Source organism: Myxosarcina sp. GI1(2024) (genome assembly GCF_053543375.1).
Window position 1 is genome coordinate 629948 of record NZ_JBKGTY010000001.1, and the last position, 57671, is coordinate 687618.

Sequence of the window (57671 nt, forward strand, 5' to 3'; positions counted from 1 at the left end):
CTATAATTCCTAAAATGTTTCGACTTTTAGATTACCATTACAATGCATTACTACCCAAAATGCTTGCTTTTGCTGTCTGATTCTTTTTCTTCTTAGTTTCGGGTTTTCTACTCCATATTTGCTGGTCTAAAATCCCCAAAGGCACTCCTCGAGTCGTTGATGCCATGATAGAGTGGACTTTTAACCCTCTAACATATTTTTGAGAACAAGTCCTACCAAATCCGTTCTCCCAGGTTTTTGCCTGATGATGGGTAAAGTTAAAATCGCTGGTGTCTTGTATTGCCAAGATTATTTTTTCCTTTGAGGCTCTTTGTACTGTTTGTTTTTGATGGGGGTCAATAATGTCTTCAAACTTAATCTTGTTTGATTTCCACAAATTATAAGTAGCTTTTGTGCTTGCACAATCCCCACTGGCTTGTGGCACACTAGCATGAGGCTGTTGGGCTAGATTTTCGACAATTTTAATTAATCTTCGATTTAATCGTTTATCTGGTAGAGCAGCATACTTCAGTTCTTCAGTAGCCCAAGATTGCATTGATTTCATTCCTCTGACTCGGCTATGACTACAATACCTGCTCTCGTAACCATTTCAGCACTTATGAGTAAAGCATAGAATTTATAATAAATTAGATGAGCTTACCCTGTTAAGTTCGGTAGAACCTGTACTTTTATCAAAACCATACTCTTCAAAAACAAAATCAAAATCTTTGGCAATTTGTTCTTGGCTTAAAGATAAATCTTCCAATCTGATAAATTGATGTTTGCGTTGATATTTTTTTTGAGATTGGGCTTTTTCTTTAACGACTTGCCTTAATTGAGAACTTGGTTCTAATTCAGCAAAATCAACTATTTCTGTAAAAGTTTTTTCTAAGTTAGATCGCAAGCTATCATAGCGAATAATTTTGACTTTATCTTCAGGAATTTCTCGATTTTTTTGGATATCGTAAAAATATCGATAAAGATCGATGTTGTAACGATATCTTCTGTTTATATATCGTTGGAGTTTATCTGAGGGAATATTTTTTACTCCTAATTGTAAATCCAGTAAAAACCATAAAACTGAAAGATGAGACGGAATGGTTTCATAGGGAGAGCGAATTAAATAAATAAATTTAGCATCGGGAAAAGTTTCAAGAATAGTTTTAATTCGATGTACAGATTGTAAAGTTTGTAAAATGACTTGCTTTTTGCCTGTATAGTATATGTGCCGTTGAAGACAACCTTTAAAAAAATTAATTGAGTTGCGACGACGAGACAATGGCTGAAGATCGTGAAAGCGAAATTCGGGATTTTCTTGGTCGTCAAAACCCAAAGGCGATCGCGCCCAAACAAATTGGGTATCGAGTTTGTGAAAAAACAATAGTTCTTCTTCTTCTGTTTTATCTAAAGCAACCGCATGTCCAACTTGGTCTGGTACGATTGACGATTTATTTTTTTTGATAAGGTAATTAATGAAGGGCTTTACTAAAACACGGGCTGTTAGTGAAGGAAAAAGAATATGCCAGGTTTTAAAAGCAACAAATTCATCAGTTTGTGTCAGTAACTTATGGAGAAAAGTATTACCGCTGCGGGGATGTCCGATAATGAATATGGGTTTTTTGACTTGAATTTTACGATATTGAGGAAAAAATATGCGGTCTAAAAATAGAGTAAAGTGAGTAAAAGCAATAAAAGCTGGCACAAACAACGTCCAACGCCAAAAAATCGCTTTAAATCTAAATGTTTTCCAGGCCGAGATAACAATACGATAGTAAACTTGCAGCATCTTACACAGGGTTTTTGATTAGTAATTAGTGGATAGTTGATAGGTATCAGTAGTCAGTCGAGTATCATTTGCTAGGGGGGGATCTTCGCTTAAGAAAGACCGCAATTGGGCGATGGTAGAGTTAAGATTGTGGCGATCGCAAATCCCAAAAACATGACGGTCTGGACGAATGATGACGATTTCTTGTTGCTTTGCCAACCAAGCGGTAATTTGATTGCTGGTATCTCTAATAATTTCAACCCGATGGGAAGATAAGCGATCGCAAATTTCAGCAGGAACAACCGAAATCAGCTTAATCGATAAACTAGTTAAAAAAGCCTGAGATTCGGGAGTAATGGCATCTAGCCAATCGGTATTAAGTCCTACAATCGCAAAACCAGTTCCTAAAACCCGATCTAATAATACCAGTTCTCCTGTATTTGTAAGCACTTGGGGTTGAATAAACATTTGTCCTGCTACAGACTGTGGTTTTCCCTCAGCACGAGCCAAAATCCCCCGCGTCAGAGGTGGCATATCCGAACCAATATTTTGAAACTTGCTGTTATTGCTAAAACGCCGTAAAATCTGCAACATCGTATCTCGCACCAAAGCTACCAAAAGATTGCGAGTTTTAAAGATTTTAAATGCTCGCGTTGCTACTTTGACAATCTCTTGAACGTGAGGCAAACGTTCGGTTTGATAAGTATCTAGCAGCCGATCTGGTGCTAGACCTTGTAAAACGAGATTCAATTTCCAGCAAAGATTTTGAGCATCTCGGATACCAGAACACATACCTTGACCCAAAATTGGTGGCATTTGGTGCGCTGCATCTCCAACGATAAAAATGCGATCGCTACGCCATTGAAGTGCGATTAGGGAATGGAAATGATAAACTATAGCGCGGATAACCTTAAGCTTATTGGGATCGAGCCAGTAGGTAGCAAGTAATTCTTTTACTTTTTCGGGACGTTCCATGTCTTCTTTGGTTTCATTTTTGTCGAGAACAAACTCCCAACGACGATGGTTGTTAGTTGAGTGAACAAAAACTCCTGGTCTTCTGGTGTCGCAAAGCTGTTGCACGCGACTTGGAAGGGTAACTTTTTCGGTTAATAAGGTATCCACTACCAGTTGTCTTTGATGAAAACCAAAATCATGTAATTTAATTCCTTCTAGTTGACGGGTTATGCTGCGCGCACCATCACAACCTAAAACATATTTTGCCCAGACTTGGTACGAGCGGTCATGAATGGAATCTTTGACAACAACAGTAACTCCATCTCGGTCTTGAACTATCTCTTCAACAGCATGACCCAGATGAACGGTTACACAGTCAAAACGTTTGACTCCTTCCCTCAACTTAGTTTCTAAGTCTGGTTGATAAAAAACATAGTTAGGAGAAAAACCATGAGTTGAGCAAGTTTTGTTTAATTCGATCTCAAACATTACTTCATGGTGTCTATTCAAAAACTCAACTCCATCTACAGGAGTTGTCACAGATTCGATCTGTTTTTCTAACCCAATCTGTTGAAAAATACGCATAATTTCGTGGTTAAAACCAATGGCGCGAGGTAAATGATAAACGTCAGTCTCTTTTTCAAAAACTACAGTTTTGATGCCATACATTCCCAAGAAATTGGCTGCAATTACCCCCACTGGTCCATAACCTACAATAGCCACATCAAAAACTAAATTTTTCATATATTTATTTGATAATTAATTGTTCGCTGTTAACTGTCGGTCAAAGTTATACTTTTCAAAAATAAAGTCAAAGTCTTGAGCTATTTGCTCTCTAGTTAATCCAAATTGTTGTAGATCGATAATTTTATGTTGGCGTTGATAGATTTTTTGCTTTTCAGCCTGCTTTTTCACTGCTTTTCGCAATTGCTTGGTTGGTTTAATTCCTGTAAACTGCTCTATTTGAATAAAACTTTGTTCTAAGTCCGAACAGAGTCGTTCGTAGGGCAACACCATGATATTTTTTTGTCGAATTTCTGTTTCCTGTAATTCGTAAAAATAGCGGTAAAGTTCAAGATCGTAGCGATATCTGCGCTCAAAATATCGTTTTAATTTAGGTTCGGGGATATTTTCTAGTCTATTGTGATTTTTGAAAGTGTTATAATCAAGAGTTAGATGAGATGGGATAGTTTCTTGAGGAGAACGGAGTAAATAAATAAATTTGGCATCGGGAAAAGTTTTTAATAGAGTTTTAACACGACAGGTAGAATAATGAATATGACCAACAACTTGTTGTTTTTGAATGTAAAATATTTGACGTTTTAAACATTCTTGAAAAAACTTAACCGAGCGATAACGGCGCGAACCTGGCTGGCGATCGTATAAGCGCAATTCGGGGTATTCGCGATCGTCTAAACCTAACGGTGATAGCAATAGTAAAAACTGGGTGTCGAGCTGATGAACGAATAAAAATTCATCATGTTCGACTCGATCTAAATAAACTGCATGTCCGCTAGATTCTGGCATGAGTTGGGTTAAATTATGCCGAATCAAATAATTAATAAGAGGTTTTACCAAAACTCTAGCGGTGAGTGCGGGAAAAAAGATTTCCCAAGTTTTAAAAGAAACAAAATCTTCTGTTTGAGTGAGTAAGTTGTGTAAAAAACTCGTACCGCTACGGGGATTTCCAATAATGAATATGGGATTTTTTATGTTAACTTTTTGATATTTTGGAAAAAATATTTTATCTAAAAAAAGAGTTGAATGAGTAAACCCTAAATATAGGGGTAGGAGAAATAACCAACGCCAAAAAATTAGTCCTAATCCAAAATTTTTCCAGGCGGAAATCAGAATGCGATAGTAAATTTGCCACATAATCGTTTTATTTAAATTTAAATTTTTATTTTTTCTTGTTTTGAATCTGGTTTGAGAAACTGTTTGTAAATAAAATATTAAGCAGGCAATGGTAATTTTTGTTTACTCAGTCATTTGAGCATTAAATGAACCATTGCAACATAGATCGGAGATTCGCTGGTTTCAGGCAAATTTTCCATAATCTACAACCAAGTGACGCTTTTTAACTAATTAGAGAATCGACTAAAATCCCAAATTTGATATGTCTCTTATTGATATGTCACTTAAGATCGAAATGACGAGCATAAAAAGTGGGGATAATGGTCGGGAATGGGAAAATCTGAAAAGCCAGTCATGTATTTAGAAGAGCTTAATTCGGTATTACGAAATACGCTAAATCCTTGCTCTTTAAACTTCCAATTTCCACCGATATAATCGGATTTCTCAAAAGCGGTAACTTCCATTCCTTCTTCTAAACAAAACTTAATAGTTACCAATCCTGCAATACCAACACCGATCGCAGCAACTTTTTTTTTGTTCATAATCGAGTATTAAACCAAATCTACAACTTAAACTACTGAGGTATATCCGCTAGTTTGCTGAAGCCAATAACGGAAAAAAAACGTGGTTTTTTGGCAAAAGCAGTCTGATAATTGGTGTTTTCAGCTAAAGCTTGTTCCTCAGTTCTAATTCTTTTACCTATCAACCAAGCATTAGCTAAAGAAAAAGCGATCGCTGTTAAATAAGCACTGTGAATTAAAGGCAAAAAAGCAATTTCCAAAATTACTCCCAACCAGTTAGGATGTCTCAGATAGCGATAAACTCCCGACTCTACTACAGGCATTTCAGGAACGGTCATAATCGGTAGCGTCCACCGCCACTGGAGAGCTTTCATCGAGAAATAGCGTAAAACTTGTCCTGCTATAGTAGCTGTTAGGGCAACAGCAGCTAAAACTGGAATAAGAGGTCGATCTAAGTACCAAACCTCAGCAATCATAGAAATCCACCAGCTTACTTGCAGTAGTTTGACCGCACCCAGTAAATTATCTCCATGTTCTCGTCCCCCTTGTTGGAGAATTTTGACTTTATTGCGATCGCTATAACGAACTTCTATGAGTCTCTGCATGATAACGGCTAAGACAATTCCCGTAAAGATATATTTGGTCAACATGATTTAGATCTTCCTTACCACTGCAATAAGATTGCTTCTTGAGAAAAACCAGGTCCCATCGCTAACAGCAAGCCATAAGACCCCGCAGTGGGTTGTTCTGCTGCTAAGTTGCGGTCGAGGATGTACAGCACCGTTGGCGAGGAAATATTGCCAATTTCGGCTAAAGCATCCCAACTTCCTTGTAAAGCTTCTTCATCAAGTCCAAATTCTTCTTGAATCGCCTGGATAATTTTGGGACCTCCAGGGTGAACCATCCAGCAAGCAATTCGATCTGCGGTGAGATGATGCTCCGCTAAGAGGGGATCGATTGTTTTGTGAAGTGCAACTTTAACATAATCTGCTATCTCTGGTCGGAGAATGTTGCGCGTCCCCGTGTCTGCCAAATCCATTCCCATCAAATGAATTGTATTGGGTAAAATAATCGAGCGAGTATCAACAATTCGAGGCTGACCCGATCGAGCTAAAGGATGATCGTCCCCTACCATTAAAACTGCTGCCGAACCATCCCCAAATAAAGCAGCCGTCACAATTGTCATGATTATGTCGCTGTATATCTCAGGCTGTTCGGGTAATAGCTTAATCATTTGGGTTAAATCTCTTTGTAACGAACCTTGCCACAGTCCCGAAGAAGGTTCCATTGCAAACAAAACAGAGGATTCTGTAGGATGTCCTTTTAAATAATCTGCAATACGAGCTAAACCAAAAGCACCACCCATACAGCCCACACCTGTTAACGCCATTCTTTTAATGTCGGGAGCAAAAGGAATGCGGTTAATCAAGCGAGCATCTAGACCAGGGGTAGCGGCAATTAACGTAGTAGCAGTAAGTTGGGAGACGTCTTGAGGAGCGAAATTAGCCTTTTCTAGCAGGGTACAAACGGTTGTTTCGATAACATTGAGACATTTGGTAATTGCCTCATTAGCAACTTGAGCCACTCCGGGAGGATCGTAGAAAGAATCGAGAGGAAAAGTAAAATAGCGTCCGTTAATTTTGACATTGGTAAAAAAGCGATCGATAGTTTCTAGATCGAACTCTAGATCCATCGCTAGAAAATACTTTTTTAATGCTGTTGCTAGCACTTCTTGGGGGTAATAATATTCGGGAAATCCCGTAGATGTCGCTACAATTGAAGCCATTAAATTTTCTCCAAAAGTTTATTTAATTGAAAATTAGGAATTTTTGCTCTAGCTGGGTAGCTATAGCTCTTAATAATTCCTGGCGGGCAGAGTGTAAAAAGAAATGGTTGCCAGCAAACATTTGTATTGTGAAGTCAGCTGTAGTTTGTTGATTCCAGGCACTTAGTTCTGCTTGGCTCACCTTTCGATCTTCTAAACCGCCAAAAGCAGTAATCGGACAGTCAAAGGGAGACTCATTGGCATAAAAATAGGTTTCTAAAATGGCAAAATCGGCGCGTAAGGCTGGCAAAAATTGCTGCATCAGCTTGGTGACTTGCAAAACTTTGTCTGGAATCCCCTGAAAATGTTCGATTTCCTGGATAAATTGAGGGTCGCTCAAGTGATGAATAGGGGGGTTGAGATCGGGCAACTGGGGGGCTTTACTCCCAGAGACAAAGAATTGAGTGGGAAGAGGACAGTTTTGCCGACGCAATTCTCGGATCAGTTCAAAACTCAGCAATGCTCCCAGGCTATGACCGAATAGGGCAAAAGGAATGTCGAGAGCGGGTTTGAGGGCGGGTAAGAGGTTCTGAATGAGAGGCTTGAGGCGGGTGAGGGGAACTTCTCCTAGTCGGCTTTCTCGTCCAGGTAGCTGTATAGAACAAACTTCGATTTCCGATGGGAGTTCGTTTGCCCAAGTCTGAAAAATTGAAGCTCCTGCACCAGCATAGGGAAAACAAAACAAGCGCAAGCGAGCATGAGGATTGGGCTGAAAACATTTTACCCACAATTGCTCCTCAGACTGGGAGATTTTGCTTTCTTTTGGCAAGTTAACCTCCCCATTTTCCCCTTGTTGAGGTCGATCGATCTCGCGTTCAATTAAGCAGAGTAATTGTGTTAAAAACTGTTCCAGATTGAGTTCGGAAAGAAATTCTACAGGAACGGAAATTTTAAACCGCTTTTCAATCCGTCTTCTCAACTCGGTAGCCATTAAAGAATCGAGACCCAAGTTAGAAAGACGTTGTTGCCAGTTTAGCTCCGAGGGATTGATTTTCGTCACCTTGGCAAATATTTGTGCCAAATAAGACTTCAAGAGCTGCTGTCGTTCTTCTGGTTTTGCCAATAACAGTCGATCGCGTTGCTCTAATTCTTGTCGTGCAACTGTATCGGGAGAATCTAAAGAGCGATCGCTTTCACTGATTTGAGATAATGCTTGTTGTCGGTGTTGACTAACCAACAGTTCTAGCAGCTTCGGGAGGAGTTTAACTTCATCGGGTGAAAGGGTTGCCGTCATTTCTAATTGACTTGTTAGCCGTTTGGTTTCTCCTCGGTTTAATAAAGAAAAAATCGGCGTCCAATTCTTTTCTGAAGATGAAAAATTTACTGATTTTTCTCGATGTCCATAATTTTTAATCCAGTAACGCTGACGCTGGAAGGGATAGGTTGGCAGCACTACGCGACGACGTTGAGGATAGTCTCTCTCAAAGCCATGCCAATCTATCGATACGCCTCGCACATATAATTGCGCCAAACTTGCTAACATTTGCTGCCAGTCGGGTGTTTGAGGACGCAAACTAGGAAGAAAAGCACCATCTTCAGCTTCTGTATTCGACAGACAAAGACGACCCATTCCCAATAAAATTGGCATTGGTCCGATTTCGATAAATATTCCACAATCCTGTTGAGCTAAAGTTTCCATTCCCTGGGAAAATTTTACGGGCTGTCGTATGTGTTGGCACCAATATTCGGGGGTAGCTATCTCAGCCGTAGCCAGTTTGCCAGTCAGATTAGAAACTAAATCGATCTGGGGAGAGGAATAGGTAACTTGTCTGGCAACCTGTTCAAAGTCTGCCAGCATTGGCTCCATTAGGGGTGAATGAAACCCATGAGAAACCTTTAAGGTTTTGAACTTGATTCCTTGAGCTTTAAGCTTAGTAGTAACAATGCGAACGGCTTCTCGCTCCCCAGAAATGACGACGCTTTGAGGACCATTGAAAGCTGCGAGCGCCACTTTTTCAGGATCGGGAATGGCTGGGATAACCTGCTCTGGAGTTGCCAACAAAGAAACCATTTCTCCGTTTTGGGGCAAAGACTGCATCAAACGTCCCCGTTGGGCAATCAGTCTTAATCCATCTTCTAAACTAAAAACCCCAGCTAAACACGCAGCCACATATTCACCGACGCTGTGACCTATAACTAAAGCTGGTTTAATTCCCCAAGAGAGCCAGAGTTGGGCCAGGGCGTATTCTAAGGCAAATAGGGCGGGTTGGGTGTAGGCGGTTTGGTTGAGTAAGGATGAAGGTTTTTCTCTTCTTTCCTGGGTTTCTGGATACAGAAGGGCGAGCAAGGGCAGGTCTAAGTAAGGTTCGAGAATTTGAGCGCAGCGATCGAGGGCAGCGCGGAATGTGGGTTGAGTTTGATAAAGTTGTCGCCCCATCCCCACATACTGCGAGCCTTGCCCAGTAAAAAGAAAAGCGACTTTGGGTGGGGTATCGACACTCAAACAGCCCGCAATGATTTCCGTATCTTTCCCCCTATCAAAAGCTTGGAGAGATGCTTGCAGCTCATGGGTGGAATCGGCGATCGCTACTAAGCGGCGATCGAAGTGAGAGCGTCCCATGTTAGCACTAAAACAGATATCTGCTAGAGAGGTTTCGCGGTTAGCATCGATAAAGTAGCTATAAAGTCGTGCGAGTTCTGCTAATGCCGTCTCGTTTTTGGCTGAGAGTGCGAGCAGATGGAGTGGGCGTTCTACCTTAGCTGCCAGCTCTACTGATGGCGGAGCTTGTTCTAAAATGACGTGGGCATTAGTGCCGCCGAAACCGAAAGAACTAATACCAGCAAGGCGGGTTTTCTGCGCGATCGTCCATTTTTGTCCTTTAGTAGGAATCGATAGGGGAGTTTTTTGAAGGCGAATATAGGGATGTAACTGCTTTAGATTCAAGTTAGGCGGAATCTCTTGATGCTGTAAACAAAGAACGACTTTAATCAGTCCAGCAATTCCAGCAGCAGATTCCAAATGACCGATATTTGTCTTGACCGAACCAATTCGACAGGGTTGGTCTGGCTGGCGTCCCTCCATCAACACAGTTTTTAAGGATTTAACCTCGATGGGGTCTCCTAGGGGAGTACCAGTACCGTGAGCTTCAACATAGCTAATCTCTGCTGGACGAACCCCTGCATTTTTTATGGCTTGACGAATGACTGCCTGTTGGGATGGCCCATTAGGAGCGGTAATACCATTGCTGAGTCCATCTTGGTTAACGGCAGAACCTTTAATGAGAGCCAGAATGTTATCTCGATCCCTCAAAGCATCTTCAAGCCGCTTGAGAACGATCGCACCACAGCCTTCTCCTCGAACGTAACCGTTAGCAGAAGCATCAAATGCCTTACAGCGACCATCGGGAGACATCATGCGTGCCTGAGAAAAAACAATGTTTAGCTCTGGAGCTAAGATTAAATTGACTCCCCCAACGATGCAGAGATTGGTTTCCCTAGTACGCAAGCTTTGGCAAGCGAGGTGAACCGCTACTAAAGAGGAAGAACAGGCAGTCTCCACCGCCAAACTAGGACCTTTTAAATCTAATAGATAGGATAAACGACTAGAAGTCAGACTGAGAGTCGTACCCAGACCGTCATAAGCAGTAATCTGAGACAGATCCGAGACATTTTTGTATAAAAACTGATCGTAGTTAACCACAGCCATAGCCGTAAACACCCCCGTTTGGCTGCCAGCTAATTTGTCTGCTGCCAAACCAGCATTTTCTAGTGCTTCCCAAGCAACCTCTAAAAAGAGTCTCTGCTGGGGATCCATGCGCTCGGCTTCTCGCGGCGAAATATTAAAAAATAAAGGATCGAAACCATCGACCTGTTGTAAAAATCCTCCCCAGCGGCTATTCATTTTGCCAGGAGTAGCTGGGTGAGGGTCGTATAAATCATCTATGTTCCATCGCTCTGCTGGAACTTCGGCGATCGCATCAATGCCATGACTGAGAAGATGCCAAAATGCTTCTGGGGTTTCTGCCTGGGGAAAACGACATCCAAGACCAATAATTGCTATGCTTTCCATGTTCTACCAATGAGTTTTAAGCAGTAACTAGCTTTGAAAATTGCTGAAAAGTTTTTTTGTTTCTTCCGATAGCCGGTTCGATTTTGCCTCCTGCTGCCATCGCCTTCATGTCACGGTTGACCGACCACAGATAATCTATAGACTCAAAGGTGCGACGAAACTCTTGGCAGAGATTCTCATGAAACTTGACATTCTGCTCTAGTCCTCGATGCCTTTGGCACAAAGACTTTTCCATCCAATAAAGTGCCTCTTGAGATGACATCCCAAACAGGGGAGATTGCAACACCTTATAGATAAAACTCATCACCGGGTAATCATCGGGACGATGCCTGTCGGGGACTACAGCCGAAAGTCCCTTCCAAATGCGGTTTTGCAGCCTATAAAAGGCTAGATTGGCGATAAATTTCTCATATGGAGTTGGCTGGGGAAAATCTTTGTAAAGCTCCCGCGCCATCAATCGAGAAGTGGTAGTGTGAAAAGCTTCATCCAAAAAATGGTAATAGGCAATTGCCGTCGGTGCGGGAATGGGTTTTCCTTGCTTTTTTAACTTCTTAAAGTATTTACTGTTACTGTGTTCGGTATGCTTTAGACCCAGATTTGCCATAAAGCGCAGGGTATAGTAATGACTGGCAAGAAAAGGCGATTGCCCCCAGTTAAAGCTAAAAAATTGTAGCAAGGCTCTAGGAGCTAATCCTTCTCCCATAAATCCCGTACTAAAGGCGGGAGGAAAATTATCTTTTTGTTCTAATTCTTTTAAATGTTCGGAATAGTATTGCTCTTTTCCTTTGAGCATCCGATTGGCAAGAAAACGCAAAGCATAGTATTGATATTGGGATGCTTTTTCTGCCCAACTTTGATAACTGGACTGATACAGTTTATCTTTAAGTGGCTCTTTAAAAGCTTCTTTACCCAACAGGGCTTTAAGCATTTGATAGCAAATTTTGCGAAAGACGTGAATGTGAGAAAGTTCTTGTTCGCTTTCTAAGTCCAGTATCCGAGCTATGGTTTCATAACCACGAATTTTGGCAAAAACCCCACCCGTAATCTTGTTGTAGACAATTGTTTGAGTTTCACTGGTGGCAGTGAAGTTATACATTACAAACCAATACAGGTGATTGAGGGCGATCTTTTGCGCTTCAGAAGCCTGTTCGTATAGTGGAGTACCGTATAGAAGTGACAGTTCGGGAGCGTTCCAATAATAGTTGCTGGCATCACTATATTTAAAACTACGGTCTAACTCTTGAATTTTTTCGGTATAGTCGGAGTCGCTATTGCTGCGATAAGTTCTTTCAATTAGTTGTAAAGCAGAACTTTTCGATCTCTTTAGTTGAGAAGAAGTTCGAGCAATATCGAGTAGTGGGAGATTCTGTACCATTTTGATTCCAAACTGAAATTTACGGATAAGTAATTACTGGAATTTAATTCTTAATTTGCCGAGAAAATCGCTGCCAAGATTGGCGATTATTGGCGATCGCGCGCTCGATTGAGCCTCCTGAAGCCATGAGACGCATTTCGCGGTTGACAGACCAAAGATAGTCGAGCGGCTCGAAAAAGCGACGAAATTCTGCGAGTAGTCTTTGGTGATACTTGAGATTGATATGAAATCCTTCGTGTTCTCTACATAAGCATTTTTCCATCCACTGGCGTGCTTCTGTGGATGACATCTCAAATAGGGGAGACTGGAGCAATCTGTAGAATGAGATGAAAAAAGAAGCATCGTCGCGAAAAACCGCTGGTAAACCGGCAGAAAGACCTCCTAAAACTCCCTTTTGGGCTAAATAAATAGTTAAATTGGCTACAAATTTTTCGTATGCTGTTGGCTGAGCAAAGTCTTGGTATAACTCTTGAGCGATTACCTGAGACATAGTTGTGTGAAAGGATTCATCCAACAAATGATAGTAAGAAACAGCAGTGGGAGCAGGAATAAACTCCTTGGCTTTATCTAGCTGTTTGAAGTGTTTGAAATACTGATGTTCGTATGTCTTAAGCGACATATTGGCAATCATACGAACTGCATAGTATTGTGATGCTAAAAAAGGCGAACTACCCCAGTTAAGAGTAAAAAATTTAAAGGCAGTGGGAGAACCTGTTAACTCGGCTAAACCGCCAGTAGTGGTTGGAATTGAGCTACTGTCTTGTTCTTGTAGATAATGGGAATAGGAATGAGTTTTGCTACCAAGCATCAAACGGGTAACAAAACGAAAGGTAGCTTCCCTGGCAGCTTCTAAAGAAAAATTGAGCTTAAGCCAAACTGAGTCTTTCAATTGACCTAATTTGCTTGATTGTTTGGAGAGGGGATTGCCCAGACTCGATTTTCCCAGCAGAGCTATTTTAGTTTTGTAACCAATTTTTTGAAAAGTTTTGATGTGATGAAGTTCCTGAGAAGTCTCAAACTCTAGCTCCTGGCACAAAGTTTGATAATCGCTAAAGTGAGCAAAAACTCCTTCAGTGATTTGATTGTAGAGCATAGTATTGGCTTCGGAGTTTGCCGTATGGTTGTATTGCCCTACCCAATAGAGATGATTGAGTGCTAATTTTTGGGAATCAGAGGCTTGCTCGTATAATGGCGTGCCATAAAAGGTTGATAGCTCTGGATCTCCCCAATAACGATCGCGGTTACTACTATAGTCAAAGTTTTTGCCTAAATTGGCGATTTTCTCAGTATAGTTGGAGTGAATATTGCTTTGATAAGTTTTTTCAATTAGTTGAAAATGTTTGGTTTTCTTCCTTTGAGATGAAGAGGAAGAGGAAGCGGACTGAGGTAATACTGGCGTATTGTTTTTCATAATGCTTCTCTAAAAAAAATTTTTAATCCGATAAAGACTCAACTAAATGCTGAGTTAATGCCTTGATAGTGGGATAGTCGTAAAGTAAAGTTGGCTCTAGCTCTCGGTCTAGCCAGGTTCCTAAATCGCCAGCTAGTCCCACAGCTGCAGAAGAATCTAATCGATACCGGTCAAAGGGAATCTTGACATTAATTTTGTCTGGTTTTACCTCTAAAAGTTCGGCAACATAGTTAACTATCCAGGTTTGAATTTCTATCTGGGTGGGCACTTTTTTGACACTGGCGTAATCCGATTCCGTACTCGGAATTGGGGCTGAGTCTAATTGCTTTTCGTCCATTGAGATATTCTTAATTTCCATTTTTTTCTTGATTTTTTTTTAGTTGCAATCTTGTTTGTTCTTGGTAGGCTCGACAAGCTAGTTAGCATTTGAGTCCCGCTAGCTTGTCTGTTTGCCACTTGTTAATTTTAATTTCTGTAATGCCGATTCAATTTCGGCTTGCAGACGGAGAAATTCCGCTTTAAAGTGAGGATTTTCGCTCCAGTCTTCGACGACATTTAAATTACCACTCAAAAATTTATCTCGGCAAGCATGACGCTGAATTTTTCCACTAGAAGTTTTGGGAATACTTCCTGGTTTAACTAATACAGTGGCATAAACTTGCAATCCGTGTTCTGCTATAATTGCTTCACAAAAACTATCTACTATTTCATTCATATTGAGCTTTCGTAAATAGCTGCGTTCTACTTCTTGCACTATTACTAATCGCTCCGAGCCTTCAATTTCTAATGAGAATGCCGCACTACAACTAGGACGCAATGCTGGATGGCATTTTTCTACGGTCTGTTCGATATCTTGAGGATAATAGTTTCGTCCTCGAATAATCATTACATCCTTGAGACGACCAGTGACAAACAACTCGTTATCTTTAATAAATCCCAAGTCGCCAGTCCGCAGAAATGGTCCTTCGTTGATATCTGCCAAATAAGCATGGAAAGTCTGTTGGGTCTCTAGAGGTCGATTCCAATAGCCACCAGCCACACTCGAACCCGATACCCAAATCTCACCGACGTGAGTGTCTTCACACCGAGTCAAAGTTTCAGGATCGGCAATTACAACCTTCATATCTAACCAAGTTTGACCGCAGCTAACAATTTGTCGAATATTGCTGTCTCGATCTGTAGTAGCTACTATTCGATTTTGCTCTAAAGCTGTTGCTGAAACTCGATCTATGACTGGAGAAGTAGTTTTAAATCCTCCAGTAACAAATAGTGTGGTCTCAGCCATTCCATAGCAGGGATAAAAGGCTTCTGGACGGAAACCGCAGGGTTTAAATGTCTCGGTAAATTGCTTTAAAGTTTCGGCTCGAACTGGTTCTGCTCCTGTAAAAGCTACTTCCCAGCTACTTAGATCGAGACAAGCTCTCTGTTCGTCAGTAATTTTGCGAAGACACAGGTCATAAGCAAAATTAGGACCACCACTGGTAGTTGCTCGATGACGAGAAATCGCCTGTAGCCAACGAAACGGCTTGTATAAAAAATCTACAGGGGACATTAGAAAACAAGGTCTTCCCAAATACAGAGGCTGGAGGACATTGCCAATTAGTCCCATGTCGTGAAATAAGGGCAACCAACCGACAACAATAGTATCTTTCGTATGAGCAAATGCTTTTTCTATCATTTGTTCGTTGTGCAGCAGATTACCATGAGCGATCGCCACTCCTTTTGGCATCCCCGTAGAACCAGAAGTGTACTGGAGAAAAGCTAGAGTATCACTCATTACTTCTGGTTTTAACCACGATTCTCCCAGTTCGCTAGCAATGCTATCGGTAGCTAGCCAGCGCAATGACTTAAATTCTGGAGTCTGGACAAAGCGGTTCTCTATCTTAGTCAAAAGAGATGTAGTAGTTAGAGCTACCTTTGCCTGGGAATCTACCACGAGTGCTTTCAATCGCAACATATTTTGATTGCGTCGAGGTGGATAGGCGGGAACAGCCACTACTCCCGCATACAAACACCCAAAGAAGGCAGTAATAAATTCTAGACCTGGCGGATACAATAGTAAAGCCCGTTCGCCTTTGGCTACTGAGGATTGGAGAGAAGTTGCGATCGCTTTTGCTTGTTGGTCTAATTCTTTGTACGTTAGCCTATCTTTTTCTATTTCCCCATGCTGGAGAAAAGTATAAGCGGTTTGGTCAGACTGATTTTTGACTCTGTAGCTTAGCAGTTTTACTAAGTCAGATCGTTCAAAAAATTCTCGCTGTGTCATAATAGAGACAATCTCCCTATAGATAGATTGAATTGAATTAAACTAAGGTCTACTTGCGGAGAGAGTGGTCTAAGTCAATGTTCCCAGCATTAGGCTTAGACCCATTTTTTTATATATATCTAGAGTCGAATCAGGTTAAACACATTCGCACAGTTGATTTGATATAGAATCCATTTTAGAGCTTTTTCTTGAAAAAACAACCTTTTTAGAACCTAATTTTTCTCCAAAATCATCTGGAATTACTAAAGTTATAGTACTGTAGTTTTTCATTTTATTTTATGGATAACTGTAGAAAAAATCAACAATCTAGGAGTAGGCTAACATGTTTGGTTTTAAAAATACAGTGATAAAGATTACATTTTTTTAAATTAAGTACTGTTGCAAAAATCGGAGTAAATTTGTAGCATACAATAACTGCAAATAATTACTTAAATTAGATCAACTTAAAGCAACTCTTTAAATGGCGACACTTTCAAGGAGAAATTATTTTACTCTGCGTTCGTTGGTATCTTCGCTATGATTTAAGTTACAGGAATTTATCAGAAATTATGATAGAAAAAAAACTATTTGTAGCTCACACTACAATTTACAGATGAGTGATAATTTATGTACCTGAAATAAAAAAAAGCAGAAATCATCTCAGGTCAACTAACGATTATTGGAGAGTAGATTAAATGTATGTCAAAATTAATGGAGAATGGAAATATCTGTATCGTGCCGTAGATAGTAATGACAATATTTTAGACTTTATGCCGAATGCAAAAAGAGAGCATAAAGCAGCAAAAAAATTTATAAAAAAAGTTCTTAAAGCCAGACAAGATAGACAACTCAGAGTAATTAATGTAGATAAAAATGCAACTTATCTTATAGCAATTGAAGAGTTAGAACAAGAAGTATTATTATTTTATGAGTGTGAATTGAGATAAAAAAACATCTCAATAATATAATCGAGTAAGACCATATATTTCCAAAGAAGCTTGTTAAATACAAATTATATTTTCAATATTTTTATACATAATGATAGACTTTAAAAGCTTATAAAATTTAACTATGATTCGCAAAAATCAAGTAATAAATATGAATAAATTTGATTCTTTAGATAAAAAAATTAATAAAATTTCTCTTTAAAATTGTCGTCTAAAAAATAGTTATTCACTGAATTTTTCTGTCTAAAATTAGGCAAGTAAACTAGGATGACGCCAGAGGTTTACTAAGACTTTTTTTTAGTTATTACTAAGACTTTTTTTAGTTATTACTAAGACTTTTTTTAGTTATTACTAAGACTTTTTTTAGTTATTACTAAGACTTTTTTTAGGGGAGCATCCCACTTATGCAGTAAATAAAAATACTTAGAGTAAGATTGAGATGATAAGCTCTTTTTACTTTAAGCATGACACCAGAAGAACAAACGATTGTAGATCGAAAGCTGAAAGAGGTAGCAGAAATCTAAGTACAGATACCGTCTTAAAGGTCAAGCAATCTGACAGTAATTAGGATCGAAAGGCTTGCCAGTTTTAATGACTCCATAAGCAATATGAAGTAATTTACGCATGAGTGCGCCTAAAATAGCCATTGGATGTTTTCCTTTTTGACGTAGACGATCGCGAAACTGCTGAATAATAGGATTATGCCGTTGAGCGACAACTGCTGGCATATAAATAGCTTTACCTACTCGGGAATTACCATTTGAGGGTATGTAAAATAAATTGTGTCAAAGGTCAAAACACACTCTAATAAATAGAATTAATGTGAGGAATGAGACTATGACCTTTCGACCAGAGTTAATTGATGAACTGCTCAAAGACTATGAAAAACCAGAAGACCTTATTGGAGAAGGAGGAATCCTCAAACAACTGACCAAAAAACTCGTAGAGCGTTGTTTAGAAGCTGAAATAGACGTACATCTAGAGACTCAGAAGGCAGAGCGGGGCAAAAAAGAGCGACAAAATCGACGCAACGGACACAGCCGTAAAACCATTAAGGGGGAGTTTGGCGAAGCGGAACTTGCCGTGCCTCGCGATCGCGATCGCCAATTCGAGCCTCAGATGGTCAAAAAAGGACAAACTCGTTTTACAGGCTTCGATGACAAGATTCTCGCCCTGTATGCGAGAGGAATGACCACTCGTGATATCCAAGCCCAACTACAAGACCTTTATGGAGTAGAAGTATCGCCAGCCCTGGTATCTCAAGTAACCAATGCGGTTCATGAAGAGCGACTCCAGTGGCAAAATCGCAGCCTAGAGGCAGTGTATCCAATTATCTTTTTTGATGCTTTGGTCGTCAAAGTCAGACAGGAGGGAAGAGTCATCAACAAAGCCGTCCATCTAGCTCTGGGAATCAACATCGAAGGCGATAAGGAGTTATTGGGGCTGTGGATGACCCAGACAGAAACGGCAAAATTCTGGCTGTCGGTGTTAACTGAGTTAAAGAATCGTGGAGTCAAGGATATCTTTATTGCTTGTATCGATGGTCTGACGGGCTTCGCCGAAGCGATTGAAACGGTATTTACGCAAACCCGCGTACAGTTATGTATGGTACACATGGTCAGGAACTCCCTACGCTATGTCTCCTACAAACACCGTAAAGCTGTTGCCGCTGACCTCAAACGAGTGTACACTGCCGCTACTGAAGCTGAAGCCGAACAGGCACTAATAACTTTTGCTGACAAGTGGGACTCCACTTATGCCCCAATTAGTAGGTCTTGGCTGGCTCACTGGCAGCACGTGATTCCGTTTTTCCAGTTTCCTCCAGAAATCCGTCGCATTATTTACACCACTAATGCGATCGAGTCGATGAATATGACTCTTAGAAAAGTGTTGAAGAATCATCGGATTTTTCCAACAGATGAAGCTGCGCTCAAAGTTATTTATCTTGCGATTAATAACTTATCTCAGAGATGGACTAGACCTTTACGGGATTGGAAAGCTGCTTTAAATCGATTTGCCATCGAGTTTGAAGGACGGCTTCCACTTTAACTTTCTTTGACACAAACTTATTGACAGATCCACCCCTCTGGAAGAGTTGCACAGTCACTATTTTCACTTTTAGTTGAGATTGGTACATCTACTACTTTGACCAAACTCCGTGGAAAGTCCCCTGGTTGGAAACAAGGCAAAAAAAGAAGGGAAAGAAAGACCTATCCCATAGCGAAGAAGAGCTATTCTGGCAGTAAAAAATCTCAAAAGAAAGCAGTTTAATCTTAGTTTTTGAGTATTTGTTTCCGATTTCAGCTATTTTCAACTGGCTGAATTATTTTTTGATGTTTTTTTTTAGTCTAAACTACAGTTTAAAACTTCCTCAACAATCGTAAGATAGAGCGATCGCACGATCGCATTGCTGTAGAATTAATTTGTTCCCCTCCAGGATTCGAGATTAAAAAGGTTGATAGCGTACGGCAAAATGAAAGCCATTTTCTTGTATGGAATCTCCCTCTTCATTGACAGCAATCAAAGGTATGCCATAATCCAAACTAAAATTGAAGCGATCGCCAACAGTCCAGTTTAAGCCGATACCCAAACTAGCAAGGGTGGTAGGATCGGGATCTGGTTCTTCATTATTCCAGCCCGTGCCAAAATCGAAAAAGGGAGTTAGCTGCAAGGTGCTAGGATTTTCAGTCAAGGGAATGCGTAACTCCAGAGAACCCAAAACACCATTATCGGTTATCAGTTGGTTTTCTTGATAGCCGCGAACCGTACTGATTCCACCGAGACTAAACTGTTCTAATGAGAGTAAAGCATCGGAACTGAGTTGGGTACCAATCCGAGCCACCAACAAGTTTCTCGATGTTAGTTGTTGCACCCACTGGAATTGTCCTTGCCAAGCAAAAAACTCCCCGTCTGGAGCGTTATCGTTAATAGTTGCATCAAAAGCATCAATGCCAAAATTAAGCTGCGATCGCACCGCAAACACACTGGTAGCGTTACGATTTACCCAATTCTGAGCAAAGCGCAGTACGGTAAGATTAGATTCGCCATCTTCAACTCCAGGGGAAAAAGAAAAGGGTTCGCCGAGTAAAAAAGTACGACGACGACGCAGATCCATGCCAAAACTCAGGCTAAATTCTCGGTTGGGCGAGCGCAGCAAGGGTTGACTTAAATTTACCCCAAAAGTCTCGGTTTCGCTTTCAATATCCAAGTCGCGAAACTCCTCTTCAATAATATCGCTATCGCTATTGTCATAACTAACTCTCAAAGTGCCATCGGAGCTATTGAGAGGGAAAGTATAGCCGAGGTTGTAAATATTTAAGCCTTCAGTTAAACTATACTGTCCCTCGAAGCGATCGCCAAAACCCAGTAGATTATTATGTGTGAGATTAACGCTTCCCTGAATTTCACCAATACTAGGTGCGCGATAGTTATCTACAGCCAAACCAGCATTAAAAGCATCAGCCTCTTCGATATCAAGCCGCAAAACATTACTTCCTACTTGTTTGCCTGCCGTGAGTTCAGCACTAACCGTATCGATTAAAGGATTTAAAATTAATAGTTGCAATGCTCTTTCTAAGCTATCTCGATCCAGTGGCGTAGCTGTAGCTGCGTCTAACCGCAATGTGACATAGCTTTCCGAGAGTCGCTCTAAACCACTAACTCGTATAGTTTCTAATTCCCCCTCAACTACCTGAATTTCAACCGTACCATCACTTAAATCTTGGTTGTTGACTAAAAAGGCACCAGAAGTAACGTAACCCCGTTCGATATAAAGATCGGTAATTCGCGATCGCAAGCACACTAAATCGTCAAAAGTAGCCGTACGGTATTTAATTTTTGACTCTTTAATTAACCGTTCGATTTCAGGTTGCAGAACCGTATTACCCAACACCTCAATTTCTCTAATAAAAAAGCGATCGCGATAGCTGTCATAGGGTTCATCCAGTTCTGTTGATAACTGACAGCCAGTGGCATCGGAGTCTTCAGGAAGCTGTAGTTCTGGTTCTTCGGGTGGTGAGGGAGGCTCTTGGGGTAAAGGCTCTGACTCTCTAGGAATGGTGCGATCGAGATTGGGGGAATCGATTTCTGAAGGAGAAGTCTGTGCCAAACTAGGAAAAGACAAAACAACTAAAGAAGCCAATCCAAGACTAGATATGGTGACTAAATACTGCTGAGAAAATCTTTGCTCCATATTTACCAGTTATTCATAACGGGCGTTAAAGTACTAATAGTCGCGGCAGCAAAAACATTATTGTATAAATTGACAATACACACAAGTCTTTAATAGCTTTAGGCAGCTAAAAACAAAAACTTTTTATTATTTCTTTATTTTTAGTCAAATATCATTCAAAATTGTTTAAGTTGCGTTAGTAAATTTAAACAGAAAATCAATTTATTGCCGAACCAAGAGAAGTACAGCTCTAGATTCGTTTTGCTAGAAGCTTTGTTTTCGTTTTTGTCTCTTATGGTAGAAGATTTAATAGATTACCGGATTTGCTTTGTTTTTCTAGTGTTTTTTTCTAAAACCATTGCCATAGACAATTATCTCTGCACCTCCGTTTACAACCACTGGATTGGCAATCTTTACGCCAATCACCCCATCATAGTTATTATCTTTTGCTTTTTGTTTTAACTCTCTTAATGCCTCCTCTACAGCATCCTGAATCAGGCTTTCATAATGTTTCATACGCCCACCCGTCAAATTGCGAATATTTTCTCTGATATCATTAGTAACATTGGCAGCCTTGACTACAACAACCGTATACAACTCACCAATTTCAAATTGCGATTCTTTTTGTAAATAATCGAGACTTATTAGCATATTGTTTACTTAAGATTCTTGATTTTAAATTGTTTCTGAAAAATCTTTTTTCTGACTTATTTCTGACCATTGGCGGGAGAACCATATAGCTGCTCCTAATAGCAAAAAGATGGGAAAACTAATAAAGATGACCATTGTTGGTATACTGAGACCAAACTTATCTATAAACAAACGCCAGAAAATAGCTCCTGTGTACAAATTCCATGTACCTTTGACTAGCGAAAATAGATTTGCTGGTGCTTCCCAAAATTCAGTTGCAGCGCTAATGTTGCGGCTCTGAATAATATGAGCTATTAAGTCATTATTCTTAATTACTGAAGGATCGTCATTGAGTAAAAGCCTCATGAGTTGATTGACTTGAGATTGTTTTAACTCTCCTAAGTAACCTGCTAGTCGTCTCAAGTCTTCTGCGGATAAACGGTCAGCAAGATTCAGTAAGTTTTGTTGGGATATCATCAACAACTTGCGAATAGAGTCGATGTCTAATAGTGAAAGCTTAGATATTATCGAAGAATCTTTGAGAGATAATATCTAATATCTCTTTTAATAGTTGTCGATCTAGCTCTTGTGGAGACAGATGCTTGTAAAGTTCCAAACTTACTATATCTTCAATCTGACTTCCAGCCAAATCTGTCCATTCCACTAGAATGGGGAAACTACTCGTAGTTTCAAGCATTTTATAAGTAGTTTCTGGCAAAGAAAGCGACCGCTCAAATGACCTATCCTCAATAGCTGCCACTAGTTGGCTTCGACCCATATTATTTAGAGAGAACCCTATTAAAGAATATATCTTAGTTTTATCGCTCGTTCTGTCGAAAATATTCTTGAATTCAGGCACTTCTCCTAGCAGACTTAATGTTTCGCGATAATCTTTTTGAAAATCAAGCCATTCCGCATAAACGTTAGTAGCAACTTCCCGCGCAATCTGAGAAGATTCATTGCGAAGTTCTTCTTCAACTCTACTGGCAATTTTTTGCCGAAATGTTTGTTGTACCTCATCTGCCTTAAGAGATTTTTGAATTTGTGGCAGTGCGCCATCGAAACTTTTAATCACATCACCTGCTAGTAACACGCCACCGACAATCTCGCCAACAAATGGAATGACATTCGTTCCCAAACGTCCAGCAATTCTTCCAATGACTTGTTGCGTAACCCGCTCAATAATGCTTTTGGTAATTATTCGTTTAGTAGCTGCTGTTGCAAGTAAAACCCCAGCACTTCCGAAGGCAAATTTGTGTGTTTTGATGAAAGTGGCGGTATCGGGAGTAAAAGAAGCTACTGATTGACTCGGGTCGGGGACTGAATTTTCGATTTTCTTACCAAACTCTTCAACAAAGGTATGAGAGTATTGATTGCCAATAAAGCTTTGCAGACAATCCATCGCATAGGCTGAAGACTGAGCGGAAACAAGCTCTAACTGATTAGCCAGATCGTCAGCCATATTCTGAGACAATCGTTCGAGTTTGCGATTTAGTGCTTTTGAACTAAAGGCAATTTCAGTAACTTTGTTGGTTAATTCTTCTGCCTCGGAGGGAAGCCAGCTACTTTTGAATCTGTTCCCCCACCCTGCATCACTGTTCACTAAATCTACTGCCCTATCAATTTCAGAATCTATCGTTGAATCAATATTTAATGTACGCCATTGTCGATCTACGGCTGCCTGAAAATCAAAATTTGCTTTGTCGGCAAAGAATTCCTGCATAATAAGGTTTAGATCTAGATCGGCACGCAACACAGTGTCATTAATTTCTTTGCATTGAGGAAGTAGGTAATCTGCTTCTTGAGAAATTGGTGCTGCATAAATGGGGCTTGTGCTACTCAGCATTAAGCAAAGCGTCAGAAGAAATATTACTACTCTCTTCACAAGAGCTGAGATAGTTGTGCAAAGCATGATTGACTATTTATTTAAAATTAGAGAACGTTTTGACTAAGGGGCTTCTTACTAAAGACACTATTTATCTAATAAAGACCAAGGCATTTTGAGTTTATTCAAGTAATTTCACATAATTTGGCAATATTTTGTCATTTTTATTCCAAAAAGACTCAATATTCTCGATAGATTGCATTAGTCTTTCTCTGATAATAGAGTGAGTTACTAGGGCTAGTCTTTACCGATTTAAGCCATGTTGATTGCCCGAATCAGCCAAAAACCTGGCCGTGATGATTGCCCCCTGTTAATCTCTAAAGGGACTATGTTTGGCTCATGAAGTGCGTAACCTGTTCATAAACTTTTCAAACTCCACCTTCACAGCTTCTGTGCCTGAAGTAAACAAGTCATTGTGCCCGGCTACGTATATAGGAACGAGCTGGGCGTCCAAGCCCATTTTATTTCGTATCTGACAAAGCTCCCAGCCCATGTGGAAGGGAACGATATCGTCTTCGTTGGCGTGTAGAATAAGAACTGGTTGAGGTACCTTGGTTATGAGCTTAATGTTATCAAACACATCATTACCTAGCATGGCTTTCACAACGAATCCAGGTGCAACTTTTTGAGCCATAGCTGAGACACTGGTAAAAGGACTCATAAGGACGACGCCTGCCACTTCTTTTAGGGAGGCAAGCCTAAGAGCTACTGCAGCTCTCAATGACCACCCAACCACTAGCAAGCGCTCTGGAGGGAAGTTTCGAGTTTGAGCCACAAAGTCATACAGCGCCTCAGCTGCAGCAACGCAACCTTCTTCACTTGGAGGGCCTTCTACCATACCGTACCCAGGGTATTCGACCATTCCTAGCCCACACCTTAAAGAGCGAAAGAAATGATAGGGATTAAGGCATCGAGAAAGCGTCATTCCGTTTCCATAGAAGTACAAAACTGTAAACTCATCAGATTCTTGTGAAGGCACGGAAAGCGCAACAGTAATTTTTTCTTCGGACAGTCGGATGTGGGCAACATGCTCCTTCCAATCCCTGGAAATTGGTTCACTGGGGAGAGAGCTGCCGGGGAATAAAAGCCGACTCTTAAGCGATTGCAGCATAATATTAAAAAAGCGGCGCTACAGCCGCACTCCGTTAGACACTTATCCCACCTTGCGCCACTCCTGCAATCCACTTGAACTTGCTATGACTAGTAGCCCCTGGTCTGGGACGAATTGCTGGAGAGCAAACACTTTGTTCGTTCCTATCTCCTTCAGTGTTTGGAGCCAATCGGCGATATGAGCGAATCGTCCCAATGAATTGATGTTCAACTTAGATTCGGGTAAGCTTGTTAAGGTGATAAGAAGAAATGGACCATTAACTTCTATCTTCTTATTTCCTCTGTAGAATCCAGGCTGCCGCACCACCAATTCTATGCTGCTCGTACTCGAACTCGATATTCGTTTAATCCACGAGTCCTTTGGTGCCACTTGGCGAATTTGCCAACTCCCAGTGTACACGTCACCATAAAAGAGTCCGGCCAACTTGGCGGTGGTTGATAGGTAGGCACAATTTACTCGTACTGTCCCATTGGCCATAAAAGTAATAGAATCTCGCGAATCATCATACTGAGGCAGACGCCAGGTGCCACTCAATTTTTCTTCAATTAGATGAAGATCCTTATCGCAAATATCTGTCATGTTAACTCCTTACCAGTGTAAATCATAATGGTGACCGCATCCAGAACGCGCTCGCAGGTATATCCAGACCCGTAAAAGCTGGGACAGCTACAGGGGCTTGCGCTACAAGCTCCTGGACCAGACAATGGCGATGAGTTGCGTTTCCAAGGAAGTGTGGTGCTTTTCACTTGGGAAAGGTTGAATATGGATTACTATTTGGTGTACCACCCATTATCACTTGTGTTGGAAACGTCAATGTATGACCATAATTGTTTGATGTAATTCCATTTCTCACTGTAGAAGTACCCAGTTTTAGCAATTGCCACATTGATAGGCGTTGACATATTCCATATTCCATAAGCGAATTTACAGCTGAGCAACAGTTAAATTTCATCTGATCGAATGGCTTGTCACGGTATTGGTCATACCATAGCGCCATAATTCTCTTCTCGTACTTTTCTGTATTATGGATAGTAATTGTTGAGTGCGGCTGTCGGTCGCATTTATCAACATCCTCCTCAAACCGGGTAATATATCCACTCCGTATTTGATGTTTCGGATATTTGCTGACATAAAGTTTACTAGGAATCTCCATAGAAACATGCCCAAACTTAATTATTTCGTTGATATTACCTGGTCGAGGGAACCAAATGTGAACTTTAATCATCTTTGCCTCCATAGTTGAAGATACAAGTTACTAGAACACATCTCACAAATAACGAAGAAGGCTCATAATGCAGACGATATAACCGCTTCCTGTATGCGTATTTGAGAAGTTGGCGAGTGCGGCTAGACTGTCGGCATTAGAATCATAGGTAAATGATGAATCGATGCCACTGACTAGCTGTTCTAAACCTAGGTTTTTTGGCGGATTAAATTCCATGTTTGCCTCCTCTACAGAGAACTTATAATTTTCTCTTGCTTGTTCTCTTGTATTATGGAATTCCCCTATCTGAAAATCATTTACTCTTTGTGCCAATCCGTCAGTCAAATTATGTCTATTGAATTGCACAAAAGTGCATAGTTTATCGCCAACATTATCGTCTCAATAAAAATTTGTCGCTAGTTAGAGAATATATTCCTAGAGGTTCGATAAGGCGATCACCTGAATTTATAGCTTCAACAGAATTTTCCATCCGCTACATCACTTATTTTTCTGGGGTAGTCCTGTAGAAGTAACGATCTAAAATAAACGTCGAGCTTAAATAACTTGAGAGCAAAGCCTACTTGTCCAAGCTGCCATTCTGAGAAAATTGTCAAAAATGGTCGGATTCACAACGGAAAACAAAGGTTTAGATGTAATCAATGTCATCGTCAATTTGTAGAGAAACCGCAAAAAATCGTCGTTAATCAAGAGAAACGGGAGTTGATTGACAGGCTCTGATTAGAAAGAATTTCTTTGGCAGGTATTGCACGAGCAGTTGAAGTGTCAGAAAAGTGGCTTCAAACCTATGTTAACCATAAATAAATATGCTCTAGTTCCCAGAGAAATAAAAGTCACACCCAAAAAAAGGGGAAATTGACGAAGCAGTGTGATGCAATGTGGAGGGGCTGTGTGCGGACACAGGTTCCGCACCTTGAAAGCCCCGTGTCATTTGTAGACCATCAAGGAAATAAACAATGGGTCTGGTTAGCTTTGGATTCCAAAACTCGTGAAATCGTTGGGGTAACAATTGGCGATTGGCTTTGCCACTGCGCGGAGCGCAATCGCAGCGAACAAGCAGCGCCAGAACTGTGGAATTCGCTACCTCCTGTCTATGGTCAATGTGCGGTTGCCTACACTGATTTTTGGGCAGCTTATGAGACGGTATTTCCTCAACAACCCCATCAAGCAGTGGGAAAAGAAACAGGAAGAACAAGTTATATTGAACGGTTTAACAATACTCTTAGACAAAGAGTATCTCGATTAGTGGGAAAAACCCTATCATTTTCCAAATCATTAGAGAATCATCTAGGTGCTATCTGGCACTTCGTATATTACTATAATGCTTCATTACATCTTTAGCACTACCAGTTTCCAACTTTTTTATTACTTCGCAACACAATTATTTAGTATTTTTGTACTTATTCAACCGTGACTGATTTGGCTAAATTCCTTGGCTGATCTACATCTAACCCTTTAATCGCGGCGATGTGATAAGCCAATATCTGCAAGGGTACGACTGCTAAAATTGGCGAGATTAATTCTTCTACACCTGGAACGGTTAAGACATCATCAAAAGTATGTGCCGCTTCTTGGGCATTCATTGCTGAAGTTACGCCGATGAGTCTAGCATCTCTGGCTTTGGCTTCTTGAGCGTTGGAAATTACTTTGTCGTAAACGCTTCCAGGCATAGCGATCGCAACAACGGGGACTTTATGATCGAGTAGGGCGATCGGTCCGTGTTTCATTTCTCCTGCGGGATAGGCTTCTGCATGGATGTAAGAAATTTCTTTGAGTTTTAATGCACCTTCAAGGGCGATGGGGAAGTTGATACCGCGTCCGATGAAGATAAAGTCTTCGGTTTCCTGGGTGAAGTCGTGGGCTAGTTCTTCAATGTAGTCGGCTTGAGTTTCGATAATTTTTTCTATTTGGGTAGGTATCTGACGCAAGCCTTTGATAATTTCTTCAATCCTGTGATTGGACAAAGTTTGGCGACGGTAGGCTAAGTCTATTGCTAAGAAATAAAAGCCCATTACCTGAGCGACAAAGGTTTTGGTTGCTGCTACGCCAATTTCAATTCCTGCATGAGTATCGATGATGCGATCGACTACTTGAGCGATGGTGCTTTCGGCGCGATTGGTAATACCTAGTAGTTTTGCCTGTAATTCGGGTTCTAAGTTCTCTCGTCTAGCTCTTTCTGCTTCTAAAGCAGCAATGGTGTCGGCAGTTTCGCCAGACTGAGTTACACCAATGGTAAGAGTATTGGCAATTATTGGTTTGGGAGAGTAACGAAATTCTGAGGCGTAATCTACTGTAGTGGGAATATTTGCCAGTTGCTCTAATAGATATTTGCCGACTAAACTAGCGTGCCAACTCGTACCACAAGCCAGAATTTGGATGTGCTCTAAATTGTCGCAGAGATGGGGAGTTAATCCGAGATTGACAGGACTAAAATCTGGTTGTTCGTCAGCGTGCCAGTTGGGATTGAGATAGGTTTCCAAACCAGTCCGTACTACTGCAGGTTGTTCGTAAATTTCTTTAAGCATGTAGTGACGAAATCCCTGTTTTTCTACCTGCAAGGGATTCCAGTCTAGAGTACGGGGAAACTTACTGAGACGATCGCCGGCAAAGCTATAAATTTCTACTCCCAATGGTGTCAACCTTGCCATTTCGCCATTTTCCAAGCTCAAGACGGCATGAGTATGGGGTAAGATGGCGGTAATGTCAGAAGCGCAGAAAAATTCACCCTGTCCGAAACCTAAAATTATTGGGGCTTGCTGTCGGGCAACGATTAACTCATAAGGACGTTCGGCATTAATAACGGCGATCGCAAAGGCTCCTTGTAGTCGGGGAATAGTTTGTTGTACGGCTTCTAGTAAAGACAGATTAGAATTATTCAAGCATTGAGCGATGAGATGAGGGATCACTTCCGTGTCGGTTTCTGAGGCGAATTTCGTACCTCGTTCGATTAGTTCTTCTCTTAACTCCCGATAGTTTTCAATAATGCCATTTTGAACTACGGCAATGCTGCTGCAAGCATCTAGATGAGGATGGGCATTATGTTCTTCTGGCTTGCCGTGAGTCGCCCAGCGTGTATGTCCGATCCCAATTTGAGCGCGATCGACTTGTCTCTCTAATTTTTCTCTGAGATTGTACAGTTTACCTTTCGCTTTGATACACTGAATTTTACCTTCAGTAACTGTAGCCACTCCAGCAGAATCGTAGCCTCGATACTCTAACCTTTCTAAACCAGAGATTAAAATTTCTGTAGCTGCCTGAGTGCCTATATATCCAACTATTCCGCACATAGTAAGTTATCAGTCTTGAGCGATCGGTTAACAATCATATGTTCTAACTCATTTATTTAAATTCTGCGACTTTGTTTATATTTATTATCAAGCTAGTTTCGGGTTAATTTATACTGCATTAACTACTGCGAAGCGATCGCTGCTGGCAACATTTTTTTCGCTCGTGTACATATCATAAAATGGGATCGAAATGTTATTTCGATCGCAAAATTTTTCAAACTTAGTGGTTAAAATTAGAGCGAGGGAAGTTTATTAAATACTAAAGCAAAAACATGGGACTAATTAAAGGGGTGACAATTCGACCATTAGAATCAGTGAAAGGAGGAATGGCTGAGTTTTATACGCCTTTATCGAGCGATGAAACGATGATTGTCAAAGTACCGGCTAATACCGTTGACGATTTATTCGTTCACAAACATCAAACCGATCGCCTGTTGGTAGTCAAAGGTAGTTTTATTCTGGTAGTACTATACAATCGACATTATCAATATATTCCCTTAAGCGAACATCATCCCCAAGCAGTTACTATTCCCCCTAACGTGTTACACGGTGCGATTAATCCCAATGCTGAAGATTGTTTGCTGGTCAATGCACTGCAACGACACGGTGAAGCGAGCGATCGCGACTATCAGCCAGTTAAAAGACCATTTCCTTACGATCTAGAACGAGCCAAAGCTAGTTTTAAACAGTTGAATTTATCTCGGGATCCTTTGGTAATTGCTTAAAAATTACTGAGAATTAGCGAATTTAAGTTTAAGTTTTGTAAAATAATGTGTGTTTTGCAATACACAGCAGCAAGTTTAATTAAATATTGTTAAACTTTCTTAAAGTTTTTTAAAGTTCGAGTAAATATCGACTGCTTCTATATATTTATTTATAGGATGTTCAAAGGTGATAAGTAAATAAGTTTTACATCAATTAATGCCATTATTGATTTTAATTGCTGAAGACGATCCTGGAATTCGTTTGTCCGTTAACGATTATCTAGAATCGCAAGGATATTCAACGCTCGCCACTGAAGATGGGAATAGTGCGTTATTGATGTTGGAAAAATTTCACCCTCATTTATTAATTTCTGATATTAAAATGCCTGGTATCGATGGTTATGAGTTAGTCAAAAACATCCGTCAACTTCCCAGGTTTCGCCTATTGCCGGTAATTTTTTTGACCGAACGCAGCAGTACTAACGAGCGTATTCGTGGATATCAAGCAGGATGTGATATTTATCTACCCAAACCCTTCGAACTAGTAGAACTAGGTGCAGTAATTCGCAATCTTTTAGAGCGATCGCAAATGATTCATTCAGAATTGAGATTTTCTCAAGAAAGTCACCAAAAAGCAGAACCATACTTAGCTAGCGAGCGCCAAAACCCTAGCGCAGATTTGCAGGAACTTTCCGAAAAGTTGGAACTAACCAAACGAGAACGGGAAGTTTTAAATTTGCTGATGGACGGTCATTCCAATCAGGAAATTGGCAACAAACTGCATCTTTCTCATCGTACGATCGAAAAATATGTTAGTAGTTTGTTACGCAAAACGGGAAGAAACAACCGCGTGGAATTAATTCGTTTTGCTTTAGAAAGCCATTTGGTTTAATTTGTCAAAGAAGGAGACAGAATTCAGACTCCTGATTCAATTTAGACGATCGCCTCTAGTGCGACTGCGATCGCTCTTGCTACTGCTAAATTTTTATCTTCCGTAATAATATCTTCCTTTTGGGTACGTTGCGCTACTACTCCACAGACACAAGCCGCCGCAAAACCATAAACTCCAGCCATTTTAAATAGCGTACCTGCTTCCATTTCGTAGTTGAGAATATTTAATCTTCGATACTCTGCGGTGATACCACTCAGCCAAGATTGAAGATTGACATTGGCTGATGATTCTAGGCGTTCTTGCCCTTCATAAAAGGTATCTACCGAAGCAGTAATACCGAGATGATAGGGAATGTCCAGCTTATTAGCTGCCGAGACTAAAGCTACAGTCAAAAACGGATCGGCAACCGCCGGATATTCTGGAGGTGCGATATCATTAGCCGCACCCTGACGACACAAAGCACCTTGAGAAATAACGATACTACCTAACCTTACCTGGGGTTGAATCGAGCCACAAGTACCAATTCGGATGATTTTTTTTATCCCTACCTGCACCAGTTCGTTGACTACGATGCTTAATGATGGCGCGCCCATGCCGCTAGTGGCGATTAAAATTGGTTTGCCACTGGCAAGATGAGCCAGATAACTATTTAAGCCACGGTATTCTGAGAGTAGTCGCGCATTTTGGCAGTAATTGCTAGCAATGTGGCGCGATCGCTCTGGTTCTCCCGATAACATGGCAATTTGAGGTGGATCGGTACCGAGGTCTTCTTTACCAAAACCAATATGATAGAGTTTCATGTAAATTGGCGCGAGATTGTCAAACGAGGGAAATTTGCGGATTTTCTTTATTATCGATTTTTATTGCAGACTATAAACTTTAAAGTAATTGGGAAAGCTAACTATTTAGCCGTAACAGAAACATCGCTCTTAAACTAATGCCTAAAGTAGTAGAAGAATTCGATAATGTGATCGCCAGAGAAAAATTTACCGAGATTATTACTAGTTGTAAGAATAATGCGATCGGCAAGCTGTTACCCAATGCTCTTTACGTCCATTTTCAAGCTCTTAAAGCTCTCGAGCCGCTGTTGCAAGCTTACGAACGAGCAGCCAGAAAACTAATAGAGAATCTGGACAACGCAACTATAGTTAAATTTAGTCTCGAACGCCCCAAGATATCTTACCTATTCTATCCCGATTTCGATCGCGACCCTCATCCCAGACTACACAAAAGTATTGTCGTCGATTTAAGCCTCAACCAAATCTCTCACAGGCAATATCAAAATTCTTCCAACCCGCCAATTCTACATCGTAAAGAGACTTTTGTTACGCCAGATTATCCTTGCTATTCAGAATTTACCCAACTAACTCAAGCCGAGGTTGACTTGGGATTGTTAGATAATCCCCGTCTAATTGGCACGCAGCAAGAATGGCACAAGTTACTCTCACAACAGGGAATCGATTTTGTAGGACATCGCCTGATTTGTCCCCTTAACTCTCAAGTTGGCACCAGACAAACCGTTGCCATCGACAGGCACAAAGCCGCTTTGCAGCGTAACGAACTATCCCGTCCAGTTAGAATTGCTCTAGAAGCGGAGTTATTTGCTGAAGGAACGACTTTTTTTGATTATGGTTGCGGTTTTGGCGGAGACGTGCAGAGAATTGGCGATCGCGGCTACGTTAGTTCTGGTTGGGATCCCTATTATCGTCCCGATACACCCAAAACTCCAGCGGATATTGTCAATTTGGGTTACATTATCAACGTTATTGAAGACATAGCCGAAAGACGAGAAGCGTTGCTTAAAGCCTGGGAGTTAACCAACCAAGTTTTAATTGTCGCCGCACAAATTTTGGTCGACGATCGCCGTCGGGGTTTAGTAGCCTATGGCGACGGCATCATTACCAACCGCAATACGTTCCAGAAATATTACCAACAAGAAGAACTCAAACAATACATCGATGGAGTTCTGGGAGTAGATTCCATTCCCGTTAGCTTGGGTATTTATTTAGTCTTTCGCGATCGCTCCCGAGCTGAATCGTTCCGCGCCTCCCGTTTTTATTCTCGCGTCAGCACTCCCAGAGTTCGACTAGACGTTAGAAAATTTGAAGATTATCGCGAATTACTCACTCCCCTGATGGAATTTTATACCCGCAGGGGTAGATTACCCGTCAAAGGAGAATTAACTAGCGAAGCAGCGATTAAAGCTGAATTTGCCAATTACCGTCGCGCTTTCAAATTGGTGCTGCAAGCAACCAATGAGGATGAATGGGAAGCAATTGCCGAAAAACGCCGTCAGGATTTATTGGTTTACTTTGCTCTCTCCAAGTTTGGCGATCGTCCTAGCGTCAGAAAGCTATCTCCCGAAATCAAAGCCGATGTTAGAGCTTTATTCGGTAGCTACAGTCAACTTTGTACCATTGCCGACTTATTACTGCTACACGTAGGGGATCTGCGCAAAATCGCTCATCTCTGTAAAACTAGTTCCATCGGCAAACAGCTAAAAAATGCTCTGGTAATTCACGTTAGTGCCTTAGAAAAATTACCCCCCTTACTCAGACTTTACGAAGGCTGCGCTAGCCGTAATTTTTATCGTCTGGAGACTGCCAATTTAATCAAATTCTATTACCACAAGCCGAAAATAACTTATCTTGCCTATCCCGACTTCGATCGCGTCGCTCATCCTAGGCTACAGGCAACTTTAGAAGTAGATTTGTACGATTTGTCCGTAGTCTATCACGATGTTGCCGACGAACCCAATCCCCTAATTCTGCATCGCAAAGAAGCTTTAGTCGCACCAGACTATCCTGAATATGAAAAGTTTGCCCAACTGAGCGATCGCGAACGGCAACTCGGTTTATTAGACGATCCTGCTGCGGTTCGTCGTCTTGACGGTTGGTTGCGTTGGTTGCGCGCTCGCAACCTCAAGCTAGAGCAACATAAGATATCTAAATATTAGCTTCTACCAGTATTGGCAATAAGACAAACGTTTGAATAAGTAAATAAATAGCCGTCATGCAGACTTTGAAAGCTGGCATACTTTATTTTGCCCTCGTTTTTACCGCAGGCTTCATGCTCGGATTTATTCGCATACTTTGGGTAGTTCCACTCTTTGGCACGAGAATAGCAGAACTAATGGAAATGCCGATTATGCTCGTGGTCGCGATCGCCTCAGCATCGTGGCTCGTTCAGCAACTTGCTGTGTCGTCAAGTCTATCTAGCCGACTGAGTATGGGTTTGATTGCACTTGTCCTGTTGCTGTTGGCAGAACTTACGCTAGTGTTGCGATTGCGGGGGTTAACGCTCGATGAATATTTTTCTACTCGAGACCCTGTATCGGGAACGGTTTATTATGTGATGCTGATAGTATTTTCGGTCGTGCCGTTGTTGGTGGTCAGAGAATGAGGCTACCAAAAAGATTTTTTTCTGGCGAATCGCTTTCTTAAAACTTATAACTAGAGAAAGTCGTTCGCTGAAAATTAAAGGGGTTTGCGCTGAGGGAGCTGGGTTCTTATAACCGATCGCTTAGTTGGGGGGTAATTTTTTCAATTTACTATTTTCTAACTTAATGCCATCGATGACACTCTTTCGTTAGTAATAATTGCTCTGGCTATCTGGAAGACGCGATAAGATCCCAATAGAAGAAGGCGTAAACAAATGAGAGCAGGCGGCTGATGGTAGAACGAGTTTTGGCGGCGATTAAACTATTAACCCTAAATCGAGAACACACTCACCAACAAAACCCTCAAGAATTAATTCAAGATTACTGGCAACAAAAACAACAGGGTTCTCTATCTCCATTAGCACAGACAGTCGAGCGCATCTTAAATCATTACTACGAAGAAATCAAAACTACCGATCTAGAGGAGATTTTGGCTACTTTAGAACGACAGCCAGACTATCAATGTCGAGATTGCCACCGACTGGAATACTTACCAGGCTACCTAGAGATACTCAAATACGGTTCCGAAGAGCTACGAATTCAAGCTCTAGAACAGATCGCAATGATTCTGGTGCGGATTCACGATCCTTGGGCCATCGCCTGGGACTTTGGCGGCGTTCTCATGGATGGACACAACAAGTTTTTTATCGAGCTTTACGCTCACTCTCAAGGAGTCGATTTACCCCAAAAACAGTTAACCGAACTTTGGCAGACAATTTTTAAGAGTAAGCCAATACCAGGCAGGAATTATGATGCGCTAAAAATCGGACGGGCGACTCCCGAAGAGTTTGCCGCTGATGCGATTAATAATTTTAATACCGCCTTCGCAGCAATTGGTAGAGAACCGATTGAGATTAGTGAAAGTGAGATTCGTAATTTTTTAACTCTTTACTATAGCCATTACGATCCAAAGTTGGAAAACCGCGAGGTACTGCACCGCATCAGTAAATTGGGCATTCGTCAGTACGGGTTGACTAATAACTTTATGGCGAAAATCGAGTATTTTTTAGAACGGCAAGAGTTCGATTATTTACAAGGTTTAATTGCGATCGTCTCCGAAAAATTCGGTGCTAGTAAACCCGCGCCTCAAATTTATCTCTCATTCAAACAGCACGTTTTTCTCGATCGCTTTGCTAGAGATGTATTAGAGCTCGAGCTACCAGATTGGGCACTAGAGCAACTGTGGCAAGAAATATTTGCCCGAACCTCAATTAATAATACTGTCGCCTACGAACGGCAACACATTAGCTGCGAACCAATTAGCGAAGAAGCGATCGCCCACTACAATCGAATTTTAGAACGACTCGGCTATACTCCCGTTGATGTTCCAGTATATGCCAACAAATGGCTAGAGTATTGGGCAGATTACTACGAAGCGATCGCCGGACAAACTATTTTTGTCGATGACAAAGTTAAAAATCTCGACCGCGCCTTTGAGTACGAAGGAATACTGGGGGTTCATTTCGATGCCAATCAGGGACAAAAGATCGCCGCACAACCGGTGATTAGGGAATTGCTAACCCAGGAGCAATTAAAACAAGTAGTTCGAACCCTACGAGAATTGACCGCTACACCAAATTCTCTCGGACAAAAAGCCCAGCAAGCACTAGAACGATTGATGCCGTTGCGAATTCGTCACGAAAAATTAATCTGGCAGCAACAGATCGATGCCCATCGGGCGATCGCTGAGGCTTTGTCAGAGCAGCAAATTTACGCCTTGCTGCAACAACATTACGAACAGCTATATACGACACACTTCAAGTTAGGACAATTGGTCGGTCAGCAGTATACTCTAATTCATCGACTGGCAATTATACCTGAATATACCTATGATGAAGCTCGTCAGATCGTACTAGAACTATTTGAAACCTCAGAACTGTTTCTCGACCAGAACCGAGATCTCTATCCCTGGCAAGAAACCGAAGTCCCCCTGGAACTAGGGGAAGATTTAGGCAATTTGCAAGCCAGCGAGTCTTTACTCAAGAAAAAATTACTGCCAGAGATTAAGCGGGAAATAGTTGCCTTTGTCAGAATCTTAAATATTACCAGTCAGCCCAAGATTGAAGAATTGCTCGAATTTTTGCCGAGAGCCGAAAATTTAGCAACACTCAAACAACTTACAGCACAATTATTAGAACAAATTGCTGCTACCAACTCCAACCAAATCGAACAAAAGTTTAAAAGCTTGCAGCATTGGCAACGGAATTTTGACTTCAAATCTTCATCCCATCCACCTGCCGAATGGTATCGGCAATTCAAACGAGATGCACGACAACTACTAATGGACTTTTTGCCTCTAAAGCGGTTAATTGAGAACTGGGAGCGAGATATTCATCAATTAGAAAGTAATTATTTCCAGCAGTATCATCTCTGGAAAACCCTTAAAGCTCGACAGCGAGACGCTCTCTACCGAGATCCCATTCTCAATGGAGTACGAGAGCAATTTACCACCGAGTCTCTCTATCAGTTCGTACGTGGTTTACTGTTGCGGGTGTACGATCTACCTCGCTGGAAGGATTTAACTAAGCCAACGATGATTTTGGTTAGTGGGGCATCGGGTTCTGGTAAATCAACTCTTTCTACTCATCTAGCTCGCATCTTTGGCATTCAAAAATTATTTTCTACTGATGAAGCGGGACGGGCTAACGCGAAAGCAATTCTCGATTTTCTTTTCGGTAAAGAGGCGGAAACGGCTTTTTCTGGCTTATACCAATCTTCATTTGAAGGCAGCTTAGAGTCTTATTACTATCAGGCAGTCTTAACCACTATTGGGGTTGAAGGGCTAGCTAAAAGGCTACACAAACAAAATACCTCAGCATTAATTGAAGGTGTGGGGCTAATGCCAGGATTATTATCGGAGCAAACCTTCGAACTGCTAAATATTGATTGGCTGATAATGCAGGTAGAAAGCCAACAGCACTGGAAGCATTTCGAGCGTCGGGCACGAGGAGCAGTCCAACGTAGTGCCAAACGCTATCAGGACAACTTTGAGATGATTCGTTGTCTTCACGATCGCATACTTGCAATGGGATTACAACAAGGACTAACTATCATAGAGAACCAAGGTCCAATCCAGCAGGCGATTAGTTTGGCTATAGAACGAATTAAAGGTCCTTTAACCGACCAGTTTGTCGAAATTCAAGATCCAATTCGCGAACGGATTGACGAGTTTTTAGCTCTGCAAATAAAGCATCTGCCTGTCAAAATTCGCTTTGATGTCAAACGCGCTGCTTTAGGTTTGGGTATAGAAGAAAATACAATTATTAAGCTGTTATACCGCTTTGGCTTTGAAGAAGTAGCGCACAGTCCCCATCAGTGGATTCGTCAACCTCTACCAAATAATGAGGTTTCATTGTCTCAATTGAATTAGGGGTGTTGCTGAATGGGTAAGGATCGAGATGGATAATTTTTAGTAGTTAGTCGTCATATTATTTATATATCGTTTAGAAGACGGCGAAATTAAAATTTTGTCGCACATTACCTATAGGAGGAATCGGTAACGATCTCGTTCTCAACCGCGATCGCTTTAGGAATCCGAGTGGCAAAAATTCTGGTCTGCAAGAGACTAGATCGCAAATAAACTGCTTGAAAAAAATGAACCTATTTGAGCAAATTAAATTAAATTTACGAATTATCAAACTAAAGCGTTTTCTCGGTTCTTTATCCTATTCCTTCGAGCGAGATTGGTGGGAAAGACAGTTTACTTCAGCTCAAAATAAGCCAACTTCGGTAAAACCAGGAAAACTACAGACAAGCGAAACCACACCCAGAGGAATTAAATTAAGCTTCGAGCGAGCAGAACTAGAAATAACCTTTCTAACTAGCGATTTAGTCCGCATCGACTGGCAACCAGGCAACTTACCTATTGCTTACGGAATTGCTCGCCAAAATTGGTCGGAAGTAGCAACCAGTATAGAGCGAGATGACTCTACAGTTAGTATTGCTAGTTCCCAACTCAAACTAGTTATCAGTCTGGATGGTTCTCTAGAATTACAGAATGCCGAGGGACGAACCCTAAGACGGGAATTACCGCCAAGTAGGATAGGGGAAGCATGGCAACATCAAGGTCAATTAGCCGCAGCAGAACGCATCTATGGTTTGGGAGAACGAGCTGCTCCTTTTAATTTGCGGGCAAACCGAGGGAAAAAATATCAGATGTGGCATTTTGACGCTGGCGGACGTTATAGTTCGGGAACCGACCCCCTCTATCTTTCGATTCCCGTCTATATTGGTTTGCATTCCCAAGGAAGCTATCTAATTTTTTATGAAAATACCTACTCTGGTAATATCGCCTTTGACGAATTTGCTACTGCCTACTTTGAAGGTGGTGCATTGCGTTATTATGTTATCGTCGGCGAACCAGCAAACTTACTAGAACGGTATACAGAATTAACTGGACGACCTCCTTTGCCGCCTTGCTGGGCATTTGGCTATCATCAATCCCGTTGGGGATATGAAACCGAAGCCAATGTCAGAGCGGTAGTCAAAGGATTTTTAGAGCGCGATTTACCCCTAAGTGCGATTCATTTAGATATCAATTGCCAAGATAACTTTCGTTCCTTTTCCATCGCACCCGACCGCTTTCCCAAAATTAGAGAGTTTACCCGAGAACTACGAGAACGAGGAGTGCGACTGATTGGGATTACCAATCCCGGGATTAGCTGTGATCGCCATAATAAACTGTATCAAGAAGGTATCGCTCAAGAAATATTTTGTCGTCTGCCTAACGGTAAACCAGTGCGTGCTGCTGTTTGGGGAGGGATGAGTGTTTTTCCCGATTTTACCAATCCTCTCGCTCGTCGTTGGTGGAGTCGTCAGTATGAATATCTTCTCGATCTGGGTTTTACTGGTTTCTGGCATGATATGAACGAACCAGGAGTGTTTACCCTCTGGGGTAATGCTTCTCTTCCACTAAGAGCGACTCTACACGATCTCGAGGGAAAAGGTGGCAATCATTTAGAGGCTCACAATGTCTATGGATTGGCACAAGTAAGAGCGGGTTACGAAGCCTTACAAGAATATCGACCTCAACAACGTCCTTTTATCGTTTCTCGTTCTGGTTGGGCGGGAATTGCTCGTTATGCCTGGATTTGGACGGGAGATATTCAAACCAGTTGGCAGGGTTTGCGGCAAACCATCGCCACAGTCTTAGGTATGAGTTTGTCGGGAATTCCTTACACGGGTTGCGATATTGGTGGTTTTAAGGGCAATCCTTCTCCAGAACTCTATCTACGTTGGTTTCAGTTGGCAGCTTTTTTGCCGTTTTTTCGGACTCATTGTGCTAATAATGCCAAACCTCGTACTCCTTGGGGTTATGGGGAGCAAATTCTGAAAATTGCCCGTGAATTTCTGCAGTTGCGCTATCAGTTAATTCCCTATTTTTATACTTTGGCTTGGGAAGCTACCCAGAAAGGTTATCCATTAGTTCGCCCTTTATTTTGGGGCAATCCTGACGACATTAGATTGTGGGATATACAAGATGCTTTCTTACTAGGGGATGTTTTGTTGCTGGCACCGATTATCGATAAGCAAGCCAGACAACGAAAGGTCATTTTACCGTCGGGAAATTGGTATTTTTTTTGGGATGATACCCTACTTGAGGGAGGCAAAACAGTAACTCTCAACGCACCTTTAGAACAAATTCCCCTGCTGGTCAAAGCGGGTAGTATTTTACCTTTACAAGTAGAACGAAAACTAATTCTCCATCTCTATCCCTCTAGAGACGGAAACAAATATCTTCACTATCTTTACAGCGATGCTGGAGATGGTTACGAAAACGGACGTATTGATAAATTTTGCTTACAAACTTGCGAAAAAAATCTCGAATTAACCTGGGAACGAGAAGGAGATTATCCTTTTCCCTATCAGCAAGTGGAAGTTCATCTTCATGGGATGGAATTGAAACGCGCTTGGGTAGATGAGCGAGAAATTACTATAGAAGGACAAAAGTTAGTCTCTGAGCCTTTTCAACAGATACGCTTATTGGCACAGTAACAGGGAAGAAAGCGATTTATTAGCGATCGCCTTTAAAGAATTAAGCTCGCTGCAATTTAAGCTCGATTGTTAGGATTTAGGTAGTTCTTCTAAATCATGACCGAACCTCATCCTCAATGTTTCCTAGCTTTATTTCTACCAAAGCCCAAGAATTAACCGAAGCCACCTCAATTGCCCTAGCCAAACAAATTAAGTTAGCAGCAATTGCTACCCCGTTAAGTTCTGAGTCTATTCCTACTACCTACGTCAACCAGGGCGATGGGGTTAGTGAAGCAGCACCCATATTATTACTTCACGGTTTTGACAGTTCTCTATTAGAATTCCGTCGCCTGATCCCCTTACTAGCCAAAACCAGATCGACTTGGGGAGTAGATTTATTGGGATTTGGCTTTAGCGATCGCAACCCCGTCATACCTCTCAACTCAGAAACGATAAAAATTCATCTTTACTATTTTTGGAAATCTCTAATCAAACAGCCTGTAGTGTTAATCGGTGCTTCAATGGGAGGTGCAGCGGCAATCGACTTTGCTCTCACCTATCCCAAAGCAGTAGAAAAACTAGTATTAATCGATAGTGCGGGGTTAGCCAAACAGCCGGCGATCGCCAAATTGATGTTTCCTCCTCTAGATTATTTGGCAACTGAGTTTCTCCGCAATCCAAAGATCCGGCAAAATATCAGTCGGGCGGCTTATTACGATAAGAGTTTGGCTAACGTTGACGCCCAGATCTGTGCGGCATTACATCTTCAGTGTCCCAACTGGAATAAGGCTTTGATTGCTTTTTCTAAAAGTGGCGGTTATGGTTCTTTTACCGAGGCGCTTGCCAAAATCCAGCAACCAACTTTAATTTTGTGGGGAAAACAGGACAAAATTTTAGGAACTAAAGATGCTTCAAAGTTCGCTGGCGCCATTCCCAACAGTAAGCTAGTTTGGATAGATGACTGCGGACACGTTCCTCATTTAGAAAAGCCCCAGCAAGTCGCTACAGAAATTCTGCAATTTTGTTAGTATTCAATAAATCTCTTAGTAGTTTCATCGCTGTTAATTAGGTAAATTAAGCACTAGGTTGGTAAAAAGTTCGTTTTGCGATCGCCATGAATTTAAGTTCACTTTCTCTCTCTTCTAAAACTGCTACTAATCCTAAAGATAATTTTGCCATTACCCTCGCGCCTCTATCGATGAACGAAATATATGCTTTGGCAGACGATCCCGCTAATGGTGCGATCGTCATTATGAGCGGTACCGTACGCGATCGCACTGACGGTCAACCGGTAGTGGCTTTGGAATATCAGGCTTATCAACCAATGGCACTCGCTGTATTTAACTCGATTGCCAGCCAAATACGTGGTACCTGGCAAGATGTCAATCGAGTCGTCATTCACCATCGCATTGGACGATTAAAAATTGGCGAAATTAGCGTTTTAGTAGCAGTAGGTTGTCCCCATCGTGGTGAAGCTTTTGAAGCCTGTCGTTATGCGATCGATACTTTAAAACACAATGCACCTATTTGGAAGAAAGAATACAACCTGATGTTAGACGAAAAGACAGGGGAGAAAATAGTTTCGGGGTCTTGGGTTTCAATTGGGGCTTGTGAAGCCAACGCTCGATGATACTTCAGCCGTGAAATCCGCTCTACCAAGAGTCTTAGTCTACCTTAGAGAACTTAAATACATTTAGACAGTGGTAAATTGACGATAGAGTATTTGTCGATTTAGCAGTTATCTATCTATGCCACTGGTCAACGGTTTACATTTTAAAAACATACGGGGCGATCTGTTCGGAGGGATAACTGCAGCAGTGGTTGCTTTGCCTTTAGCTCTGGCATTTGGCGTATCTTCGGGAGCTGGCGCGATCGCCGGTCTCTACGGTGCGATTATCGTAGGCTTTTTTGCTGCCCTCTTTGGTGGAACTCCTTCGCAAATTTCTGGTCCTACAGGACCGATGACCGTAGTTATGGCGACGGTTTTTTCCAGTTTAGTTGCCAATAACTCCGAAAGCGGTGTGGCGATCGCTTTTACCACAGTGATGTTGGGGGGAATCTTTCAGATTCTCTTTGGGGTCATGAAGTTGGGTAAGTATATTACACTAATGCCTTACACCGTGATTTCGGGTTTTATGTCTGGCATCGGTCTGATTATTATTTTCTTGCAAATCGGACCTTTTCTAGGTCATCCCGCTTCTGCCAACGTAGTAGAGTCCGTCGGTCAATATCCCTATTTTTTTTCTCACGTCAATGCTGCGGCTGCGGGTTTGGGTGTTTTGACCTTGGCAATCGTTTTTGGTTCTCCTGCCAAAATAACTCGCTTAATTCCTTCCCCTTTACTAGCCTTAATTATCGGAACTTTAGTTGCAATTTATTTACTGCCCAACAGCGAGCTGCGCTTAATTGGAGATATACCTGACGGGTTTCCCAGATTAAACTTACCGACATTCGATGCTGCGCGACTGAGAGATATAGTTGGTTATGGCTTGATGTTGGCAGTTTTAGGTTCGATCGACTCTTTGCTTACTTCTCTAGTCGCCGATAACATTACTCACACTCAACACAATTCGGATCGCGAACTTATCGGTCAGGGAATTGGCAATTTAATCTCTGGTTTGTGTGGCGGTTTACCTGGGGCGGGAGCTACGATGCGGACGGTGATTAACGTCAAAACTGGCGGTAAAACTCCTATTTCTGGGACGATTCATGCCTTGGTTTTGCTGATTATCGTACTGCGAGCAGGAACACTAACAGAAAATATTCCCCATGCAGTTTTGGCAGGAATTTTAATTAAGGTCGGCATCGATATTATCGATTGGAGTTTTCTCAAACGAGCCCATCAAATCTCTCTTAAGGCAACGGGCTTGATGTATATCGTGCTGTTTTTAACTGTATTTGTCGATCTCATCACTGCAGTAGCTGTAGGGGTATTTTTTGCTAACTTACTCACGATTAAAAGTTTAAGCGATCTCCAAAGCGATCGCGTTAGAACCATTATCGATCCCGATGATGATACCGACCTCACTAGCGAAGAAAAACACCTCCTCAAAAGAGTTAGGGGAAGAGTGTTGTTATTCAATCTCAGTGGACCTATGAGTTTTGGTGCTGCCAAAACTATTTCTCAGCGCATGGGTATCGTCAGTAAATATGATGTCTTAATTTTAGACCTAAGCGAAGTACCCTTATTGGGGGTAACTGCTTCTCTGGCGATCGAAAACATAGTCAAAGATGCCTATGAGAAAAAACGACAGGTATTTTTAGTAGGTGCTACGGGCAAAGTCAAAGAAAGACTGGAAAAACTCAAGTTATTAAAACTTCTATCACCCGAGCGCCACTTTAGCGAGCGGCTCGTTGCCCTTGAAGCAGCGCTCGCCTATATTGAGACATCTAAACTACCAGTTAAAGAAAATAAAACCCTCTAATTTGCTACATCCCAATTAAAACCATCATCGATCGAAGTACGGTCAATCAAAGCTTTCAGAGCATCCGCCATCGCTTTTTGTTCGCTGTAGCGAGGATGACCTGGAGTAACTTGCTCGGCAATTAAGGAGTAAACTTTATTATCATTAGTTTCTTGTTTGTATTCAGCGATCGCTTCGCTTAGATAACTATCCCATTGAGAATCGTGATACATATTGGGAAACATTCCAATAAAATAGGCGTTGGGATCTTCGAGTCGAAGATCCCTAATAAGTTTTGTTTATAGCGATTTTTCCATTACTAGTAATCTATAGTGGGCAATTTTTATACTATATTTATGTAACAATCATAAACTAATCAGTACTTTTACGGCAGAGTAATCACTGGGGATAAAAAAAACGCCTAGTTTGACTAGACGTTTTTTTGGTTGCATTCAAAACAAAATCAAGCGAGCTTAATCTTATAACTACAAAGCATTAGCTCCTGAAACTACCTCCAAAATTTCTTGGGTAATGGCTGCTTGTCTTGCTTTGTTATAGGAGAGGGTGAGAGTTTTCATTAACTCAGTGGCGTTATCGCTGGCATTATTCATTGCAGTCATTCTGGCGGCGAGTTCGCTAGCGGCTGCTTCTTGTAAGGAACGTAAAATTTGGTTATTGAGGTAGAGAGGTAGTAAAGAATCGAGAATTTGTACGGGATCTTGTTCGAAAATAGTGTCTCGAGGATAAGTTTCTATTTCCGATGTAACTTTTTCCCGTTCGACTTCAAATTCACCACCTCTGGTAGTCAAGCGGAAAATTTCGTCATCTCTTACTTCCAATCCTTGAGGAGTCAGAGGCAATAAGGTTTGAATGACGGGACGAGAACTAATTAACGAGACAAATTTGGTGTAAATTAATTCGACGCGGTCTACTGTCTCTGATAAAAATAGCGATAGTAACTCGTCGGCAATTTCGGAGGCTTCGGCGGCGGTGGGAATTTGTTCTAAATTAACGAAAGTTTTATCGATGGGGGCTTCCCGTCTTCTAAAATACTGATTCGCTTTGCGTCCGATTAAGACGTAGGTATATTGAACACCCTGTGCCTGTAAATCTTTCGCTCTTTGTTCGGCGCGGCGAATTACGTTGGCATTGTAACCACCACAAAGACCGCGATCGCCGCTGACTACGAGCAGTCCGACTTTTTTGACTTCCCGCTGTTCGAAGAGGGGTAAATCGACATCTTCAAATCTCAGTCTTTGTTGCAAATTGTACAGTACTTCTGCCAAACTGTCAGCAAAAGGACGGGTAGAATTGACTTGTTCTTGAGCGCGACGTACCTTAGCTGCTGCTACTAAGCGCATGGCTTCAGTAATTTTTCTGGTATTTTTTACCGAAGCGATGCGATCGCGAATCGCTTTTAAATTAGGCATTTTACTACTTGGGGGACGGAATTAAATTTCGATAGTCTGGAACGAAGTAAGTAACCAGCCATCAAATATGATCGAGCGATCGCTGATTACTTATTTACTTATTAGTAGAGTGCTTACCTATGCTGTTGCCATAAAGGTTTGCTTGTACTCGTTAATACCTTCTTTGAGGAGGTTTTCTACTTCATCGGTGAGTTTTTTCTCTGAAGCAATTAACTCCATGTATTTACCTTTGCTGGTTTTTAAATAGTCCCGCAGTCCTTGAGTAAATTGAGGTACTTTCTCAACGGCAATGTCATCTAGATAGCCGTTGAGACCAGCGTAAACTATTGCTACCTGCTCGGCAACTGAAAGGGGAGAGTTTTGGGGTTGTTTCAATACCTGACGCAGACGCTCACCCCGTGCCAGTTGATTTTGAGTCGCCGCATCTAAGTCGGAGGCAAATTGGGCGAAGGCTTCTAGTTCGGCAAACTGCGCTAGTTCTAGCTTGAGTTTACCTGCAACTTTTTTCATCGCTTTGGTTTGTGCTGCCGAACCCACGCGGGATACGGAGATACCAGCATTGATCGCCGGACGAAAACCAGCGTTAAACAGGTCGGTAGAAAGGAAAATCTGACCGTCGGTAATGGAAATTACGTTAGTAGGAATATATGCCGATACGTCACCTGCTTGGGTTTCGATAATTGGTAGAGCGGTCATACTACCGCCACCGAGTTCGTCGTTGAGTTTGGCAGCACGTTCTAGAAGCCGGGAGTGAAGATAGAATACATCTCCGGGATAAGCTTCACGACCGGGGGGACGACGGAGTAGTAAGGACATTTGACGATAAGCTTGAGCCTGTTTGGACAAGTCATCGTAAATTACCAAAGTAGCCTTGCCTTTATACATAAAGTATTCGGCGATCGCCGCACCTGTATAAGGGGCGAGGTATTGTAGGGTGGCGGGATCGTTAGCGTTAGCAGCTACCACGATGGTATAGTCCATCGCGCCTTTCTCTTCTAAAGTGCCTACTACCTGAGCGACGGTGGAAGCTTTTTGACCCACAGCGACATACACGCAAACTACGTCTTCATCCTGCTGGTTGATAATCGTATCTACTGCTACTGCAGTTTTCCCAGTTTGGCGATCGCCGATAATCAATTCCCGCTGACCTCGACCGATGGGAATCATGGCATCGATAGCAGTAATACCGGTTTGTAGGGGTTCGCATACGGATTTGCGCTCGATAATTCCCGGTGCTGGTGATTCGATCAGTCGACTTTCGTTGGTATTAATCTCTCCTTTACCATCGATGGGACGTGCTAGAGAATCTACCACTCGACCAATTAAAGCTTCTCCTACCGGAATCGAGGCAATTTTCCCCGTGGCATTAACGGTACTACCTTCTTGAATGCCAAATCCGTCTCCCATCAATACCGCACCTACGTTATCTTCTTCTAGGTTGAGGGCGATACCTACGGTACCATCTTCAAATTCGAGCAGTTCTCCTGCCATTGCCTGTTCTAATCCGTAAATCCGCGCGATACCATCTCCTACCTGAAGCACCGTACCGACATTGGATATCTTAACGTCTCGTTCGTAAGATTCAATCTGCTGGCGAATGATACTGCTAATTTCGTCTGGTCTAATGCTAACCATGTTATTTCTCTACTTGTTGTTGGTTTACTGTTTACTGAAACTTGCTTGCAAAAAAGGATAACCTGCAGTAGCAGCACGCAAGTCTGCCAAGTGTCCAATACTGGTTTTAACTGAGGTTAGAGCGATGAGATTATTTTTTCAGGCTGACACCGATCCGACGCAGTTGACCGCGCAAACTAGCATCGATTACTTTCGATCCTACTTTAATAATGACTCCACCAATTAAATTGGGATCGACGCTGGTTTTAAGCTCGACATCTCGGGCATCGGCGAGCGTTTTGACTTTCTCGATGATGCGTCCTTTTTGTTCCTCATCTAGCTCTTTAGCCGAAGTAACCTCGGCGAGAACTATTTCATTGAGCTTACGGAGTAGATCGAGATATTGTTGCACGATTGGCTCTAAAAAGATAATGCGTCGTTTATCTACGAGGAGCATCATAAAGTTAACTAAATAGGGGTTAGCTTCTTCCCCCATCACTCTTTTCAAAACCGATTTTTTGGCTGCTGCGTCGATTATGGGATTGGCGATAAAATCTCTAAATTCTTCCGATTCTGCAAATAATTCTTCTAAAGCCCGAAATGTGTCCCCAAACTGGTCGGTCAGGTCATTTTGCCGCGCCAAGGACATTAGTGCCTGAGCGTAGGGTTCGGCAATTTCACTACTGATTAAACTTCCACTCATTTCTTACTCTCCTATTTGGGCGATACTGCTCTCGATTAGTTGGCGTTGAGCATCATCATCTAACATATCTCCCAGACGAGATTCTACTTTCTCTAGAGCCATCGCTACTACCCGCTGGCGCAGTTCGGCGATCGCTTTTTGGCGATCGGAATCGAGGTCGGCGGCGGCGGTTGCCTTGAGTCGTTCTACTTCTTGTTGACCCTTAGCTAAAATTTCGTCAGCCGCTCTTTGTGAGGTTGCTTCAGCTTCGGAGCGGATCTTTTCGGCAGTAGCCTGTGCTTCTCGTAAGTTTTTTTGCGCTTCGCTAAGGGCTGCCTGTGCTTCGTCCTTCCTAGCTTCTGCCTCTTTAATGTCCTGTTCGATTTTGTCGCGTCTTTCGCTGAGAATATTGCCTAGTACTCTGCCTCCGTAGACAATGAGCAATATGAATACAATACCTAAATTAATCAGATTGGTTTCTAGTATGTCGAAATTAAAACCGAAACCACTTTCTGACGAGGCTGCTGTTTCAGCATTAAGAAGGAAAAAAATCCCCATCATTTTCTTATTCACCCGTACTTAAGATTCGATCGATTCTCCCTCGGCAAGCATGGTTTATTTAACCAGTTCTGCTCCGAGTAATTTTTCTAAAATTTGGTCGCTTAGAGTGTCTACCTGCTGTTCTAGAGCCTGCATCACTTCAGCTTTTTGGGCTTCAATCTCATCAGCCGCCTGCTGTTTTTGAGCCTGTACTTCTTGCTGTGCTGACTGAATTTTTCCTGCTACTGTAGCTTCGGCTTCAGATTTAGCGGCAGCAATGGTTTCTTGAGCTTTACGGCGAACGTCTCTCAATTCGCGCTCGTAATCCGCAGCTAGAGATTCTGACTTTTCTTTGAGTTCCCGTGATTGCTTAAAGTTGTTGCGAATATAGTCGGCGCGTTCGTCGATCGCTTTACCCAACGGTTTGTAAAACAGCGCGTTTAGAATTATCACCAGTAAGACAAACTGTACTGCCATTACCGGTAAGGTGGCATCAATATCGAATAAACCACCGCCTACTTCAACTTCTTCTGTAACTTCTTCTGCTATTTCTGCTGCTGCTATAAAAAATGTCCAGTATATCATTTTCTTCTCTGCCCCGTCCCTTTAGGCTAGTTTAGTAACTCAATCGGTTGCTGAAGGCTTTCTCCAGACGAGAGCGAACTCCCCACCCCTAAAAGGGGTATGCCCTTCTTTGAAGGGCTGTTGCGATTGAGCATTGCTCAATTACTAATTTATTTATTGTAATTACTAAGGTTTGGCTTATATAGCTATATTAAATAGCCTGGGCTGACGAGCTCAAATAAGTTTTGCTCGACCCAGGCTATGGTTATCTCTTAAGAGAAGGGGTTAGCAAATAATAATACGAGAGATACTACCAAGCCGTAAATGGTTAGTGCTTCCATAAACGCTAAACTCAGTAGTAGGGTACCGCGAATTTTGCCTTCAGCTTCAGGTTGACGTGCAATACCTTCTACTGCTTGACCTGCGGCATTACCTTGACCGATACCGGGTCCAATTGCTCCCAATCCTACAGCAAGAGCAGCAGCGACAACAGAAGCAGCAGCGATAAGTGAATCCATGATTTTTCTTTCCTCGTATACTAATTTGATTTAAACAATGGCAACGATTATAGGTGTTGCAGTTGAAATAGCCTACCGCCATCGTTAGCGGCTATCGGCTGGTTATCGATGTCGCGATTGACCCGCGATCGACTGAGACTAAACTAAGATACTATAAAATTGGGATCTTTAATTTAGTTACTCATGCTCTTCTCCATGTTCCTCTAACGCTTCACCAATGTAGGCGGCAGCAAGAGTTGCAAAAATTAGTGCCTGAATCGCACTTAAAAATAACCCTAGCACCATTAGTGGCAGCGGTACGAATAAAGGAACTAGTAGTACCAAAACCGCTACTACTAGTTCATCTGCCAAAATATTTCCGAACAGACGAAAGCTTAGTGAGAGAGGTTTGGTAAAATCTTCTAAAACTTTAAACGGCGCGAGAATTGGCGTTGGTTCGAGATATCCCGCAAAGTAACCCAAGCCTTTTTTGCTAATTCCTGCATAAAAGTAGGCGATGGAAGTTAGTAAAGCTAAAGCTACCGTGGTATTGATATCGTTAGTCGGTGCGGCTAGTTCACTATTGGGAATTTCAATTAATCGCCAAGGAACTAATGCCCCAGACCAATTCGATACGAAGATAAACAGAAATAAAGTACCGACAAAGGGTACCCATGGTCGGTATTCTTTTTCTCCGATCTGGTCTTTCGCCAAACTCCTGACAAATTCCAGGGCATACTCCATAAAATTTTGCATCCCTTGGGGAATCCTACGAACATTTCTCGATGCGATCGCCGAAGCAATAATTAGGATCGCAATTACTACCCATGAGGTGAGAAATACTTGTCCGTGGAGTTTTAAACCGCCAATTTCCCAATAAAAGTGTCTGCCTACTTCTAATGAAGCCAGGGGGAAGGTATAAAGAGCATTCAAATTCGATATTTCCATATTGGCAATATTTTCCCCTTTCTATCTAGCTTGATACCTATTCTTTCTCGTATTATGACAATGTCTTGGATGGTGCGGACTCAGTGGCAATCCTTGTATGGGTTTGCTACCTACGTATGGGTTTGCTACCTACCGTCTATTTTTTGGCTGGCATCAGGGTAGTTTGCACCACATAGACCACGATCGCGGCTTTGTAGGTCATAAATCCGAGAAAAATCGGCAAAATTTGCAGTTGTTGTAATTTTGCAGCAATTATAATTACGCCAGCAAGTAAAGCCAGTCGAGTCGAACCAACACTCTTTTTATGAGTGCCCAACCTTTCTATTTCTCTTGCCAACATCCCCAAATATACGACACCAATACAAGCTCCCAATAAATAGTTAAGAGCAATATCAAACGTATAGAATATCCAAACGCAGCAGAAAATCACACCCGTGAACGATAAAGTTACCAACAGCAGTAGCTGCTTGAGTTGATAATACTCTTGCATCGATTCCTCTGATGATACCGTAGTTTCCTCAGTTTCCTCGACAACTCGATCGACTTCTGCCGATAAAGGTTCTTCTACAATCGGATCTCCTTCTGTCGTTAGTATTGGTTCGAATCGGCTTCTAGATAGGTTCACCATTACTCAACTATGACTCTTGCTGAAATTTATCTCTGGAGCTACTTTTGTCTTGCTGGATACAAGTCTCGCCCAAAAAATCTCTTAGCTTTCGACTAATTAGTCGAGCCTACCTGCTTGCTAATGAGCACTAGTTGCTTCACCCAGCGTGGGCAGATCGAGCGAGAGATTATCTTGCAATTACCCAAGTCCAGACCAAGTGCAATCATATCACGGTGCAGTAACAATTAATAAAAACTTATGGATTGAATTTCAACGACAAACTGTAGTGTCAAAATAGATTCGAGTCCACTGAGACTAAAACGAAGAAAGTATTATTATCTTCTCTGTTGCCTCAAAAATTAAGTTCTCATGTCAGGGATTGCCAGCTAATATTATTAATTGCCTTGTCTGTAGCGATCGCACTCCCGCCAAATCTAATTTGCTCTCGGCGATTAGTTCTCCGACGCTTCGCTGTAGTTGGGAATTTTTAGCACAAGTCAGCATAAATTCATATTCAGCCTCGTTGACTTCAACTAATTGATAGTCGTAGTCGAGAAAATTGCGACTGGGGAAGCCTTGGATACAGGAGTGCAGTTCGGGAATAGCTAGAATCAGTTGCTCGTCATTTGACCAATCTACTTGAGGTATGGGCGATCGCCCTAGAAAAAATTCATAGTGAGTTAGGCTGGGGTCGAGTAATTCGATTAAACGATATCTCTGGCGATCGCTTAAATCTTTGGCTCTAGCGTGCAATTCCTCAGACTGACCGATTAGCCTTTCTAGCTGCCAGTATTGGGGATTGGAAAAACCGAGGAACTCTAAACCCGAAGCATCGATTAGTTGGAACAGCGTTTCGATATTGTAGTCTACCTCTTGAGGATGCACGTACATATCGGCAAAGGATTCATCGCGATGATTTTCTAACGACCAGCGTTCCTTTTCCTGTTTTAACAGACGATTATTCTCTGGCAGGTTGGCAAAAATTTCTCTACCAACTTTTACCCCATCGCTATAATCGCCGCGTCTGTCTCCTTGTAGTAGCGCGATGGCTTTTTGCATTAGGCTAATTTCCCAACGTCCTAATTCGGCATAGACAAAAATATGGAAGATACCACCGGGTTTTAACTTGCTCGCTAAAGCCTGAATACCTCTAACCGGATCGGGTAAATGATGCAGTACCCCTACAGAATTAATCAGATCGAACTCTCCTGCTAGCTGCTCGGGTACTTCTTCAACTCGAAGCTGACGAAACTCAATTGGCTTCTGGTGCTTGGCAATTACACCCGAACGCCGACATCTTTCTTTAGCCACTTCCAAAGCTTTCTGGCTGATATCCATCGCCACGACTTCGGCTTCGGGGTTGAGGTGAATCAAATAGTCCGTACTCGAACCCGTACCGCAACCTGCATCTAAAATCCGAATCTCTTGGGTAGGTGGCTTGATTCCCGTACAGAAATTATACGCAGCCGTCCAACTCCACCGCCAGTTATATCCAGGGGGTTCGTCATCAGAAAGGGGATCGGGAGGAAAGGGATAGGCATTATAAAGATTGGCAACGGCTTGATTGATGGCTTGTGGATCGGACATTGTTTTTTCTCAGTTATTGAGTCCACTTCATGGTTAAGCTCGAAGTAAATACTTTGTAATTACTTAGTAAGGAATTGTAATGAAGATAGACATTATCAAAATTGGTAACTCTCAAGGAATTAGAATTCCTAAAACAATTATGGAGCAATGTGGATTCACTGATGCGGTCGAGATGGAAATTCACGATAGAAGTCTAATTCTCAGTCCGTATAAAGTTAGGGAAGGATGGTCGGAATCTTTTCAAAAAATGGTTGCTAATGGCGATGATGAATTGTTAATCGACGATACTATTCCCACGGAATACGACGAGGAATGGGAATGGTAAGTAGAGGAGAAGTTTATTTAGTTAACTTAGATCCTACTGTTGGTTCGGAGGTTCAAAAAACTCTTTCTTGCGTTGTCATTTCTCCCAATGAGATGAATCAATACATCCGCACGATAGTTATCGCTCCCCTGACTAACTACTAAAATAAGGAACTATAAAAGCAAACTTTATCAGCATCAGCTACATCAACAGCTAGATAAATTAGTGATGCGGGCTTATAATTTTAAAGAACAAGACGATATTTTAGCCAAACTTTTAGAACTAAATTTAGAACTTGCAGAGAAAGACCAAACTGTGCTCATAGAGATTATACAAAATCGCTTAAGACAACAAAAACGCGATCGTTTAGAAAAAGAAATTGAAGAAGTTCGACAAGAATACCGAGAAGGACAGATTACATTTGGTTCTGTTGGAGATTTTTTAGCTGAATTAGATCGAGAATGAACATAGCTTGGAATTCTAAGATCTTCGTTCTTTTATTTGAGAAAAATGTTCGAGGGGCAAATAATATTTACCCCTAACAAATTATTCCAAGCTAACAGCTAATAGCTCGATTTTAAGCAATAGTCACATCATCGGAAAGATAAACATCCTGAATGGCATGAAATAACTTCACCCCTTCATCCATCGAACGTTGAAAAGTTTTTCTACCAGAAATTAAACCACAACCGCCAGCCCGTTTATTAATTACTGCAGTACGCACCGCAGTGGCAAAATCATTCTCGCCAGAAGCACCACCAGAATTAATTAAGCCGCTACGCCCTGCATAGCAATTGAGAACCTGATAGCGAGTCAGATCGATGGGATGATCGCTAGTCAATTCGCTATAGACTTTATCGTGAGTTCTGCCGTATTTGTTACCAGTGGCTTGAGGGACTGCGGCATAACCGCCGTTGCATTCGGGTAGCTTTTGCTTAATGATGTCCACTTCGATGGTTACGCCCAAATGATTGGCTTGTCCCGTAAGATCGGCAGATAAGTGATAGTCTTTATCTTGTTTGAAAACGTTGTTACGCAAATAGCACCAGAGAATAGTTGCCATACCCAGTTCGTGGGCACGGGCAAAAGCAGCACTAACTTCTTGAATTTGACGAGAAGCTCCTTCCGAACCAAAATAAATCGTCGCACCGACGGCAACCGCCCCTAAATTCCAAGCCTGTTCGACGTTACCGAACATAATCTGATCCGAAGCGTTGGGATAGGTTAGCAGTTCGTTGTGATTGAGTTTGACGATAAAGGGAATATGGTGGGCGTACTTGCGAGATACCATACCCAAGACACCCAAGGTAGTGGCGACGGCGTTACAACCTCCTTCTAATGCCAGCTTGATAATGTTTTCTGGATCGAAATAGATGGGGTTGGGGGCAAAAGAAGCCGCCCCAGAGTGCTCAATACCCTGATCGACGGGCAAAATCGAAAGATAACCCGTATTAGCCAATCTGCCTGTAGAGTATATCTGTTGCAAACTGCGTAATACTTGTGGGTTACGATCGCTCTTACTAAAAATGCGATCGACAAAATCGCTTCCCGGTAAATGCAGCATCTCTTTAGAGACTTTGGCTTTGTAAGTCAGCAAGTTCTCAGCTTCATCTCCCAGCCAAGAGGCGATGGACTTGGGTGCGGAAAAAGTAGCAGTCATAATAAATCTTTTTTTACCTTATTGATGCCTTACCCCTTCCATTTTGGCTATCAATTGAAGTATTTTGTTCTTTCATAAGATAGTTTTTACAATATTTACGATATTTTTCGCCAATTCAGCCAAGAGCGAGTAATTGTTATTAGCGCGATCGCACCAGACTTGGTTGTCAAAGGAGAGGATAATTAATTTATTTATGGCTCTAATTGATTCTCTCTTTTGAATAATAAATAACAAAGAGAATACTTTTTCTTTTAAGTTTTTCCCTATTACTCAAGTGTTCATTTAACGATCTGTACAGAAGTCTGTTGACAAATAAACCAAGATATTCAGTTAGGTTTAAACGATTATCTTAGTACATAATTCTTAATATATCTCCTCAGAAAGCTCGAAAAGTTTTAATCTAAAAGCTGAACTATAAGTAAAAACAATAATTAAAATCACATGAGTGTAACGGCAAGTGGTGGCAGTTCATTAGCCCGTCCTCAACTTTATCAAACAGTTACGGTCTCAACAATCCTGCAAGCAGAACAGCAAGACCGTTTCTTAGAAAGAGGCGAACTTAGAGAATTAACAGAATATTATAAATCTGGGGCAAAACGCATAGAAATTGCCCAAACCTTGACAAACAACGCCGACTTAATCGTTTCTCGGGCGGCAAATCGCATTTTTACTGGCGGTTCTCCCATGTCTTATTTGGAGAAACCTGCAGAAGTAGAAGAAATGGCGATGGCTACTCCTAGCGGCAATACCAACGTTCAAGGAGCAGTAATTTCTTACGTCGAGAAAAAAGAAGATAAAGGCGATAGCGAAGGTGTTTTTGGTGCATTGCGCTCCCTATTTAGCGGTGGCTCGGGTCCCGTTCCCCCAGGGTTCAGACCCATCAGCGTCAACCAATACGGTCCTGGCAATATGCAAAAATCCCTGCGGGATATGGCATGGTTCTTGCGTTATATTAGCTATGCGATCGTTGCTGGGGATCCCAATATCTTGACCGTCAACGTCAGGGGACTGCGGGAGGTAATTGAAAATGCTTGTTCTACCGATGCAACAATAGTTGCCCTCCAAGAAATGCGAGCGGCAGCTCAAAAATACTTTCAAAGAGATGAAGAAAGCAAAGAAATCATTTTGCGCTACTTTGATGTAGTCATCAAAGAATTTAAAGCTCCAACTCCCTCGAACAAGTTACGTCAGCGTCCTTCCGACGACCTTCAAGGATTAGAGCTACCCCAAAGCTATTTCAATGCTTCTGAAAGACGGCAAAAGTTCGTGATGAAGCCTGGTCTATCGACCAATGAAAAATTGGCGGTAATCAAAGCGGCATATCGGCAAATTTTCGAACGGGATGTTACTCGCGCCTACGGTCAGTCCATTTCTTATTTAGAATCCCAGGTTAAAAACGGCGATATCTCGATGAAAGAGTTCGTGCGCCGTCTATGCAAATCCCCTCTATATCGAAAACAGTTTTTCGAGCCTTTTATTAACAGTCGCGCTCTAGAATTAGCTTTCCGGCATATATTAGGTCGCGGACCTTCCTCTCGCGAAGAACTACAAGAATATTTCTCCATTGTCTCTGAAGGCGGATTATCAGCATTAGTCGATGCTCTAGTGGATTCTCAAGAATACGCCGACTACTTTGGCGAAGAAACAGTACCTTACCTGCGCGGCTTGGGACAAGAAGCCCAAGAGTGTCGTAACTGGGGAATGCAGCAAGATCTGTTTAATTACAGCGCACCCTATCGCAAGGTTCCTCAATTTATTACTACCTTTGCCCAGTACAATCGTCCCCTACCAGACCAGCACGTCTATGGTTCTGGTAACGATCCGCTAGAAATTCAGTTTGGGGCAATTTTTCCTACAGAAACTCGCAATCCTAGCACCAGTCCCGCGCCATTTAATAAAGACACCAAGCGTCTGTTGATTCATCGCGGTGCGGGGATTAAAAACCAAAACAGCAATCCCAGTGCGAGGGGCGAGTTTCCTGGTTCTTTAGGAGCCAAAGTATTCCGTCTCAACAATGAACTTCCCGGTGCGAGCAACGGTTCGAGCGTTAAATATGCTGAAAGTACTACTCAAGCGGTAATTCGCGCTTGCTATCGCCAGGTATTCGGACGGGATGTCTACGAAGGACAGCGTTTGAAAGTAGCAGAAATCAAACTAGAAAATGGTGATATTAGTGTCCGCGAGTTTATCAAAGCTCTAGCTAAATCTGATGTTTTCCGCAATCTTTACTGGTCGTCTCTGTACGTAACTAAAGCCATTGAATACATCCATCGTCGTCTTTTAGGTCGTCCTACCTATGGTCGTCAAGAGATGAATGCTTACTTCGATCTCGCCTCGAAAAAAGGTTTTTATGCTCTAGTCGATGCGATGATCGATAGCACCGAGTACGTAGAGGCTTTTGGTGAAGACACCGTGCCCTACGAGCGTTATCTGACTCCTGCCGGAGTCCAATTGCGTAAAACTCGTCCTGGCGCGATCGAACCGGGAATTGGAATTAAAGTAGAAAAACAAGAGACACCACGTTTTGTGGAGTTAGGACAAGCCTCTAACAATCGTACCTCTCCGGATGTCGAACAACGAATTCGGCAAGGGGTTAGAGCTAAAAGAGAACAACAAAAAATCTTTAAGCTAACTTCTACCCTAGACAAGGTAGCAGTTAAAAACACCATCGAAGCGGCTTATCGTCAAATATTCGAGCGCAATATCAATCCTTATGTAGTTCAAACTCAATTTGCCGTTTTAGAGAGTCGTTTGGGTAATGGAGAAATTAATGTCAAAGAATTTATTGAAGGCTTGGGTTGTTCCGAACTTTACATTAGAGAATTTTACACTCCCTATCCCAACACTAAAGCGATTGAGCTTGGTACCAAGCATTTCTTAGGTCGCGCTCCTCTCACTCAAAAAGAAATTCAAAAATACAACAAGATTTTGGCCACTGAAGGAATTCGCGCATTTATTAGTGCAATGGTCAACAGTATGGAATATATACAGGTGTTTGGTGAGGATACCGTTCCCTATCGTCGCTATCCAACCTTACCTGCAGCTAACTTCCCCAACACGGAGAAGCTATATGAAAGATTGACTAAGCAAAACGATGACATTGTCATTCCTAGCTTTGGACCTACTAAATTCAAAATTTAGCTGAATCTATAGTCGATCGCTTTGAAGTAGCGGGGGTAACTAGAGACTAAAAGGCTAGTTGTCCCCTGCCGCTTTCACTTGCTTGGCAATTAGGTATTAATGAAGCTGATTGTTACTTTTTACTAAGAAAAAATAGCTTTTTAAAACCAAATACCGCAAAATAATTAAGTCAGGCTGCTAAGCCGAATCGGCGGAAATTTAGCTATTGTCGCATTGTTGGCTCAATAATATCTTTGAATAACTAAGCTAACAGGAAATAATTTTTATTAATAAACTTGACTATTTGTTAAAGTTTATTAACGAAGCGGCTACCTTTGATATATTCGGTTTGAGTAACTGCAATACTAATTTGTAGCTAAAAATTAATTAGCAAAATAGACTAATCTAAAATTTGAGAGGTTCGCTCGGTTAAGGCTAGGTAAATTTTATTTATTTGGCTAATTTGCTCTAAAATAACGAATCAGTTGATTGAGTAACGCTCAATCGCAGCGCTG

48 protein-coding genes and 1 pseudogene are annotated in these 57671 nt (G+C 41.8%); 16 read left to right on the forward strand and 33 right to left on the reverse strand.

From position 1 onward, the window contains the following. Positions 1-37: 37 nt before the first annotated feature. The 12 genes from ACLFKQ_RS03145 to ACLFKQ_RS03200 all read right to left on the reverse strand — a co-directional run bounded on the left by ACLFKQ_RS03145 (position 38) and on the right by ACLFKQ_RS03200 (position 15959). Positions 38-544, reverse strand: coding sequence for an IS4/Tn5 family transposase DNA-binding protein (locus tag ACLFKQ_RS03145; protein ID WP_448998437.1), 507 nt, complete (start codon positions 542-544; stop codon positions 38-40). 72 nt (positions 545-616) lie between these two features. Continuing rightward, positions 617-1765, reverse strand: a complete 1149-nt coding sequence (locus ACLFKQ_RS03150; RefSeq protein WP_448998438.1) for a sulfotransferase — start codon at positions 1763-1765, stop codon at positions 617-619. An 18-nt stretch (positions 1766-1783) separates the two neighbouring features. Beyond that, the gene (gene mhpA / locus ACLFKQ_RS03155; RefSeq protein WP_448998439.1) at positions 1784-3442 is read right to left on the reverse strand and encodes a bifunctional 3-(3-hydroxy-phenyl)propionate/3-hydroxycinnamic acid hydroxylase MhpA; all 1659 of its coding nucleotides are present in this window, start codon (positions 3440-3442) and stop codon (positions 1784-1786) included. Between the two features lie 15 nt (positions 3443-3457). Further along, complete coding sequence (locus tag ACLFKQ_RS03160) at positions 3458-4573, reverse strand: sulfotransferase (RefSeq protein WP_448998440.1); 1116 nt, start codon at positions 4571-4573, stop codon at positions 3458-3460. A 263-nt stretch (positions 4574-4836) separates the two neighbouring features. After that, positions 4837-5094 (reverse strand): NAD(P)-binding protein, encoded by a 258-nt coding sequence (locus tag ACLFKQ_RS03165; protein WP_448998441.1) that lies wholly within the window; start codon positions 5092-5094, stop codon positions 4837-4839. 32 nt (positions 5095-5126) lie between these two features. After that, positions 5127-5723: an isoprenylcysteine carboxyl methyltransferase family protein gene (locus tag ACLFKQ_RS03170; protein WP_448998442.1), complete on the reverse strand. Its 597-nt coding sequence runs from the start codon at positions 5721-5723 to the stop codon at positions 5127-5129. Positions 5724-5737: 14 nt separating this feature from the next. Then, entirely contained in the window at positions 5738-6859 is a 1122-nt protein-coding gene (locus tag ACLFKQ_RS03175) for a type III polyketide synthase (protein WP_448998443.1), read from the reverse strand. A gap of 22 nt (positions 6860-6881) precedes the next feature. Continuing rightward, positions 6882-10907 carry a beta-ketoacyl synthase N-terminal-like domain-containing protein gene (locus ACLFKQ_RS03180; protein ID WP_448998444.1) on the reverse strand — a complete coding sequence of 1342 codons (4026 nt, stop codon included), beginning with the start codon at positions 10905-10907 and terminating at the stop codon, positions 6882-6884. 16 nt (positions 10908-10923) lie between these two features. Then, positions 10924-12282 (reverse strand): hypothetical protein, encoded by a 1359-nt coding sequence (locus ACLFKQ_RS03185; protein ID WP_448998445.1) that lies wholly within the window; start codon positions 12280-12282, stop codon positions 10924-10926. 43 nt (positions 12283-12325) lie between these two features. Then, entirely contained in the window at positions 12326-13693 is a 1368-nt protein-coding gene (locus tag ACLFKQ_RS03190) for a hypothetical protein (RefSeq protein WP_448998446.1), read from the reverse strand. Between the two features lie 22 nt (positions 13694-13715). After that, on the reverse strand, positions 13716-14030 hold the full coding sequence (locus tag ACLFKQ_RS03195) for an acyl carrier protein (protein ID WP_448998447.1): 315 nt from the start codon (positions 14028-14030) through the stop codon (positions 13716-13718). 99 nt (positions 14031-14129) lie between these two features. Next, positions 14130-15959, reverse strand: a complete 1830-nt coding sequence (locus tag ACLFKQ_RS03200; protein WP_448998448.1) for a fatty acyl-AMP ligase — start codon at positions 15957-15959, stop codon at positions 14130-14132. A gap of 674 nt (positions 15960-16633) precedes the next feature. On the opposite strand from ACLFKQ_RS03200, the gene ACLFKQ_RS03205 reads away from it, so the two are divergent. Next, on the forward strand, positions 16634-16885 hold the full coding sequence (locus ACLFKQ_RS03205) for a DDE-type integrase/transposase/recombinase (RefSeq protein ID WP_448998449.1): 252 nt from the start codon (positions 16634-16636) through the stop codon (positions 16883-16885). Between the two features lie 545 nt (positions 16886-17430). Here the strand turns inward: ACLFKQ_RS03205 and ACLFKQ_RS03210 are convergent. Beyond that, on the reverse strand, positions 17431-17613 hold the full coding sequence (locus tag ACLFKQ_RS03210) for a hypothetical protein (protein WP_448998450.1): 183 nt from the start codon (positions 17611-17613) through the stop codon (positions 17431-17433). Between the two features lie 109 nt (positions 17614-17722). Here ACLFKQ_RS03210 and ACLFKQ_RS03215 point away from each other — a divergent pair, with 109 nt between their 5' ends. Beyond that, entirely contained in the window at positions 17723-18934 is a 1212-nt protein-coding gene (locus ACLFKQ_RS03215) for an IS256 family transposase (protein ID WP_448998010.1), read from the forward strand. A 397-nt stretch (positions 18935-19331) separates the two neighbouring features. On the opposite strand, the gene ACLFKQ_RS03220 is transcribed toward ACLFKQ_RS03215, so the two are convergent. The 7 genes from ACLFKQ_RS03220 to ACLFKQ_RS03250 form a co-directional block, all read right to left on the reverse strand. Further along, positions 19332-21077, reverse strand: a complete 1746-nt coding sequence (locus ACLFKQ_RS03220) for a ShlB/FhaC/HecB family hemolysin secretion/activation protein (RefSeq protein ID WP_448998451.1) — start codon at positions 21075-21077, stop codon at positions 19332-19334. 315 nt (positions 21078-21392) lie between these two features. Continuing rightward, on the reverse strand, positions 21393-21707 hold the full coding sequence (locus ACLFKQ_RS03225; protein WP_448998452.1) for a YbjQ family protein: 315 nt from the start codon (positions 21705-21707) through the stop codon (positions 21393-21395). A 24-nt stretch (positions 21708-21731) separates the two neighbouring features. After that, the gene (locus tag ACLFKQ_RS03230) at positions 21732-22163 is read right to left on the reverse strand and encodes a hypothetical protein (protein WP_448998453.1); all 432 of its coding nucleotides are present in this window, start codon (positions 22161-22163) and stop codon (positions 21732-21734) included. Positions 22164-22203: 40 nt separating this feature from the next. Then, a complete protein-coding gene (locus ACLFKQ_RS03235) occupies positions 22204-23598 on the reverse strand; it encodes a hypothetical protein (protein WP_448998454.1) in 1395 nt (464 codons plus the stop codon). A 310-nt stretch (positions 23599-23908) separates the two neighbouring features. Continuing rightward, on the reverse strand, positions 23909-24682 hold the full coding sequence (locus tag ACLFKQ_RS03240) for an alpha/beta hydrolase (RefSeq protein ID WP_448998455.1): 774 nt from the start codon (positions 24680-24682) through the stop codon (positions 23909-23911). A 42-nt stretch (positions 24683-24724) separates the two neighbouring features. Further along, positions 24725-25261 carry a hypothetical protein gene (locus ACLFKQ_RS03245; protein ID WP_448998456.1) on the reverse strand — a complete coding sequence of 179 codons (537 nt, stop codon included), beginning with the start codon at positions 25259-25261 and terminating at the stop codon, positions 24725-24727. A gap of 688 nt (positions 25262-25949) precedes the next feature. Continuing rightward, positions 25950-26231, reverse strand: a complete 282-nt coding sequence (locus ACLFKQ_RS03250) for a hypothetical protein (RefSeq protein WP_448998457.1) — start codon at positions 26229-26231, stop codon at positions 25950-25952. A gap of 219 nt (positions 26232-26450) precedes the next feature. Here ACLFKQ_RS03250 and ACLFKQ_RS03255 point away from each other — a divergent pair. Then, positions 26451-27245 (forward strand): annotated as a pseudogene (locus tag ACLFKQ_RS03255) (IS1 family transposase). Between the two features lie 59 nt (positions 27246-27304). On the opposite strand, the gene glmS reads toward ACLFKQ_RS03255, so the two are convergent. After that, positions 27305-29191, reverse strand: coding sequence for a glutamine--fructose-6-phosphate transaminase (isomerizing) (gene glmS / locus ACLFKQ_RS03260; RefSeq protein WP_448998458.1), 1887 nt, complete (start codon positions 29189-29191; stop codon positions 27305-27307). 272 nt (positions 29192-29463) lie between these two features. Here glmS and ACLFKQ_RS03265 point away from each other — a divergent pair, with 272 nt between their 5' ends. Further along, positions 29464-29916, forward strand: a complete 453-nt coding sequence (locus ACLFKQ_RS03265) for a cupin domain-containing protein (RefSeq protein ID WP_448998459.1) — start codon at positions 29464-29466, stop codon at positions 29914-29916. 196 nt (positions 29917-30112) lie between these two features. Then, on the forward strand, positions 30113-30787 hold the full coding sequence (locus ACLFKQ_RS03270; RefSeq protein ID WP_448998460.1) for a response regulator: 675 nt from the start codon (positions 30113-30115) through the stop codon (positions 30785-30787). A 41-nt stretch (positions 30788-30828) separates the two neighbouring features. Here ACLFKQ_RS03270 and ACLFKQ_RS03275 read toward each other — a convergent pair whose 3' ends face one another. After that, the gene (locus ACLFKQ_RS03275; protein WP_448998461.1) at positions 30829-31587 is read right to left on the reverse strand and encodes a nucleoside phosphorylase; all 759 of its coding nucleotides are present in this window, start codon (positions 31585-31587) and stop codon (positions 30829-30831) included. Between the two features lie 137 nt (positions 31588-31724). On the opposite strand from ACLFKQ_RS03275, the gene ACLFKQ_RS03280 reads away from it, so the two are divergent. The 7 genes from ACLFKQ_RS03280 to ACLFKQ_RS03310 all read left to right on the forward strand — a co-directional run bounded on the left by ACLFKQ_RS03280 (position 31725) and on the right by ACLFKQ_RS03310 (position 43624). Further along, positions 31725-33743: a DNA phosphorothioation-associated putative methyltransferase gene (locus tag ACLFKQ_RS03280; RefSeq protein WP_448998462.1), complete on the forward strand. Its 2019-nt coding sequence runs from the start codon at positions 31725-31727 to the stop codon at positions 33741-33743. Between the two features lie 56 nt (positions 33744-33799). Next, complete coding sequence (locus ACLFKQ_RS03285) at positions 33800-34189, forward strand: hypothetical protein (protein ID WP_448998463.1); 390 nt, start codon at positions 33800-33802, stop codon at positions 34187-34189. Between the two features lie 269 nt (positions 34190-34458). Further along, the gene (locus tag ACLFKQ_RS03290; protein WP_448998464.1) at positions 34459-37596 is read left to right on the forward strand and encodes a hypothetical protein; all 3138 of its coding nucleotides are present in this window, start codon (positions 34459-34461) and stop codon (positions 37594-37596) included. A gap of 224 nt (positions 37597-37820) precedes the next feature. Continuing rightward, complete coding sequence (locus ACLFKQ_RS03295; protein WP_448998465.1) at positions 37821-40220, forward strand: TIM-barrel domain-containing protein; 2400 nt, start codon at positions 37821-37823, stop codon at positions 40218-40220. Positions 40221-40336: 116 nt separating this feature from the next. Further along, positions 40337-41227 (forward strand): alpha/beta fold hydrolase, encoded by an 891-nt coding sequence (locus tag ACLFKQ_RS03300; RefSeq protein WP_448998466.1) that lies wholly within the window; start codon positions 40337-40339, stop codon positions 41225-41227. Between the two features lie 86 nt (positions 41228-41313). Then, positions 41314-41829: a molybdenum cofactor biosynthesis protein MoaE gene (locus ACLFKQ_RS03305; RefSeq protein WP_448998467.1), complete on the forward strand. Its 516-nt coding sequence runs from the start codon at positions 41314-41316 to the stop codon at positions 41827-41829. Between the two features lie 118 nt (positions 41830-41947). Next, entirely contained in the window at positions 41948-43624 is a 1677-nt protein-coding gene (locus ACLFKQ_RS03310) for a SulP family inorganic anion transporter (protein ID WP_448998468.1), read from the forward strand. On the opposite strand, the gene ACLFKQ_RS03315 is transcribed toward ACLFKQ_RS03310, so the two are convergent. From ACLFKQ_RS03315 to ACLFKQ_RS03360, 10 genes are all read right to left on the reverse strand, one after another. Then, entirely contained in the window at positions 43621-43848 is a 228-nt protein-coding gene (locus ACLFKQ_RS03315; RefSeq protein WP_448998469.1) for a hypothetical protein, read from the reverse strand. The genes ACLFKQ_RS03310 and ACLFKQ_RS03315 overlap by 4 nt on opposite strands. A gap of 240 nt (positions 43849-44088) precedes the next feature. After that, positions 44089-45033, reverse strand: a complete 945-nt coding sequence (locus tag ACLFKQ_RS03320; protein WP_448998470.1) for a F0F1 ATP synthase subunit gamma — start codon at positions 45031-45033, stop codon at positions 44089-44091. Positions 45034-45150: 117 nt separating this feature from the next. Next, complete coding sequence (gene atpA, locus ACLFKQ_RS03325; RefSeq protein WP_448998471.1) at positions 45151-46668, reverse strand: F0F1 ATP synthase subunit alpha; 1518 nt, start codon at positions 46666-46668, stop codon at positions 45151-45153. Positions 46669-46798: 130 nt separating this feature from the next. Next, positions 46799-47350 (reverse strand): ATP synthase F1 subunit delta, encoded by a 552-nt coding sequence (gene atpH / locus ACLFKQ_RS03330; RefSeq protein WP_448998472.1) that lies wholly within the window; start codon positions 47348-47350, stop codon positions 46799-46801. A gap of 3 nt (positions 47351-47353) precedes the next feature. After that, positions 47354-47890 (reverse strand): F0F1 ATP synthase subunit B, encoded by a 537-nt coding sequence (locus ACLFKQ_RS03335; RefSeq protein ID WP_448998473.1) that lies wholly within the window; start codon positions 47888-47890, stop codon positions 47354-47356. A 54-nt stretch (positions 47891-47944) separates the two neighbouring features. After that, positions 47945-48454 (reverse strand): F0F1 ATP synthase subunit B', encoded by a 510-nt coding sequence (locus ACLFKQ_RS03340; protein WP_448998474.1) that lies wholly within the window; start codon positions 48452-48454, stop codon positions 47945-47947. A 251-nt stretch (positions 48455-48705) separates the two neighbouring features. Continuing rightward, complete coding sequence (gene atpE, locus ACLFKQ_RS03345; RefSeq protein WP_448998475.1) at positions 48706-48951, reverse strand: ATP synthase F0 subunit C; 246 nt, start codon at positions 48949-48951, stop codon at positions 48706-48708. Positions 48952-49128: 177 nt separating this feature from the next. Beyond that, entirely contained in the window at positions 49129-49878 is a 750-nt protein-coding gene (gene atpB, locus ACLFKQ_RS03350; protein ID WP_448998476.1) for a F0F1 ATP synthase subunit A, read from the reverse strand. A 136-nt stretch (positions 49879-50014) separates the two neighbouring features. Continuing rightward, positions 50015-50506, reverse strand: a complete 492-nt coding sequence (locus ACLFKQ_RS03355; protein ID WP_448998477.1) for an ATP synthase subunit I — start codon at positions 50504-50506, stop codon at positions 50015-50017. Between the two features lie 351 nt (positions 50507-50857). Continuing rightward, positions 50858-52072, reverse strand: coding sequence for a class I SAM-dependent methyltransferase (locus ACLFKQ_RS03360; RefSeq protein ID WP_448998478.1), 1215 nt, complete (start codon positions 52070-52072; stop codon positions 50858-50860). 79 nt (positions 52073-52151) lie between these two features. Here ACLFKQ_RS03360 and ACLFKQ_RS03365 point away from each other — a divergent pair, with 79 nt between their 5' ends. The 3 genes from ACLFKQ_RS03365 (at position 52152) to ACLFKQ_RS03375 (ending at position 52841) form a co-directional block, all read left to right on the forward strand. Then, positions 52152-52397 (forward strand): AbrB/MazE/SpoVT family DNA-binding domain-containing protein, encoded by a 246-nt coding sequence (locus ACLFKQ_RS03365; protein ID WP_448998479.1) that lies wholly within the window; start codon positions 52152-52154, stop codon positions 52395-52397. Further along, positions 52385-52540 carry a type II toxin-antitoxin system PemK/MazF family toxin gene (locus ACLFKQ_RS03370; protein WP_448998480.1) on the forward strand — a complete coding sequence of 52 codons (156 nt, stop codon included), beginning with the start codon at positions 52385-52387 and terminating at the stop codon, positions 52538-52540. The genes ACLFKQ_RS03365 and ACLFKQ_RS03370 overlap by 13 nt, the downstream gene beginning before the upstream one ends. Before the next feature lie 64 nt (positions 52541-52604). After that, on the forward strand, positions 52605-52841 hold the full coding sequence (locus ACLFKQ_RS03375) for a hypothetical protein (RefSeq protein WP_448998481.1): 237 nt from the start codon (positions 52605-52607) through the stop codon (positions 52839-52841). A gap of 112 nt (positions 52842-52953) precedes the next feature. Here the strand turns inward: ACLFKQ_RS03375 and ACLFKQ_RS03380 are convergent, their stop codons facing one another. Next, positions 52954-54036, reverse strand: coding sequence for a class I fructose-bisphosphate aldolase (locus ACLFKQ_RS03380; RefSeq protein ID WP_448998482.1), 1083 nt, complete (start codon positions 54034-54036; stop codon positions 52954-52956). Positions 54037-54477: 441 nt separating this feature from the next. Between ACLFKQ_RS03380 and ACLFKQ_RS03385 the strand changes: the two genes are divergently transcribed. Further along, entirely contained in the window at positions 54478-57177 is a 2700-nt protein-coding gene (locus ACLFKQ_RS03385; RefSeq protein ID WP_448998483.1) for a phycobilisome rod-core linker polypeptide, read from the forward strand. Positions 57178-57671: the final 494 nt, after the last annotated feature.

Bases quoted from the DNA above. Each gene is read 5' to 3' on its own strand.
- ACLFKQ_RS03175 (WP_448998443.1), bottom strand. From the start codon at position 6,859: ATGGCTTCAATTGTAGCGACATCTACGGGATTTCCCGAATATTATTAC.
- ACLFKQ_RS03205 (WP_448998449.1), top strand. From the start codon at position 16,634: ATGTATGTCAAAATTAATGGAGAATGGAAATATCTGTATCGTGCCGTA.
- mhpA (WP_448998439.1), bottom strand. From the start codon at position 3,442: ATGAAAAATTTAGTTTTTGATGTGGCTATTGTAGGTTATGGACCAGTG.
- ACLFKQ_RS03190 (WP_448998446.1), bottom strand. From the start codon at position 13,693: ATGAAAAACAATACGCCAGTATTACCTCAGTCCGCTTCCTCTTCCTCT.
- ACLFKQ_RS03375 (WP_448998481.1), top strand. From the start codon at position 52,605: ATGCGGGCTTATAATTTTAAAGAACAAGACGATATTTTAGCCAAACTT.
- glmS (WP_448998458.1), bottom strand. From the start codon at position 29,191: ATGTGCGGAATAGTTGGATATATAGGCACTCAGGCAGCTACAGAAATT.
- ACLFKQ_RS03315 (WP_448998469.1), bottom strand. From the start codon at position 43,848: ATGTTTCCCAATATGTATCACGATTCTCAATGGGATAGTTATCTAAGC.
- ACLFKQ_RS03240 (WP_448998455.1), bottom strand. From the start codon at position 24,682: ATGCTGCAATCGCTTAAGAGTCGGCTTTTATTCCCCGGCAGCTCTCTC.
- ACLFKQ_RS03195 (WP_448998447.1), bottom strand. From the start codon at position 14,030: ATGGACGAAAAGCAATTAGACTCAGCCCCAATTCCGAGTACGGAATCG.
- ACLFKQ_RS03300 (WP_448998466.1), top strand. From the start codon at position 40,337: ATGTTTCCTAGCTTTATTTCTACCAAAGCCCAAGAATTAACCGAAGCC.
- ACLFKQ_RS03355 (WP_448998477.1), bottom strand. From the start codon at position 50,506: ATGGTGAACCTATCTAGAAGCCGATTCGAACCAATACTAACGACAGAA.
- ACLFKQ_RS03305 (WP_448998467.1), top strand. From the start codon at position 41,314: ATGAATTTAAGTTCACTTTCTCTCTCTTCTAAAACTGCTACTAATCCT.
- ACLFKQ_RS03230 (WP_448998453.1), bottom strand. From the start codon at position 22,163: ATGATATCCCAACAAAACTTACTGAATCTTGCTGACCGTTTATCCGCA.
- ACLFKQ_RS03245 (WP_448998456.1), bottom strand. From the start codon at position 25,261: ATGACAGATATTTGCGATAAGGATCTTCATCTAATTGAAGAAAAATTG.
- ACLFKQ_RS03165 (WP_448998441.1), bottom strand. From the start codon at position 5,094: ATGAACAAAAAAAAAGTTGCTGCGATCGGTGTTGGTATTGCAGGATTG.
- ACLFKQ_RS03265 (WP_448998459.1), top strand. From the start codon at position 29,464: ATGGGACTAATTAAAGGGGTGACAATTCGACCATTAGAATCAGTGAAA.
- ACLFKQ_RS03180 (WP_448998444.1), bottom strand. From the start codon at position 10,907: ATGGAAAGCATAGCAATTATTGGTCTTGGATGTCGTTTTCCCCAGGCA.
- ACLFKQ_RS03295 (WP_448998465.1), top strand. From the start codon at position 37,821: ATGAACCTATTTGAGCAAATTAAATTAAATTTACGAATTATCAAACTA.
- ACLFKQ_RS03145 (WP_448998437.1), bottom strand. From the start codon at position 544: ATGAAATCAATGCAATCTTGGGCTACTGAAGAACTGAAGTATGCTGCT.
- atpE (WP_448998475.1), bottom strand. From the start codon at position 48,951: ATGGATTCACTTATCGCTGCTGCTTCTGTTGTCGCTGCTGCTCTTGCT.
- ACLFKQ_RS03215 (WP_448998010.1), top strand. From the start codon at position 17,723: ATGACCTTTCGACCAGAGTTAATTGATGAACTGCTCAAAGACTATGAA.
- ACLFKQ_RS03320 (WP_448998470.1), bottom strand. From the start codon at position 45,033: ATGCCTAATTTAAAAGCGATTCGCGATCGCATCGCTTCGGTAAAAAAT.
- ACLFKQ_RS03280 (WP_448998462.1), top strand. From the start codon at position 31,725: ATGCCTAAAGTAGTAGAAGAATTCGATAATGTGATCGCCAGAGAAAAA.
- ACLFKQ_RS03360 (WP_448998478.1), bottom strand. From the start codon at position 52,072: ATGTCCGATCCACAAGCCATCAATCAAGCCGTTGCCAATCTTTATAAT.
- ACLFKQ_RS03380 (WP_448998482.1), bottom strand. From the start codon at position 54,036: ATGACTGCTACTTTTTCCGCACCCAAGTCCATCGCCTCTTGGCTGGGA.
- ACLFKQ_RS03150 (WP_448998438.1), bottom strand. From the start codon at position 1,765: ATGCTGCAAGTTTACTATCGTATTGTTATCTCGGCCTGGAAAACATTT.
- ACLFKQ_RS03285 (WP_448998463.1), top strand. From the start codon at position 33,800: ATGCAGACTTTGAAAGCTGGCATACTTTATTTTGCCCTCGTTTTTACC.
- atpA (WP_448998471.1), bottom strand. From the start codon at position 46,668: ATGGTTAGCATTAGACCAGACGAAATTAGCAGTATCATTCGCCAGCAG.
- ACLFKQ_RS03290 (WP_448998464.1), top strand. From the start codon at position 34,459: ATGGTAGAACGAGTTTTGGCGGCGATTAAACTATTAACCCTAAATCGA.
- ACLFKQ_RS03225 (WP_448998452.1), bottom strand. From the start codon at position 21,707: ATGCTAATAAGTCTCGATTATTTACAAAAAGAATCGCAATTTGAAATT.
- ACLFKQ_RS03340 (WP_448998474.1), bottom strand. From the start codon at position 48,454: ATGATATACTGGACATTTTTTATAGCAGCAGCAGAAATAGCAGAAGAA.
- ACLFKQ_RS03220 (WP_448998451.1), bottom strand. From the start codon at position 21,077: ATGGAGCAAAGATTTTCTCAGCAGTATTTAGTCACCATATCTAGTCTT.
- ACLFKQ_RS03385 (WP_448998483.1), top strand. From the start codon at position 54,478: ATGAGTGTAACGGCAAGTGGTGGCAGTTCATTAGCCCGTCCTCAACTT.
- ACLFKQ_RS03210 (WP_448998450.1), bottom strand. From the start codon at position 17,613: ATGCCAGCAGTTGTCGCTCAACGGCATAATCCTATTATTCAGCAGTTT.
- ACLFKQ_RS03160 (WP_448998440.1), bottom strand. From the start codon at position 4,573: ATGTGGCAAATTTACTATCGCATTCTGATTTCCGCCTGGAAAAATTTT.
- ACLFKQ_RS03200 (WP_448998448.1), bottom strand. From the start codon at position 15,959: ATGACACAGCGAGAATTTTTTGAACGATCTGACTTAGTAAAACTGCTA.
- ACLFKQ_RS03185 (WP_448998445.1), bottom strand. From the start codon at position 12,282: ATGGTACAGAATCTCCCACTACTCGATATTGCTCGAACTTCTTCTCAA.
- ACLFKQ_RS03335 (WP_448998473.1), bottom strand. From the start codon at position 47,890: ATGATGGGGATTTTTTTCCTTCTTAATGCTGAAACAGCAGCCTCGTCA.
- atpB (WP_448998476.1), bottom strand. From the start codon at position 49,878: ATGGAAATATCGAATTTGAATGCTCTTTATACCTTCCCCCTGGCTTCA.
- ACLFKQ_RS03365 (WP_448998479.1), top strand. From the start codon at position 52,152: ATGAAGATAGACATTATCAAAATTGGTAACTCTCAAGGAATTAGAATT.
- atpH (WP_448998472.1), bottom strand. From the start codon at position 47,350: ATGAGTGGAAGTTTAATCAGTAGTGAAATTGCCGAACCCTACGCTCAG.
- ACLFKQ_RS03310 (WP_448998468.1), top strand. From the start codon at position 41,948: ATGCCACTGGTCAACGGTTTACATTTTAAAAACATACGGGGCGATCTG.
- ACLFKQ_RS03275 (WP_448998461.1), bottom strand. From the start codon at position 31,587: ATGAAACTCTATCATATTGGTTTTGGTAAAGAAGACCTCGGTACCGAT.
- ACLFKQ_RS03370 (WP_448998480.1), top strand. From the start codon at position 52,385: ATGGGAATGGTAAGTAGAGGAGAAGTTTATTTAGTTAACTTAGATCCT.
- ACLFKQ_RS03270 (WP_448998460.1), top strand. From the start codon at position 30,113: ATGCCATTATTGATTTTAATTGCTGAAGACGATCCTGGAATTCGTTTG.
- ACLFKQ_RS03170 (WP_448998442.1), bottom strand. From the start codon at position 5,723: ATGTTGACCAAATATATCTTTACGGGAATTGTCTTAGCCGTTATCATG.
- ACLFKQ_RS03235 (WP_448998454.1), bottom strand. From the start codon at position 23,598: ATGCTTTGCACAACTATCTCAGCTCTTGTGAAGAGAGTAGTAATATTT.